Raw genomic sequence first — 44,012 nt, 5'->3', positions numbered from 1 at the left:
TACGTCAATACTGAAACCGGTGACGTCTTCGTTAAGAATAACAACACATGGGGCAAAGAAGGCAACATCAAAGGACCTAAAGGTGCGGATGGAGCGCAAGGACCTCAAGGACGTGATGGCCGCGACGGTAAAGATGTCTTGAACGGCAAAGTAGATCCAACAACCGAAGGTAAAGACGGCGATAAATACGTCAATACTGAAACCGGTGACGTCTTCGTTAAGAATAACAACACATGGGGCAAAGAAGGCAACATCAAAGGACCTAAAGGTGAAGACGGAGCTGTAGGACCGCAAGGACCAAAAGGTGAACAAGGTCCTCAAGGTGCTAAAGGTGAAACAGGTGCTGCAGGTCAAAATGGTAAAGACGGCATAACACCTACTGTAACCACTAAAGAAGGTCCAAATGGTACGCACATCGTCACTATTACTACTGGTGATAAGAAAACTGGCGAATTTACCGTAAAAGATGGTGCGAAAGGTGAAAAAGGTGAAACTGGCGCTGCTGGTCAAAATGGTAAAGACGGTCTAACACCTACTGTAAGTACTAAAGACAATAAAGATGGTACGCATACCGTCACGTTTACTACTGATGGTAAGGAAACTGCCAAATTTACCGTAAAAGATGGTAAAGATGGTAAAGACGCTAATAGTTCAGATGATGGCTTGAAATTTACCGGCAATAATGAAGTTGTGAATAACAATAAGCTTAATAGCAAAGTTATGATCAAAGGCGAAGGTGTTTCTAAAGTGAAATCAGAAACATTCAAATCAGCTAAAGGTAATATCAATGTGAAAGCAGATGGTAACGCAACTTTAGAAATGCAATTAGCCAAAGATATTGATCTTGGTAACGACGGTTCCGTCACTACTGGTAATACCGTTGTCAATAATGATGGTATTAAAATAAATAATGCGGATCCAAACAAAACTGTTTCTGTAACTGAAAACGGCTTGAATAACGGTGGTAATAGAATTATTAACGTTGCTCCAGGCGTCGAAGGCACAGATGCAGTGAATGTGAACCAATTAAGAGGTGCGGTCAATAATATTCATAATGATATGAATAAAATGGATAAAAGACTCAGCGCGGGTATTGCAGGCGCAATGTCCTCAGCTAACTTATATCAAGCCACCTCTTCAGGTAAATCTATGCTTTCAGCTGGCGCTGGTACGTATAGAGGAGAAAGCGCAGTTGCAGTAGGTTACTCTCGCTTATCAGATAATGGTAAATTTGGGGTAAGATTCTCCGCGAATACAAACTCTCGTGGAGATGCAGGTGCTGCAGCAAGTGTTGGTTACCAATGGTAATCTAGCTTTTACCAAAAAAGCCTAATTATAAACCGCACTTTAAGTGCGGTTTATTTATAGGGAGAATTTATTTCGATAATAAAAAACCGGCATCAGCCGGTTTTTTTACTATTCTTGTGATTTTTTCTTGAGATATTCATAAAGCTCATCTTTAATCCGTAATTTTTCTTTTTTCAAAACCTCAATTTCCATATGAGTGGCGAGCTGAATGTTTTCCTGCATATTCTTAATTTCATGATCTAATTCGTTATGCTTTTCAAAAAGACGATCGAAATAAGCATCATTACTTTTAAGTTTGGTGATTAATTCTCGGTATTCGGGAAACATAGCATTGCTCCTATAGTGGTTTTAACTGATTTCAGTTTACTACATTCGCCCCAAATAAACAGAAGACGATCTTAAAAATTTGACAACGATCACAAAAATTTATTTCTTGCAAATAGCCCTTTATTCTTTTGCTTTTTTATTTCTTCCAGCACCTAAAATCAGCATAGCTAACAAACTAAGAATAATTCCAAAGCCAGCACCAATACCCGTTGAGATAACATAAGATTTCTCTGCAATCACAAGATTAGGCTGTTGAACAAAATGAAATGCCACCAAATTATTATCTAACGGTTGAACAGATTGCATCATTTTCAATTTATTTTCCCAAGAAACATCAATTTTGGCGTCTGCAGCATTTTTCACTTGTTCAAATAAAGATTTCCATTTTGTAATCAATTCATTATTTAATGTTTGGCGCGCTTGATTATTCACATAACGAATGTATTCCACAAAAAGTTGATCCACTTCTTCACGATCAAAAGAAGACAGGGTTAATTGATCAAGATTATTTTCTTGGGAAAATTTAAAATGTGATGTAATCTGCTGAATCGTTTGATTTTCAACTTTAGCCCTCGCTTTCACAAAATCAGATTGATTTAAAAAAGCGATTAATTGAGCGGGTGAATTAAGAATTTTTGTAAATTCATGATAGGCAGAATTGGTCGCCTTGCGTTCAATCTTTGTAGCATCCACTGCATCCGCATCACCGCTAACTAAACTGTATGTAGAAAAAAGAGAAAAATAATTACCCAGTTCGCTCATTTTTGGCGCTTCAAATTGCGCGCTAACCTGCCATTTTGTCGGGTGAAAATGCGCCCCAGCAAAACCAAGCCCAGCACCGATAATCATAAATAGAAAAGAAAGAATAAATTTTCTCATAACCCACCTAAAAATTTGATTAAATTAGCGCGAATTTTAGCACAAAGTGCGGTGTATTTTTCTTTATTTTCAGAATCTCGCTTTTCACTAGGCTTTTAACTGGTTTATTTCAACAACGTGCGATAGAATAAAACCGTTTTCATTTCAACGAAAAAAGTAAGGAAATACCATGATCGATCCAAATTTACTCCGTAATAATTTAGCGGAAGTCGCAGAAAAATTAAAAGTAAAACGTAACTTTATTCTTGATACAGAAAAACTCACCTCATTAGAAGAACAACGCAAGAACTTACAAGTCACTACCGAAAATTTACAAGCTGAACGTAATACTCGTTCCAAAGCCATTGGCGCTGCTAAAGCCCGTGGTGAAGATATCGCACCATTATTGGCCGAAGTGGATGATATGGGCAACCAATTGACTGAAGCAAAAGCACAATTAGATGCAGTACTTGCGGAAATCAATCAAATTACATTAAGTATTCCAAATCTACCCGCAGACGAAGTGCCATTAGGTAAAGATGACACCGAAAATAAAGAAATCTTACGTTGGGGTACACCACGTACATTTGATTTTGAAGTGAAAGATCATGTCACGTTGGGTGAAGAAACAAATGGCTTAGATTTTGCTGCAGGGGCTAAATTAGCTGGTGCGCGTTTTGCCGTAATGAAAGGTCAAATCGCCAAAATGCACCGCGCATTGGCACAATTCATGTTAGATCTTCATACTGAACAACACGGTTATTTAGAAACCTATGTGCCTTATTTAGTGAATCACGCAACACTTTATGGAACAGGTCAATTACCAAAATTCGGTGAAGATTTATTCCATACTTTAGCCTTAGAAGGCGAACAACCTTATGCATTAATTCCAACCGCAGAAGTACCTGTTACTAATTTAGTGCGTGATGTAATTATTGATGAAGCAGAATTACCAATAAAAATGACCGCACATACGCCATGTTTCCGTTCTGAAGCAGGCTCTTACGGTCGTGATACACGCGGTTTAATTCGTATGCACCAATTTGATAAAGTGGAAATGGTACAAATCGTTGATCCAGATAAATCTATGGAAGCACTTGAAGAATTAACAGGTCATGCGGAAAAAGTATTGCAATTATTAAATTTACCATACCGTAAAGTTTTACTTTGTACAGGCGATATGGGCTTTGGTTCTTGCAAAACTTACGACTTAGAAGTTTGGGTGCCTGCACAAAATACTTATCGCGAAATTTCTTCTTGCTCAAATATGTGGGATTTCCAAGCTCGCCGTATGCAAGCACGTTGTAAAGCAAAAGGCGATAAGAAAACGCGCTTAGTGCATACCTTAAATGGTTCTGGCTTGGCTGTTGGTCGTACTTTAGTAGCTGTGCTTGAGAACTATCAAAATGCAGATGGTTCAATTACCGTGCCAGAAGTGCTACGTCCATATATGGGCGGATTAGAAGTTATCGGAAAATAATCCTTCTATAAAATAAAAAAAGCGTGGATTTTAAAATTTCCACGCTTTTTTATTAAGCTATTTCAACGACGACATCGAGTTCTGATTTAGGTTTTAATTCCCCCACTTCATATAAATCAATGCCCGCATCCTTGGCTATTTCAATTACCGTTTGAACGCTATTAGGCTCAACTGCCACTAATAAACCACCTGATGTTTGAGGATCGCACAAAATCGCTTTTTGTTCTTCTGTCAATACCCCAACTTTATGTCCATAACTGTCAAAATTACGCCCTGTTCCACCGGGTACGCAACCTTGAGCAATATAATCTTTTACACCGTCCAAGGTTTTAATTTTGTCCGAAAAAACTACCGCACTTAGATTTGAACCTTCACAGATTTCAATTAAATGACCAAGTAAACCAAATCCTGTGACATCCGTCATTGCGGTGACACCATCCACTTGGGAAAATTGACTGCCAATAGAATTCATTTGGCACATAGCAGCAGTGGCTAAACCTTGATGTTCTGGCTTAAGTTTTCCTTTTTTCTCCGCCGTCGTCAAAATACCAATACCAAGCGGTTTCGTCATATAAAGCTTACAACCTGATTTTGCAGACGCATTACGTTTCACTTTTTCAGTGTCAATCACGCCTGTCACGGCTAAACCAAAAATAGGTTCAGGCGAATCAATGGAATGTCCCCCCGCCAAAGCAATACCCGCTTGATGGCAAGCAAAGCGACCACCATCAACAATTTTTTGTGCAACTTCTGCAGGTAATACGTTGGTTGGAAAACCTAAAATAGCGATTCCCATGATCGGCTTACCGCCCATAGCAAAAATATCACTGATGGCATTGGTCGCGGCAATTCGTCCAAAATCAAAAGGATCATCTACAATCGGCATGAAAAAGTCGGTGGTACTGATAATTGCAGTTCCATTACCAAGATCATACACCGCCGCATCGTCTGCGGTTTCATTGCCGACGAGCAAATTTGGATCATAAAATTTTTCCAGTTCTGAATGTAAAATTGTCCCTAACACCTTAGGCGAAATTTTACAGCCTCAACCTGCACCATGGCTGTATTGCGTCAGCCGAATTTTTTCTTCCATTTCTTATTTACCTTGTTGAATATCCGTTTTCGAGAATATGGCTTTCAAACCCTATTCTTAATCATAAAGATCTTCGCCATCCTTTCTTGTACGCAATAATTGCAAAATCCAAACATATTGCTCTGGCGCTGGCATAACAAAAGATTCTATTTCTTCATTCATTGCTCGGGCTGATTGCTCCGGATCATCACTTAAGTTCATTGCGGGATGAATTTCCATTTCATATTTGCCAGCCTCAGCGTTATAACGAGGAAACATTGGAATAACAACGGCTTTAGACAGCTTTGCAATTTTATTTAATCCCGGCAATGTCGCTTTATAAGTTCCAAAGAAATCAACAAATACGCTTTGCTCCGCACCAAAATCTTCATCTGGTAAGTAATAACCCATTTCGCCTTTACGAACATGATTTAAAAAAGGTTTAATACCATTTTGGCGAGCATGCATTTTTCCGCCGAAACGTTGGCGTGTAATCGTCCAAAGCCAATCGACCAATGGATTTCGGTGTGGATTATACATAGAAGTCATTGGCATGCCTTGAGTATGCAAAATAATGCCAGACGCATCAATCGCCCAGCCATGTGGCACCATAAGAATAATATTCTTACCCTCAGCTTTTGCCTGTTCAATATGTTCAAGACCAATAAATTCGCTGCGTTTTTGCAAATGTTTCTTTGAACGGATGGCAATCTCACCAATACCAAACATAACTTGAGCGACGACCGCAAACATTTTATCAATGACTTGCTCACGTTGTTGTTCAGTCCAATGAGGGAAACAATATTGCAAGTTAGTTTGCGCGCGCGTACGCTGTTTCTTTGCTTTATGCCCAATCCAAATACCTAATTTTCCCGCAAATTTATCGCGCAGACGAAAAGGCACAAATGCTAACAACAATAAAAAGAAAATACCGAGCCAAATTCCCCAATATTGAGGCTTTAAATACGACCATGAAAAGTGCGCTTCATAGCCCACTCTCGCCGTTAAACGTAAATTTTGTTGATTATCTGACATAATAAAATGAAATTAATTTTAACCGCACTTTTACTCGCTTTCCGAACTAAAAATGAAACCAGCCCTGATCGTAAACCATTTTAGCCGTCATCATAAAAGACATGATAACAACCATAGGTCGAATCAAGGTTTTACCTTTCGTCATCACCATTTTGGCGCCTAAATTTGCGCCTAAAATACTCCCAGCCATCATCACGAATCCCACTTTCCAAAGAATTTGTCCCCCCAATAAGAAAAGCGCAAAAGAAGCAAGATTCGAAGTGAAATTCATCACTTTTGCATGTGCCGTCGCTTTCGGGAGATTAAATCCTAGCAAAGTAACACAGGCTAAACTCATGATTGAGCCAGTCCCGGGCCCAAAGAAGCCATCATAAAAACCTAAAAATGGGCTAACTAAAAGACCAAATAACAGATAACTTAAACGCTGTTTTCGATCTTCATCACCTAATTTAGGGGTAAATAAAAAATATAGACCAATGGCTAAAATCAAAAAAGGCAGAATTTTTTTGAAAATCGCCACATCAATTGATTGAATTAATAATGTACCTAGGGCAGAACCTAAGAAAACCCAAATCAAAATAAACCAAATATCGCGTAAATTAACCGCTCTTTTTCGCAAAAAATAAAGGCTTGCTGATAATGCGCCCCCCATAGCTTGCAATTTATTGGTACCTAACGCCATTGCAGGTGGCATACCTGTCATGAGCAACGCTGGAATGGTGATTAATCCACCACCGCCAGCAATTGCATCGATAAATGATGCGACAAAACCAACACAAAACAATATTGCTAAAAGATCAATTCCGATATCCATATTGATTTACCTTAATTCTATTCTAACCATTCACTCCGATTCGGTGAGTTCAAAATTTGTTGGCACAAAAACGGCTCTGGTGGTGTAACTTTAGGTTTGCTCACTGAAGTGCCTGGTTTTGGTGGTTCAAACCAAGAATATAATTCGTCTCCACAACCATCACCAGCAGGAACGGGGGCTTGATTTTCACAATAAGGCGCATCTGCTGGGCAAGTTAAACGAACATGAAAATGAGAGTCGTGTCCATACCAAGGACGAACTTTGTGTAGCCAACCGCGATCATTGCCTGCGATTTGGCATAATTTTACCTTAATCGCGGGATTAACAAAAATACGTGTCACACTTGGATCTTGCGCGGCTAACTTGATTAACATCGCATGATTGCTATTCCATACGCGTTCATCCACTCGTTGCGCCTTTCTATCTACAACTAATAAAGCTTTACCATCAGAATTCAGCGCATCGGCGTCTGACATTTTGCCCATTCTTAACCAAATATCCGCATCTAATCCCATCTGATGGCTAGCGTGACCAGTTAAAAATCGTCCCCCACCCGGCATGGCAATATCTCCCACTAACATCGTTGGCAACCCAGCAGCTTTAGCGCGTTGTCCCAGACGTTCAAGATACTGAATCATATTTGGGTGGCCATAATAACGATTGCGATTCATACGAATCACTTGGTAACCTTCCCCTTTTGGCGGTAATGCTTTCGCCCCAATAATACACCCATTGGTATAACTACCAATAGGTTTTGCTTTCCCATCGTCACTTGGAATGGGACGTTTCACTTTTTGCCAATCTAGAGGAGACGCAACAACGTTCAGAGAGAAAAGTGCGGTAAAAATTATAGTTGTTTTTAATAAAATTTTATTCATTCTAATATTATCATCAATAGTTTCATCGTCGATAAATATACCCACGATAAAAAATAACTCCCCTTTGAGGAACATGCATTGCTCAAAGGGGTAACATCAAAGCTTATCTAGGAGATAGCAACCTAGCCTTAAATATTACATTAAGATCACTTACACTGTGCCTTAAAACGTAATAGATGATCTAATAAGACAATCGCCATCATGGCTTCTGCGATGGGTACAGCACGAATACCCACACAAGGATCGTGTCGACCTTTTGTTACAACCTCTACGGCTTCACCATTAAGATTGATTGAACGACCAGGAATTGTAATACTTGAAGTCGGTTTTAGCGCAATCGTGGCGATAATCGGTTGAGCAGAACTAATTCCGCCTAAAATGCCACCTGCATGATTGCTTGCAAATCCATCTGGGGTCATTTCATCACGATGTTCACTTCCACGTTGCTCAACCACAGCAAAACCATCACCAATTTCGACGCCTTTTACTGCATTAATGCCCATTAATGCATGGGCAAGATCCGCATCTAAACGGTCAAATACTGGCTCGCCTAATCCTACGGGCACATTTTCAGCGATAACCGTAAGTTTAGCACCAATAGAATCCCCTTCTTTTTTAAGTTCACGGATCAATTCATCGAATTTTTCTACCGCACTTTCATCAGGACAAAAGAATGGATTGCTGTTTACCTTTTCCCAATCTATGTCTCCGATAGTCTGCGGTGCAATTTTCACATGACCGATTTGACTTAAAAAACCGCGGACTTCAATACCAAAATGTTCACGTAAATATTTCTTCGCAATCGCTCCCGCAGCAACCCGCATCGCTGTTTCACGCGCTGACGAACGCCCACCACCACGGTAATCACGGATGCCATATTTTTGCTGATAGGTAAAGTCTGCATGACCTGGGCGGAAACGATCTTTAATGTCACCATAATCTTGAGAACGCTGATCTGCATTTTTAATGATCATCCCAATACTTGTGCCTGTCGTTTTTCCTTCAAACACACCAGATAAAATTTGAACTTCATCATCCTCACGACGCGGCGTGGTATATCGTGATGTCCCTGGTTTACGACGATCTAAATCTGGCTGAATATCTTTCTCAGATAATTCGAGATTTGGCGGTACCCCATCAACGATACAGCCTAATGCAATACCATGTGACTCCCCAAAGGTTGTCACACGAAAAAGTTGTCCTATTGTGTTACCCGCCATATTACTTCTCTTTAATTAGTTTTAGTTAATTTTTCCATATTAATGAATGGAATCTCTTCACCCGTGTCTTTATTTTTAATAAAGATATCCAATTGATTGAAAGCAATGTCTATATTATTTTCTTTAAACAATTGATTTACACGACGATTTAATAAATCAAGCGTATCATTACGATCTGAAATCTGTCCGACATAAACTCGTAACTCATGGTCTAAAGTGCTTGCACCAAAATTTAAAAACAACGCTCTTGGCTCAGGCTCTTTTAAAACGCTCGGCAATTCATGAGCAGCTTGTAACAACAAACGTTTTACTAATTCTAAATCGGAGTTATAAGCAACCCCCACAGAGATGACTAAACGAGTAATGGTATTTGATAATGCCCAGTTCGTCACTTGCCCTGTGACAAACGATTTATTCGGCACAATCACTTCTTTTCTATCAGGATCAATCATTGTAATTGCACGAATACGGATTTTTGCCACTGTACCGGTGACACCGTTTATCGTAACGGTATCGCCCACTCGAATTGGGCGTTCAAATAATAAAATAATCCCGGACACAAAGTTTGCAAAGATTTCTTGCATACCAAAGCCCAAACCAACTGAAAGGGCAGCAAACAACCATTGCAATTTAGACCACGAAATGCCTAATGTAGCAAATGCCCACGCACCACCAACCGCAACTAAAACATAGGTTAATAATGTAGTAATAGTATAAGGCGTGCCTTGTGAAAGTTTAACCCGTGAGAAAATTAGTACTTCTAAAATACCTGAAATATTGCGTACTAACACATAAGTAATCCCTACAATAACCAAGGCAACGAGAAGATTAAATAAAGTAATACTTTCCATCACTGTGCCAGCTTCAGTAGTCGTCGTTTGCTGCCATAAGGTCACTTCACGCAAATAACTTGCCACTGTTACAAGATCTGACCAAACATAGTAGAAAATGCCAAACAAAGCAGTCCAAATGAAAAGATCCGCAAAACGCAATAATTGGCTACGCACTTCATTCAGCGCTAAGCCTTCTTCTTTTTCATTAAGAACAAGCTCATCGGATGTTGAGCCTTCATTGATGCTTGCCCGTTTCTGATTACGTTTTTCTTCTAAACGGCGATGAGCCAAGCGACGAGAAGATACAGTTATACCACGATAAATCACTTGACGAATTAACCACCACACACACCATGCAATATAAGAATTAATCAAATGCTGTATTAAATTCAACGCAGTGTAATAGTATCCCAACGCAACTAATATGACTAAGCCAACAGGAATAATCTGTAAACCGAATTGAACGATTTTGACAATAATGTGATTATGGCTTTTTTTCTCATCTTCGTAAGAACGTAGCACATTTTTGAAACGTGGTGCGATGATAATAATGCAGAACAACAATGAAACTATCGTATTCACCTGTCCAATCACATCATTTGCTAATCCATAATCAGTCACATTACTAAATACTGATGTATTCAGTAATAAAACAACCGCTACAACAATACGTTTAATTACACTTTGAAAACGCACCGCACTTTGTTGAGAAAATTCAAAGTGTCGGACAAAAATCCCATTCGGGCGGAATAAAGAAAGCCAAAACGTGAAGAACCACCAATAGCCAGCCATACTAAACGACCAATCCCAAAACTCAGTTGGATTTTTCATAAAGAAGAAGCCAAGCATTTGACAAACTGCTAAGAACCATAAAGTTCCTGAAAGCGTTAAAAATGCAGTAAGCAATAAAGCTTGTGGTGTATTCCACTGATTATCATATTTTAATCGGTTAATTTCGCCGTTAATTTTTGACAGTCGTTGTTTGATGCGATCTTTGAATTTAAAAATAGCGCCACCCACGACAAACAAGCCCAAGCAGTACATCAGTAAGTAAGGCAAGTTACTGTAATTTGTGGGTAAACCAATTTTTTTCACAATACCATCAACTTGCGCCATAAAGGCTCGAGGCAATTGAGCAAACCAATCTAAATTAATAGGATTATTGCTTTTAACCCAGAAACTTTGTTGCTCCAATTTTGATTGAATTTGATCACTAATTTGAGTAATTTGTTGCTGAGTAAGCTCTAAAGAAATAGCTAAATTAAGTTGATTATTCAATGACTTAATTAAGTCAGAAGCCATTTTACGACGTTCAGTTAGCAAATTAACTAATTGTGTTTTTTCAGCGTGAGTAAATTTCTCACCTTCATCTGATTCGACTTTGGCAATATAGGCATCTAAATCGTAAAGTTCATTACGTTTTTGAGTGATATCGAAAATTTGTACGCGCAAATCCGCAATTTGTTTTGATAAACCTTGAATATTTAAGTTCGTCGGTAATTTTTGTTTTTGTTGTTGAATAATACGAGAAAGCACCAACGTACCTTGTAGTGCACTAATTTGCTCTTCGATAGTGTGTTGAGTTTGAGTTAGACTATCAAATACGTTACGCATTCTTAAATCATCTTGCGTCAAGATGTTCGTCTTTTCAGTTTGTTGCAACAAATATTGACTCAACTCAGCATTACGCGCCAATTCTTTCTGAATATAAGTATTTTTCGCACTATTTTGTTGCTGTTGCTGAGCTTGTTCGACTTGGTTTTGAGTTTGCGCCAAGTTTTTCTGATTAATCACTTCTTGGATCGCCACAATTTGTTGTTGTAGCAGTTGCAAACGAGCATTCAACAAATCATAACGACTTTGATAAAGCAATGTGAGCTGATCGCTATTTTTCAATAAATCTTGATTGTAAGCGTTTTTTAAATCAATCAACTGTAATTCTATTTGATTTTTTTGACGTAAAGTTTTTGTAAGATTGCTATCAGCTAATTGTTGATTAATTTCTTGTGTGCGTTTCAAATTCTCAGTAAGACTGGTTTGTGCACGCTCAGATACAGAACTTTGCCCCGCTAATTGAGTATTCGCTTTACTTAATGCTGTTTGGGTTTCCTGCTGTTGAACATTAAGTTTGCTTAATGTAGCCTGTAAATCTGCTAAATTTTGTGCTTGATAATCGACTGATTTAGATTGTTCTAACTGCTTCTTAAACGCCAATAAATCTGCATTATTTTTCTTAATTTCACTATCAGCATGGGCTAAAACATCATGTAAATCTTCATTATTTTTTTGTTGAGTTTGAATGAGTTGCAATAAATCTAAAGAGGTTTGCAATTCATTAATAAGCGCTGTTTTTACATCACCATCAGCCATTTTTTGCACATCAGCTAAATATGCTGTGAGTTCTTGCTCCGTAGGTAATAATATTTTGCTTTTGTTTGCAGCAAATGTTGGATGCACCGTCGCCCAACCAATTAAAGCTGTAGCTAAAAGTGCGGTGAAAAAACGTGATGTTTTCATAAGTTACCTGTATTTTTTATTGTTCGTTTATTTGTTTTGCTAACCAATCGGCAAGCACTTTACGTGATATTTTTATTGCACCAGCAGATAAATCTACTGGCAATTCATAATAAGCTATTGGCTGTTTAAAGCGAGCCAATTTATCTTGTAAAAATTCAGTGAGTTTTTCGACCGCACTTTGGTTAAAGGGTTCATTCAAAGCAACAATCGCAACTGGGCGATAGCCAAATTCATGATCGGCTTTGGGTAAAACAAAAACTTGTTTCACCATAGCATTTTTCAGCATCACTTGCTCTATTTCTTCTGGCTGAATATTTTCACCGCCTGAAATAAACATATTATCAAGTCGTCCAATAATAACCAGTTCGCCCTCTTGCAAAATGCCTTTATCTTTTGTCTGAAGCCAGCCGTCGCTATTCGTTAATGGAAAAATTTGTCGATCTTTCCAATATCCCATCGCCAAACCAGCGCCTTTTAGCCAAATTTCATCATTCACCAAACGATATTCTCGACCTAATAACGGTTGCCCTACGCCTTGTTTTTCATCAGATTTTTTGGCAAAAACCGTAGACGCCATTTCCGTCATGCCGTAGCCAGAATACGTTTCGATACCATATTTCACCATTTTCTGAGTAAGTTCTGTCGGAATATGTGCACCGCCTAGTAAAATATGGCGTGTAGCAAATGAAATGCTCGGATTTTTCTGTAAATAATCTAATAAACGCTGTAATTGCGTTGGCACAAGAGAAACGTGAGTCGCCTCCAATAATGAAACGTAAAAATCCTTTTTCGGAAAATGCAATTCAGCGCCACAACTCAACCAACGCCAAACAATACCTTGACCTGAAACATGATATAACGGCAAGGAAAGTAGCCAAGAATATTCGCTATCAAACTTCATCAATTCACATACGCCCTTTGCATTATCTAAATGCGCTTGAACATTATGCACCACTGCTTTTGACAAGCCTGTTGAGCCAGACGTGAGCGTCATTGTTACAGGGCGAAAGACATCAGCTTTTTGTACAACTGCATCAGCTATTGGAAAATCCCTCAAATCTTCATCATAAAAACAAAAATCGATGTGATGAACATTACACAATTCTGTAATTTTTTCTTGAGGAAACGCAGGGTTAATACCTAGAATTTTTGCACCAAGTTGGATTGTAGCAAGATATAAAAATAAAATGTTTTCTGTATTTTTTCCGACAAAAGCAACCGCACTTTCAGGATTTACACTTTTATTTTGTAAGAAAGAAACAGTTTGGTTCACTTTCTCTGCTACTTGCGCCCAATTAAAAATATCGCCCTGTGCAGTGCGCAAGGCGATTTTATGAGAAAACTTAGGTTGGATAGCAAAGGCTTGCCAAGGATACATCATTAATTTACCGTGAAATATGCCCGCACTTCGTCAATTAAACTTTCAGGCAAATCCATTGATTGCATTGCGCCTTCCAACATCAACATTTTACGGCCACTGTTTGTGTTAGTGATAACCCAATAAGGCGTATCTGGAATTTGTTTTGGTTTTGTATGATTGCCAGTCATTAACAATGTTGCTTCATCTCGAGCAAAATAAACTCGAGTGCGTCCTTGTAAAGATTCTGTGGCTTGCGCAAAACTCTCAGGATTAGTGCGATAAAGCACGCGCAAAATAGCCAAGAAACGCGTAACAGCTTTGCCTTCATCTTGAAATTCTGTCGAGTTCAACAACGTTTGAACTTTTTCTACGATCTGATTAATTGCAGTTATCGGCTGTTTTTTCGTCGGTTTTACACTTTCTGACTTAGCAGGCTCGGTCTGTACTTCTACTTTTGATTCTGTTTTTTCGTTATTTTCAGCCGGAGCAAATGTTAAGTCATCGGCAAAAACACTCGCATGTGCCGGTAAATTAAGCAAACGGCGTAAAATATCCGAAGCACTTTCCCCAATAGAGCGGGTTTGGCTCGCAATGTATTGGTATAATTCTTCATCAACTTCAATGATCTTCATTTTTTTCTCTCTGTTTGCTAGAATTTTTTTAATTATAGCGACTTCTTTACAAATTCTCACGCAAAAATTATGGCAAATTCATTGCTCAATTATCAATTTCATCAAGTAAAACAAACGATTAATTCTCCAACTTTAGTTTTTATTCACGGTTTATTCGGGGATATGAACAACCTTGGCATCATCGCTAGAGCTTTTAGCGAAAATTACAATATTTTACGCGTAGATCTGCGCAATCACGGCCATAGTTTTCATTCGGAAAAAATGAATTATCCACTTATGGCTGAAGATGTTATCGCGGTAATCCGCCACTTAAATTTATCCAAAGTGATATTAATTGGTCATTCTATGGGGGGAAAAACCGCCATGAAAATCACCGCACTTTGCCCAGAATTAGTCGAGAAATTAATTGTAATTGATATGTCCCCCCTGCCTTACGAAGGATTTGGACATAAAGATGTGTTTAATGGCTTGTTCTCTGTAAAAAATGCTGCCCCTCAAACTCGTCAAAAAGCTAAACCGCTATTAGAAAAGGAAATTGATGATCAGGATGTCGTGCAATTTATGCTGAAATCTTTTGAGCCCAGTTCACCTGATTATTTTCGGTTTAATCTCACCGCACTTTTCAACAATTACGCTACCATTATGGATTGGGAAAAAGTGCATGTACTCACGCCGACGCTGTTTATCAAAGGCGGAAATTCTTCTTATATAAAAATAGAGAATAGCGACAAAATTTTAGAACAATTTCCTCATGCGACGTCTTTTACTATTAGTGGTTGTGGACATTGGGTGCATGCTGAAAAACCTGAATTTGTTATACGTGCGATAGAGCGATTTGTAAATAAGAATTAATTAATTTAAATGAGAATACTTTTGTAGTATACTCCCACACAATTTAGGGAATATCCCCTATTTATAATCAATACGTTAAATTTTAAAAGGAAAGAAAAATGGCAGTTGTTGGTCTATTTTATGGCAGTGACACAGGCAATACCGAAAACATCGCAAAAATGATCCAAAAACAATTAGGTAATGACTTAATCGATATTCGTGATATTGCAAAAAGTAGCAAAGAAGATATTGAAGCATATGATTTCTTACTTTTCGGTATTCCGACTTGGTATTACGGCGAAGCACAAGCTGACTGGGATGATTTTTTCCCAACGTTAGAAGAAATCGATTTTACAGATAAACTCGTAGGTATTTTCGGCTGTGGCGATCAAGAAGACTATGCTGATTATTTCTGTGATGCTATCGGCACCGTGCGCGACATCGTAGAACCGCGCGGCGCAATTATTGTGGGTAACTGGCCAACTGAAGGCTATACTTTTGAAGCGTCAAAAGCATTATTAGAAGATGGAACTTTCATTGGGTTGTGTATTGATGAAGACCGCCAACCTGAACTCACAGCAGAACGTGTAGAAAAATGGTGTAAACAAATTTACGATGAAATGTGTTTAGCCGAGCTCGCTTAAAATTTTTCACATAAAAGGAAGGGAACTTTATGTCTGAAGAAAACATTAAATTACTTAAAAAAGCTGGATTAAAAATTACTGAACCTCGTTTAACCATTCTTGCTTTAATGCAAAATCACAAAAATGAGCATTTTTCTGCAGAAGATGTATATAAGATTTTACTTGAACAAGGTAGTGAAATTGGGCTTGCAACGGTTTATCGTGTACTTAATCAATTTGACGAAGCACACATTTTAATCCGTCATAATTTTGAAGGAAATAAATCAGTATTTGAATTAGCTCCGGTAGAGCACCACGATCACATTATCTGCGAAGATTGCGGAAAAGTCTTTGAATTCACAGATAATATCATTGAACAACGCCAACGCGAAATTAGCGAACAATATGGTATTAAATTAAAAGCTCACAGTTTATACCTTTACGGTAAGTGTAGTGACATCAATAAATGTGATGAAAACTCAAATAAATAATCTCAGCAAGGCGACTAAAAGTCGCCTTTCTTTTTTCCATTTATCAATTTCAATAAAAATACCCAATCGCTTCTCTAACCTACTTCATTGGTCAGTTTTTGAATCTAAATGTGATTCGATAGGCAATAAACTTATTATTGCTTACGCCAAGTTGTTCCATTCGGACCATCTTCTAATACGATGCCCATAGCGGTAAGCTCATTACGCGCAGCATCTGCAGCTGCCCAATCTTTAGCAGTGCGGGCTTCATTGCGTTGTTTAATCAGAGCCTCAATTTTCGCCACTTCATCATCGTTAGAACCGGCTTGTAAGAATTTTTCTGGTTCTTGCTGAAGTAATCCTAAAATCGCCCCCAATTCACGCAAACGTGCAGCAAGTCCATTAGCTTTCCCAACATCTTCTGTTTTTAACTTATTAATTTCACGCGCCATTTCAAATAAAACAGAAAGTGCATTTGGCGTATTAAAATCATCATCCATTGCTTCACGGAAAGTTGCCACAAAATTTTCTCCGCCAAAAGCAACCGCACTTTGATCTGTTCCGCGTAAAGCCGTGTACAAACGTTCCAACGCACCTTGCGCTAAATTCAAGTTTTCTTCGCTATAATTGAGCTGGCTACGATAATGTGCCGTTAATAAGAAATAACGTACAGCCTCTGCATTATAGTGATTTAATACATCACGAATAGTGAAGAAATTGCCGAGGGATTTCGACATTTTTTCTTTATCCACCATAATCATGCCAGAATGGATCCAATAATTCACATATTGACCGCCATGCGCACAGCAAGATTGTGCAATTTCATTTTCGTGGTGAGGGAACATTAAATCAGAGCCACCACCGTGAATATCAAAATGTTCACCAAGTTGTTTGCAGTTCATCGCCGAACATTCAATGTGCCAACCAGGACGACCTGCACCCCAAGGGGAAGACCAACTTGGTTCGTTTTCTTTCGACATTTTCCAAAGCACGAAATCCATTGGATTTTTCTTGATTTCATTAATTTCAATACGTGCACCAGCTTGTAATTGCTCAAGATCTTGACGAGATAATTTTCCGTATTCTTTGAAGCTTTCTACATCAAACATCACATCGCCATTATCCGCAACATAAGCATGTCCACGTTTAATTAATTTTTCCACAATTTCAATGATTTCAGGAATATGATGGGTTGCGCGAGGTTCAAAATCAGGGCGTAATACATTAAGTGCATCAAAATCTTTATACATTTCCAGCACCATACGATCCACAAGTTGATCGCAGGTTTCTTTGTTTTCTAACGCACGTTTAATAATTTTGTCATCTACGTCCGTAATATTACGCACATAAGTTAAATCGTAACCCAAAGAACGTAAATAACGAGCAATCACATCAAAACACACAAAAGTGCGTCCATGGCCGATATGGCACAAATCATAAACAGTGACGCCACAAACATACATTCCCACTTTATTTTCGTGGATAGGTTTAAAGATTTCTTTTTCTCTCGTTAAGGTATTGAAAATTTTTAGCATTTTTAAGCTCGTAAAATGAAATAAAAACAAACCGCACTTTTATAGCACTTTTACCTCGATTGTGGAATAATACGACCCTTAATTTTTCAGAAGGAAAACAAAATGGTTACGTTACACACAAACTTTGGCGACATTAAAATTAAATTGGATTTTGATAAAGCTCCAGTTACAGCAGAAAACTTCTTAAATTACTGCAAAGACGGTTTTTATAATAACACAATTTTTCACCGTGTTATTGATGGCTTTATGATTCAAGGCGGCGGTATGGAAAGCGGTATGCGCGAAAAAGCAACCAAAGCACCAATCCAAAATGAAGCAAATAATCGTTTAAGTAACAAACGTGGAACCATTGCAATGGCTCGCACTTCAGATCCACATTCAGCGACCGCACAATTCTTCATTAACGTGGCAGATAATGATTTCTTAAATTATCGTTCAAAAGAAATGTTTGGCCGCGAAGTCGTTCAAGAATGGGGCTATGCGGTATTTGGTGAAGTGGTTGAAGGTATGGATGTTGTGGATAAAATTAAAAAAGTGAAAACAGGCAACAAAGGCTTTCATCAAGATGTTCCAACTGAAGATGTAGTGATTACATCGGTTTCAGTAGAATAATTATGAATGGCGGATAAATTCCGCCATTTTTTATCGACCTAAAGGAAAATGCTCATGCCTTTCTTCGACACTCACACACATCTTGATTATCTCCAACAATTTACTGGGGAGCCTTTGTCACAGCTTGTTGATAATGCAAAGCAAGCCGATGTGCAAAAAATACTGGTTGTGGCGGTGAAAGAAGCTGATTTTAAAACAATCCAAAATATGACCGCACTTTTTCCTGATAATTTGTACTATGGGCTTGGGTTACATCCTCTTTATATTCAAGAACACGCCGAAAATGATTTAATTCTATTAGAACAAGTCTTAAAAAATCGTAATGCAAATTGCACGGCGGTGGCAGAAATTGGTTTAGAACGCGCAATTCCAGATTTGCTCACCGATGAACTTTGGGCAAAACAATGTCATTTTTTTGAAAGCCAACTTTATTTGGCAAAGCAATTTAATTTACCCGTCAACATTCACAGTCGAAAAACCCATGATCAAATTTTTACTTTTTTAAAACGTATTCCATTATCTAAACTTGGCGTGGTACACGGTTTTTCAGGAAGCTACGATCAAGCAAAACGCTTTGTTGATTTAGGCTATAAAATCGGGGTTGGTGGCACCATCACTTATGAACGCGCCAATAAAACTCGTCAAGCAATCGCGAAGTTGCCGCTTGATGCCTTAGTGTTGGAAACAGACAGTCCAGATATGCCTGTATTTGGTTTTCAAGGCCAACCTAATCGACCAGAACGTATTGTGGAAAGTTTCAAAGCTCTTTGTACCTTAAGAAATGAACCTGCGGAATTGATTAAAAAAGTTACATGGGAAAATGCTTGCCAGATTTTTTCTTGATCCACGTCACATTACTGAAATTATTTTGAATTAAATACTAGAAAAAAGAAACTGAGCATAATAATATCCGCCTCGTAGAAAGTTTTTCTCAACACACAATAAGGATATATTATGTCGCAAATCTATACTCAGGTGAGAAAGTTAGCGGAACAGTTTATTGAGCCTTACGCCGACGAACTCGATCAAAAAAAAGAATTTCCTGTTCAGGCATTTAAGGAATTAGGTAAAGCTGGTTGGTTTTCACTTTTAATTCCAAAAGAATACGGCGGAATGGGATTAACCCTAAAAGAACACGCTGAAGTCTGTATGGCATTAGCTGAAAGTTCAGCTTCTGCTGGTCTCTGTTACATGATGAGTAACGTTGCAGTGAATTGTTTAAATCTATTCGGCAGCGATCAACTCAAACAAAAAATCTTTTCTGACATTGTTCAAAATCAAACATTTGCCGCACTCGCCTATAGTGAATTAGGCACGGGTACTCACTTCTATATTACCGATGCAACCGCACAATTTAATGCTGAACATGCAGTATTCAATGGCTTAAAATCTATGGTGACATCTGGCAATTATGCTTCTTATTATTTAGCACTTTTGCCTTCCGAAAATGGTGAAACTATTGATAACTGGGTGCTTCCACTTGGTACTCAAGGCTTAACTTTTGAAGCCGATAGCTGGAATGGCTTAGGTATGCGTAGCAATGTCTCTTGCTTTATGCGAATGACCAATATGCCATTAGATCGTAGCTGGCGTATTGGCGAAGTTGGCGCAGGCGCAGAACAAGTATTTGGTGGCATTGCACCCGCCTTTATTTGTGGTTTGGCTGCTGTCTATAGCGGCGTCTGTAAAGCCGTGCTTACTGAGGCAATTAAACATTCAACACACCGTAAATACACATCGGGCACTGCACTAGCCGAAATCGAAACCGTGCAAATTCACTTAGCTAAAATCTATGCAAATACGAATGCGGCTGTATGTGCTACGCGAGATGCGGCTCGTGCAGCCACAGAAGGTGATGCAGATGCATTGGCTAAATTATTAGCCGCCCGAATTCTCGCGAGCGAAAACGCGATTATTCTTGCTCAAATTGGTATGCGTATTGGCGGTGGCAAGGCCTATAACAAAATGGGACCAATGGAACGCTATTTACGCGATGCATTAGCAAGCCAAGTGATGGCGCCAAGTGTCGATGTGCTAAATATTTGGTTAGGTAAAGCCATTACAGGTCAACAAATTCCATAAAGTGCGGTGAAAAATGAGTGAAAAATTAAAAATCGGGGCGGTAATCTACGCCCCACAAGTGACAGTTATTTGGGGCATTATTGCAGACTTTTTCGAAAAAGAAGGTTTCCCTATTGAACCCGTGTATTTCAAAGACTACAAAGGGCAAGTTGATGCGTTACTCAATAATGAAATTGATGTGGCGTGGAACTCTCCCCTAGCTTGGCTAGATGGTTACTTGCGTAGTGGTGGTAAAACCTTAAATGGAGCCATGCGTGATACCGACCAAGATCGTCAAAGCTATTTAGTTGTTAATGATCCAAACATCCAATCTATTGAAGATTTGAAAAATAAAACTATTGCTTTTGGTGCGATAGATTCTCCACAAGCGCGGTTAATTCCAATCGAGTTTTTACATCAACATGGCTTGGAGTTTGGTCAAGATTATGTAGAAAAACGCTTTGATGTGGGTGTTGGTTTGCACGGCGATCATGTAGGCGGTGAATTAGATGCAGCTAATGCATTAAAAGATCGTCAAGTCGCGGCAACATGGATGCTAGATTTCAACTTTGAACGTTGGACAAAAGATGGCACACTCGATCCAGCAACAGTTCGAGTACTCGCAAAAACACCATCATTTGACCATTGTATTTTCAGTGGGCGCGTGGGATTAGATGAAACCAAATTCAATGCATTCACCGAAACCTTGTTCAAAATGGATTACAACAATCCAGAACATAAAGAAATGATGGATTTGGAAGGATTAAAACGTTGGGTTGCGGGTAGAACAAAAGGTTTTGCTCAATTACAAGCTGCCAATGAATATTTAAAATTCTTTTAAGATCAATATGTCATGATGGGCGTGTAATAAACGCCCATCATTGTGGATTTTCTATGAAACCTTTCACAACTTCCCTTTTAGGCTCAATGCCTCGTAGCCAAACACTTTTGATGGCGCGTAAAAAGCACGCACTAGGCAAAATAACCACTACAGAGCTTGAACAAATCGTTGTTCAAGAAACAAAACAAATTGTCGAACTTCAACAACGTACTGGCATTGATATCATCACGAGTGGCGAATTACTTCGCGACAATTACCTTTCTTTTATTGCACAAAAAATTCAAGGCGCGACCTTAATGAGCATGAGTGAAATGCTCGATCACATTAAAGAAAAGCAAATTTTTGAGTCAATGCTAGAAACCTTGGATGTTCCCGCACTTTCCATAAAAAATGCTATTTGCGTGGGAAAAATCAATTACAAACAATCTTTAGCAGCAGATGAAATGTTGCTACTGAAAAATCTAACTAGGCAGCCAATTAAAGCAACCTTGCCAGGGCCTTACTTAATGGCTCGCTCCATGTGGCTTTCGCCTGTGTCAGGGCAACATTATTCATCAAAAGAAGAAATGGCAAAAGATGTTGTTGCTATCTTAAAGCAAGAAATTGATTATTTATGTGAGCTAGGCGTAAGTGTAGTTCAATTTGATGAGCCTGTTTTAACAGAAGTTATTTTTAGCCATCATCAAACACGTTCATTTATGTGTGCGGCGTTAAGCGAAAAACAAGATTTTGCTGCGGAACTACAGTTTGCAAAAAGTTTAATTACTCAAATCTTTGAGTATGCAAGAAATAAAAATATCAAAACCGCATTACATGTATGCCGAGGCAACTGGAGCAAAGATGAAGGCGTATTACTGCGCGGGCCTTATACATCATTAGTGGATTTATTTGAATCGGCATTACCTGATATTTTAATGCTCGAATTTTCTACGCCAAGAGCGGGAGAATTAAGTTCGTTATTAGAAAGTGAAATCTTAAGACAAAAATGTATTTTAGGCTTAGGCGTCATCAATCCTCGTTCTGATGAAGTAGAAACCGTAGCGCAGATTGTTCAGCGCGCAGAAAAAGCCTTAAATTACCTTCCACCAGAGCAAATTTGGCTAAATCCAGATTGTGGATTTGCCACTTTTTCTAACCGCCCTTTAAATGGATTTGACATTATTGAAACCAAACTTAAGGTATTAAATGAAGCAAAATCAATATTGAGGGAACATTATGTATAACGTACCTGAAAGTGAATGTTTTACAGCGAAATATCGAGCCGTATTACGCGGAGAAGAAATTAAATTATTCACACCGAATGACAGTATTTCGCTCTATTCACAAGTCAATTTCGATAACCAATCGTTACAAAAAAGTGCGGTAGATTATTTTGCTGTTTCTATTTTAGGTGGCATTTTGAGCAGTGTAAAAGCACATTTTGCTCAACAACGTGCCGATATTGTAGAAATGGAAGGAAAAATTTGGCTCAACCTCGCCAATCCTTTAACCTTACTGGGCGTTCGCGGTTATAATGAACAACCCCAAATAACTGATTGTAAAATTAAGATTTTTATTTCATCTGATTTAGATGATCAAACATTTGCTCACCTCACTCAAACTGCATTAAGAAATTGTTTTATCTATAACACATTAAATAAAATGTTTTCTTTTACCGTCTTGTTTGAGCAAGTGTTGTGATTCATTATATTAGTCAAAAATACAACTTAAACACCATCGATATTTTTCTAATTTGAAATAATTATTACTTTTTGATATAATAAATGAAATTTTGGAAACAATCCTTCATATTCTACTGAGCGTTTCCTTCAAAATCGCACTTCTCCGTGCTGTCATTTGCGATGGTTCCATCGCACCATTTGGGGCTTAAAGCCTTATTTTATTTAATCTGATTTTATTTTTATTCACTTAATTTTTTAAGGGGAAAGCGTTGTCTTTATCTAAATTTATGGAAAAACAAACGTCGTTCAATCCTTTAGTGATTGGTGCAACGTTATTTTTTGTGGTGTTACTTGTCGCAATGATTTTAATCGCACCGGAACAAACACAAATTTTATTAAATGCCGCCAAATCGGGCATTTTTGCCAACTTTAGCTGGTTTTACGTCTTAGCATTCTCAGTATTTTTGGGCTTTTTAGTCATTTTATCGGTCAGTAGCCTAGGTAATATCAAATTAGGCAATGATGAAGAAGAGCCTGAATTCGGTTTTCTCTCTTGGTTGGCAATGTTATTTGCTGCCGGCATGGGTGTAGGGTTGATGTTCTTTGGTGTAGCTGAACCCTTAACGCATTATTTATCTGATATTACCGCGGGTACAGCAGAACACAAACAACAAGAGGCCTTGTTACACACCTTATTCCACTGGGGAATTCATGCGTGGGCGGTGTATGGCACGATTGCGTTGGCATTGGCTTACTTTGGATTCCGTTACAAATTACCTTTGGCATTACGTTCTTGTTTCTATCCGTTATTGAAAGAGCGTATTAATGGCAAGTTAGGCGATCTTATCGACATTATGGCGTTACTTGCCACCTTATTTGGTGTTATCACGACATTAGGTTTTGGTGCATCACAATTGGGTGCAGGCTTACATCAATTAGGCTGGATTAGTGAAAATAGCTTCAGCTTACAAATGGTTGTGATTGCTGTGGTAATGAGTTTAGCGACATTTTCCGCGATTTCTGGCGTAGGGAAAGGGGTAAAAATCTTAAGTGAGCTGAATTTAACATTGGCTTTCTGTTTGTTGATTTTCGTGTTAGTAGCGGGTCCAACACTTTATTTGTTATCCGCTTTCAGCGACAACATCGGAACTTATCTCAGCAACTTAGTACAATTAAGCTTCAAAACCTATGTTTATGAACAAGAACATACTGACTGGTTTAGCGGTTGGACCATTTTGTACTGGGCATGGTGGTGTTCTTGGGCGCCATTTGTCGGTTTATTTATTGCGCGAATCTCGAAAGGACGTACCATTCGCGAATTTATTTTCGGCGTGTTGGTGATTCCTAGCATGTTTGGTATCTTGTGGTTTACCGTATTTGGTAATACAGCCATTTGGTTGAATGATGGTGAAGCTGCAGGTACGTTAGGACAAATGATTTCTTCGCCTGAAACGTTGCTCTTTAAGTTCTTAGATTATTTACCGCTTTCTGGTGTGACGGGTTTAGTGAGTTTAGTGGTGATTTCTTTATTTTTTATCACTTCTGCTGATTCGGGTATTTATGTATTAAACAACATTGCATCACGCGATAAAAGCCTTGCAGCACCTCGTTGGCAGGCCGTGATGTGGGGTGTATTAATGTCAGTCGTCGCCATTGTTTTGATGCAATCAGGTGGCTTAGCTAATCTACAGGCAATGACCTTGTTAGTGGCGTTACCTTTCGCAATGTTGATGTTATTGATGTGTTTTAGTTTATGGAAAGGCTTGAATGCGGACAAAAAATATTTTGATACCAAAGTTAATCCAACCAGTATTTTCTGGACAGGGGATAAGTGGAAAGAACGCTTGGAACAAATGATGAACCAAACGCAAGAAAAAGATATTTTGCGATTCCTTAAGCATACGGTATTACCGGCTATGCGAGAATTACGCCAAGAATTGATTAGCAAATATGACTTGAGCGTGCAAATTAACACGTTATTTGATCAAGATGAGCCTGCAGTCGAGTTAGTCATTCAGAAAGAGTTGATGCGAGACTTTATGTACGGGGTAAAATCTATTGGTCGCGAGGTATCAGAGCAATTAATCAATGATGATAACTTGCCACATATCCAACATAGTTGGACCTATGAGCCATACACCTATTTCTTTGATGGTCGAGTGGGTTATGATGTGCAATATATGGATCAAGACGAATTGATTGCTGATATGTTGAAACATTATGAACGCTACTTAAGTTTGTTAGATGATGTGGGGCAAGAATTGATGGCGCATGAGCAAACAGAACTGGCTGAATAATAAGACTAAAGTGCGGTTGAAAATAACCTTCTTTTTGACCGCACTTTTAAAATTACCTCTTGAGACCAATGCATAAAAAGAGTATATTCAAGCCCAAATTTTCAATTTAATTCTAACGGAGTTTTTCTATGTTTGGTTTATCCCCAGCACAAATGATTATTTTATTAGTCGTGATTTTATTAGTATTTGGTACTAAAAAGTTACGCAATGCGGGCTCTGATCTTGGTGCAGCAGTAAAAGGTTTTAAAAAAGCAATGTCTGATGACGAGCCTAAAAAAGATGCTGAGTTTACCCAAATTAAAGACGCTACGACAACCGCTGAAAAAACTGAAACTGTAAAAGATAAAGAACAGGCATAACCGTGTTTGATATTGGTTTTTCCGAACTTGTTTTATTGATGCTTGTGGGCTTAGTGGTGCTAGGCCCTAAGCGTTTGCCTGTAGCTATTCGTACAGTTATGGGTTGGGTAAAAACCATTCGCGGCTTAGCTGCCAATGTGCAAAACGAATTAAAACAAGAACTAAAATTACAAGAATTACAAGATAGCATTAAAAAAGCTGAATCTTTAAATTTACAAACACTTTCTCCAGAATTAAGTAAAACGGTAGAAGAATTAAAAGCACAAGCAGATAAAATGAAATCCGAGCTGGAAGCCAAAGCTGCAGAAGCCGGCACGACAGTAGAAGAACAAATCAAAGAAATTAAAAATGCGCCAGAAAATGGGGACAAATCCAAAGATGCTGTAGTAGCACTGGATTCATCAGAAATTTTGCCGAAAGAAGAAAATCAACTTACTGATTTAACCACGCTTGATGCTCACGAGCAGGCAGAACTCACAGAACGCCTATCTGATTACTATCCCCCTGATGATATTGAAGTCATACCTGTATCGAAATCTCAATCGAAAAAAACTGAATTATAGGGAATTTGTATGAGCAATGTGGATGAATCTCAACCCCTAATTACACACCTTGTTGAATTAAGAAACCGTCTTTTACGCAGTGTGATTTGCATTGCATTGGTATTTGTTGCGCTCGTTTATTTTTCAAATGATATTTATCATTTTGTTGCAGCTCCCTTAACTAACGTTATGCCAAAAGGCGCAACAATGATCGCAACAAATATTCAAACACCTTTCTTTACGCCTATTAAATTAACGGCAATCGTCGCAGTATTTATTTCCGTTCCTTATTTGCTCTACCAGGTTTGGGCATTTGTTGCACCAGCTCTATACCAACATGAAAAAAGAATGATTTACCCATTGTTATTTTCAAGTACCATTCTTTTTTATTGTGGGGTGGCTTTTGCTTATTATGTAGTGTTTCCTTTTGTATTTAGCTTTTTTACCCAAACTGCACCTGAAGGTGTCGCAATTGCCACAGATATTAGTAGTTATTTAGATTTTGCATTGGCATTATTTTTAGCTTTTGGTGTCTGTTTTGAAGTCCCTATTGCTATTATTTTACTTTGTTGGACAGGTGTAACAACGGTAAAAGCCCTTTCTGAAAAACGCCCTTATATCATTGTAGGTGCATTTTTTATTGGAATGATTCTAACCCCACCAGATGTATTTTCACAAACGCTACTTGCTATACCAATGATTCTTCTATTTGAATTAGGTTTATTAGTTGCTCGTTTTTATCAGCCAAAAGAAGATGAAAGTGCGGTTGAAAATACTGAAGAATCAAATAAAATGGAATAATAATTGGGGGGCATCGCCCCCTTTCTCTTATATAAGAAAAAGGACTATAATATGACTCAACAAATTTTTACAGGATTTCCTACCCGCCGCCTACGTCGTTTACGTAAACATGATTTTAGTCGCCGTTTAATGGCTGAAAATAAACTCACCGTAGACGATCTTATTTATCCGGTATTTATTCTTGAAGGTGAAAACTATCGTGAGGCTGTTCCCTCTATGCCAGGTGTTGAACGTCTAACTATTGATCAACTTCTTATTGAAGCAGGTTTACTAGTTAAATATGGTGTCCCTGTCATTTCATTATTTCCTGTAATTGAACAAGATAAAAAATCTCTAATGGCAGAAGAAGCCTATAATTCAAACGGTCTAGTGCAACGTGCAGTTCGAGCATTAAAAAATGCTTATCCAGAATTAGGGGTATTAACAGATGTTGCACTTGATCCTTATACAAGCCATGGACAAGATGGAATTATTGATGAAGACGGCTATGTTCTTAACGACATAACCTCTGATATTCTCATCAAACAAGCAATTTCTCATGCTGAAGCAGGCGCTGATATTGTTGCGCCAAGTGATATGATGGATGGTCGTATTGGCCGTATTCGACAAGCATTAGAAGAAAAAGGATTTATTAATACACAAATTATGGCGTATTCTGCCAAATATGCTTCTAATTATTATGGACCATTTCGTGATGCTGTCGGCTCATCAGGTAATTTAAAAGGCGGTGATAAAAAAACTTATCAACTTGATCCTGCAAATGGAGATGAGGGTTTACAAGAGGTCGCATTAGATCTACAAGAAGGCGCTGACATGGTCATGGTAAAACCTGGTATGCCATACTTAGATATGGTGTATCGTGTAAAAACACATTTTGGCGTACCAACTTTCGCTTATCAAGTTTCAGGTGAATACGCAATGCATATGGCAGCCATTCAAAATGGCTGGCTAAAAGAAAAAGAATGTATTATGGAATCACTACTTTGCTTCAAACGAGCTGGTGCCGACGGAATTTTGACTTATTTTGCAAAACAAGTCGCAGAATGGCTTTATTTAGAAGGGAAAAATAAGTAAAACCATAATATTATGATTAATAATTTAGATTTCATCTAAAAAAAAGCAAGAAAATTTAATTTTCTTGCTTTTTTTATTCTCTTTTTATCTTTTTATCACAATAAATATTGCAATATTAAGTCTCTCGTTACATATTGTCATTAAGCCCCATCTAGAGGGTGATTCAAATATATACAGAAAAATACAACATCAATAGAGGAAACACATTATGACAATAATTACATCATTAGACGAATTTCTTGGGAAAATCGCTCAAAGAGATGCTCACCAACCTGAATTTTTACAGGCTGTTCGTGAAGTCTTCACTTCAATCTGGCCTTTCTTGGAAGCAAACCCTAAATACCGTTCAGAAGCTTTATTAGAGCGTTTAGTTGAGCCAGAGCGAGCATTCCAATTCCGTGTGGCATGGACTGATGATAAAGGCCAAGTTCAAGTAAACCGAGCTTTCCGTGTACAATTCAACAGTGCAATTGGTCCTTTTAAAGGGGGAATGCGTTTTCATCCATCCGTTAACTTATCGATTTTAAAATTCTTAGGTTTTGAACAGATCTTTAAAAATGCCTTAACCACATTGCCAATGGGTGGTGCGAAAGGGGGATCAGATTTTGATCCTAAAGGAAAATCAGATGCTGAAGTGATGCGTTTCTGTCAAGCTTTAATGGCCGAATTGTATCGCCATGTTGGCCCAGATACCGATGTGCCTGCCGGTGATATTGGTGTAGGTGGTCGTGAAGTAGGATATCTTGCAGGCTATATGAAAAAATTATCAAACCAAGCAGCTTGTGTGTTTACTGGTCGTGGTCTTTCATTTGGTGGAAGCTTAATTCGCCCAGAAGCGACAGGTTATGGATTGGTTTATTTTGCCCAAGCAATGCTTGCAGAGAAAGGGGATAGCTTCCAAGGTAAAACGGTTTTAGTTTCCGGTTCGGGTAACGTGGCACAATATGCGATTGAAAAAGCGATGGCGCTAGGTGCGAAAGTCGTAACCTGTTCTGACTCTGCGGGTTATGTATATTTGCCTGAAGGATTTGATCGTGAAAAATTAGAGGCTTTATTAGAGCTCAAAAATGTAAAACGTGGTCGAGTAGAAGAATTTGCAAAACAATTTGGTCTTCAATATTTTGCAGGCAAACGCCCTTGGGAAGTGAAAGCCGATATTGCTCTTCCTTGTGCAACCCAAAACGAATTAGAGATTTTAGATGCGAAAGCCTTGATTAAAAATGGTGTGAAATTAGTCGCTGAAGGTGCAAACATGCCAACTACTATCGAAGCAACAGACGCATTCTTAGAGGCTGGTGTATTATTTGGTCCAGGTAAAGCAGCTAATGCTGGTGGCGTAGCAACCTCTGGCTTAGAAATGGCACAAAGTTCCCAACGCTTATATTGGACAGCAGAAGAAGTTGATGCCAAATTGCATCGTATTATGTTAGATATTCATTCTAACTGCAAAAAATATGGGGCTATCGCAGGTCAACAAAATATTAACTATGTAGTAGGAGCTAATATTGCAGGTTTTGTTAAAGTTGCTGATGCTATGTTGGCACAGGGTGTATATTAATTCAACACATACAACATAAATGTTTCTTATCAACCGCACTTTAATTAGTTAAAGTGCGGTTATTTCTTATCACTTAATTTGATACTACATTTCTACATCTGGAAACAACATTTTAATGACGTTTTTAGTCAATCTTCTTGATTTACCTTGATAAGGGAAAATATGCATCATCATCATTGGATTAAAATTAGCTTCAATCACTCCCCAGGAGTTTAAGGATGGTTCAGCTTGCTTTGTTAAATCAGGAATAATTAAATCGACCCCGCAAACTTTAGCTCCCATTGCATGAGCAACCCCTACAGCAATCTGTTTATAACTCTCGTGCATTTTATCAGTCATATCAATAGAATCCCCTCCCGTACTGATATTAGAATTAGCACGTAACTGCACAATTTGGCCAGACTGAGGTACACTATCTGGTATTAATCCTTGTTCTTTTAACTGTAATAATTCTATGTCACCTAAAGCGATCTTTTTGAGAGGTGAACGAGAACCATCTCCCCGTAAAGGATCTGAATTTTTTATCTCGACCAATTCACGTACCGTGTTCTTTCCATCACCTATAACATTTGCAGGCTCACGCAACAACACTGCAAGCGTTTCATCCCCCAAAACAAAGAAGCGATATTCTGTACCAACTAAATAATCTTCAACCATCACTTCTTTATCTTCTCGAAAAGCAATTTCAACCGCTTTGACAAAATCATCTCGATGTGTCACACCCTGTTTGAAAATTGTGATACCTAAACCATAATTTGTAGATTTTGGCTTAATAACGACAGCGCGCCCTTCAAATAAAGCATAATGTGCAACGGCCTGTTCAATCGATGTAAATTCCAAGCTTTTTGGTACATTAAAACCAGCCTTTAATAATACTTTCTTTGTCACTACCTTATTTTCCATAATCAATGGAGAGATATATTGATCATGGCTAGTCATATTACCATTTTTAACATATTCAAGGTGTTCACCAAATTTAAGCGCAAGAAATTGATCATTCTCATCTAAAATTTCAGTCGTAACACCTTTTTGAATTAAATCAAATAATAAAGCTTGAGTGGAGAGTTCCATATTATCAAATGCAGATAAAGCATAAAAACGTTTAAAAGCTTGAGCTTTATATTGCTTCGCAAGTTTTACCCCCAAGGCTTTATAACTTCCCTCCTGCTCAATCGCTTTGAGCAATTTTCCATTTACTGTTAGACTTGGTTCTGCCAATTGTACCAATTTTTCTTCCGAAATTTTAACCGCTCTTTCATCTGCATTGATAATTTTCAACATATCAATAATTTGGCTTAATATTGCTTCACCTTCTTCTCTAAATGCTGTTTGCTCACGAGGATCTTCAAGAGATACTTGATATAATCTTTGTTTACCAAGCTCTACTTCTTTTTGACCACTTGTATCATCAAGCCATAACATTCCTAATAAGAAAATATGAATAAATTCTGCATCATCTAGACTAATACCATATGGCTCAAGTGGATTCAAATCAAACAAACGAAATTCTGCATATTGAACGCCTTTTTCTAGCAATTCACGAGCTTTTTTCGAACCTCGTAAACGAACATTAGAATAAAATTCTTTTTCTGCAATCAAATGACCAGATTTAACTTGAAACTCTAATGTTTCTACATAATTTTCAAGGTTATCATGATTCACCACAACATTAGATGAATTAACGTAACCATAGGGACTAGAACGTAAACTACGTACTAACTGCCCCTCTTTCAAAGGAAAATTCAGTACGCCATTTCGAGAAAAATAATTTGCTTCCACTGTCGGACTTGCTGCAAGTAAATAAACTAAAATCCACTGATAGCGTAGAAAATTATTAGCCAATTTCATATATAGGGCATTTTGAAAATCTTTAAGATGAGCATATTCATCTTGCAACAAGAATATAGCTTTCACAAATTCAGATGACAGTTGGAAATTGTAGTGAATTCCACTTACCATTTGCTTGTATTTACCATATTGTTTAGACAGATGCTCACGATATTTAACATCTTCTTGTTTATCAAGCTGAGCCTCTTGAATCTCATTTTCTGGTGGTAATCCCGCAGGCATACTAAATGGGAAAATGTATTCATTTTCAGGTAAAGAACGCAACACCACCTCATGAATTGCAGAAAGCCAACGTAGGCTATCTTCCAGTTTAGCATTTGGTGGCGTAATCAACTCAAGCTGGCTTTCGGCAAAATCTGTTTGAATATAGGGATGATAAGAACGATTACCAAATACAGGTGGATGAGGCGTCGTTACAATATTTCCCTTATCGTCAATACGTTGACTTTCCTTTTCTAAACCAAATTGACCTTGCTGAAAAAGTAAACCTAGTTGATATTGTTTAACCCATTGTTGTAATTTCATTATGTACCCTTTCAAATAAAACTTTTGTTGAAATAATATCACACTAAAATAGTCTGCTTTATGTTGAAATGGAACTGAATAGATGATTTAGTTATATAAAAATTAGCTAAATAAACTAAAAGGGCCAAGTTCCTCAAATAACAGAACTCAGCCCTTAAATTATTTTTAATCTTCTATTTCGTCCGTTTTCTCATTCGAATGTTTATCATTTCGACCACAACAGAGAATCCCATTGCAAAATAGATGTAACCTTTCGGGATGTGGATATCTAAACTTTCTGCAATTAAGCTAATTCCTACTAAAACTAAGAAAGCTAAAGCTAGAATTTTCAACGTTGGGTGTGTATCCACAAAATCGCCGATTGGTTTTGCAGCAAACATCATCACGCCAACGGCAATAATAATCGCCAAAATCATCACAGGAAGATGGCTTGCCATACCTACTGCTGTAATCACGGAATCTAAAGAAAATACAATATCTAGCACTGCAATTTGAATTAATACGCCAAGATAACTCACTTTATTTTTTCTTTCCGATTCATGATGGTCTTGATGATTGATTGCTTCTTTAATTTCGCCAGAACTTTTTATAATCAGGAATAAACCACCGATTAATAAAATCAAATCACGCCCAGAAATTTCTTGATTAAACACAGTAAATAACGGTGCAGTAAGTTTCATCATCCACGCTAGTGACATTAAAAGTAAAATTCTTGTCAGCATTGCCAAACCAAGTCCAACAATACGACCAGACTGGCGTTGACTTTCAGGTAAACGCCCAACTAGGATACTAATAAAAATAATATTATCGACCCCTAAAACGATCTCCAAAGCAGCAAGTGTCGCAAGTGATATCCACGCTTCAGGATCAGTAATCCATTCAAACATAATTTTTCCTATAATAGAGTTAAATAAATCCGAAAGTGCGGATCATAATGGCTTTATGATGAAAAGCAATCGTTATTTACATTTAAGAGATAATTGATTAATCGTTTTTGAGCGTTTCAAAAATCGTTTCGGCAAGTTTAAGAGAAATTCCAGGTACAGAGGCTATTTCATCTAAGGTCGCCTTTTTTACACCTTGTAAACCACCAAGATATTTCAGTAAAGCCTGACGACGTTTAGCGCCCACGCCTTCGATGGTTTCTAAACCGCTTTGTGTAAAGGCTTTTTGACGTTTTTTACGGTGCCCACTTATTGCGTGATTATGGCTTTCATCACGGATATGTTGAATCAAATGCAATGCCAAACTATCATCAGGCAAATGAATTTCGCGGTCTTGTTTGCTGATAATCAGTACTTCCTGCCCTGCTCGACGATCCACACCTTTTGCCACACCAATTAAGTGCGGTCTATTTTTATCCCATTTTACTTGAAGATGTTGGAATGCATTCAGAGCACGATTTAATTGCCCTTTTCCACCATCAATAAAAATAATATCGGGAATTTTATCTTCTTCTAAATCACGCTCATAACGTTTCTGCAGCGCTTGTTCCATCGCAGCATAATCATCCCCGCCAGTAATGCCTTCAATATTAAAACGACGATAATCGGATTTCAGTGGACCTTCTTGATTAAAGACAACACAAGATGCTACCGTTTGATTTCCCATCGTGTGGCTTATATCGAAACATTCCATACGCTTAATTTCAGGAAGATTTAACAGCTCACACAACGCTTGATAACGCTCTGACATTCGTGAAGATTGTTTAAGTTGTACATTTAAAGCCGCTTTAGCATTAACCTGTGCGAGCTGTAAATATTTACTCTTATCGCCTTTTACACTTTCTTGAATCGTTACTTTTCTGCCCGCTTGATCAGTAAGAAGTTGCTCAAGCTCTGATTTTTCAGCTAATTGACGATCGACAATAATGCTATTCGGGATACTTCGTCCTTGATGACCTTGTAAATAAAATTGCCCCACAAAAGTTTCGGTAAGTTCCGATAAATCCGTATTGGCGGGTACTTTTGGGAAGTAACTGCGATTGCCGAGCACTTTTCCTTGACGAATAAACATCACCTGTACACAGGCTAAACCGTGTTGATAAGCGATGGACATAATATCCATGTCATCTAAACGCTCATTGGATACAAATTGTTTTTCTATAACTGAACGCACCACCTGAATTTGATCACGATAACGCGCAGCCTGTTCAAAATCTAAATTTCTGCTTGCCAGCTCCATTTTACCGATTAAATAATCTAACACCTGTTGATCTTTGCCTTGCAAAAATAAGCGCGCTAATTCAACTTGCTGATTATATTCTTCATCGGAAACATATCCCTGTACACAAGGTGCGGAACAACGCCCAATTTGATACTGCAAACAAGGACGAGAGCGGTTGGAATAAACGGAATTTTCACATTGGCGAACAGGGAAAAGTTTTTGCAAAAGCGATAACGTTTCACGCACTGCTCCCGCGTGAGGATAAGGCCCGAAATATTCGCCTGAAAATTTTTTAGAACCTCGATAAGAAGTGATTCTTGGATGACGTTCTTTGGTTAATAAAATAAATGGATAGGATTTATCATCACGCAATAATACGTTATAGCGAGGCTGATAAAGCTTGATGAAATTATGTTCTAGCAGTAAAGCTTCCGTTTCAGATGAAGTTAGCGTGGTGTCAATATGATGAATTGACGCCACCAACGCCTCTGTTTTTTTACTGCTCAGATTTTTACGAAAATAGCTTGAAAGACGTTTTTTTAAATCCTTTGCTTTCCCAACATAAATAACCTGTTCCTTATCGTCATACATACGATAAACACCAGGTTCGTGAGAGACATCCGCTAAGAACTTTTTAGCATCAAACATTTTAATTCGCCGCTAAAATTGCCCGCACTTTTTCCAAATCTTCAGCGGTATCAACTCCTACTGCAGGCACTTCTTTCGCAAGCTCCACATGAATGCGTTCGCCGTTATATAACACGCGAAGCTGCTCAAGTTTTTCTAGATTTTCAAGTTGAGTTGGTGCCCATTGCACATATTGTTTTATGAAACCCGCACGATATGCGTAAATGCCAATATGACGTAAGTAAGCGTCCGCAAGCTGTACCTTCTGAACATCCTGTAAATTCATAAACTGATCACGATCGTAAGGAATAACCGAACGGGAAAAATACAATACATAGCCATCTTTATCTGTTAACACTTTTACTGCATTTGGATTGAATAATTCCTCTGCATCATGAATTTTTACCGCAAGGCTTGCCATATTGACATTAAATTTTGCTAAATTATCTGCCACTTGTCGCACGATAACGGGAGGAATCAAAGGCTCATCGCCTTGAATATTGACAATGATTTCATTGTCAGGAATCGCTAATTTTTCTACAACTTCCGCTAAACGTTCTGTACCAGAATTATGATGAACCGAAGTCATACACACTTCCGCGCCAAAACTTTTGGCAACATCAGCAACATTTTCATTATCGGTGGCAATAATCACTCGGCTCGCCCCTGACTGCAATGCTTTCTCAAATACATGTTGAATCATTGGCTTACCCGCAATATCAGCAAGAGGTTTTCCAGGTAAACGACTTGATGCAAAACGAGCGGGGATAATCACGGTAAATGACATAATTTATTCCTTATTCTTTAATATTTCAGCTTTATCGGCAAGCAACACTGGCACACCATTTTTAATAGGATAAGCAATCTGTTCATAACAACAAATTAATCGTTGATTTTCTTGATCATATTGCAATCGAGCTAAACAACGCGGGCAAGCTATCACTTCAAGCAACTGAGGATTAATCTTTTCAGACATTTCTATATTGCTCAACAAGTTTGTCTATTTTGGCCCAAAAGAGCGGTAAATTTTCACTTTGTTTTTCAGCCTCAATAATCTCCGCATCGACAGGGACATACCACCAATTATCTTTGGCAAAAGATTGGCATTTTACGGCATCTTTTTCCGTCATAAAGAGCGGTTGATTTTCAGAAAGTTTTTCTAATTGAGACGCTTCAAAATGTTGATGATCTTGAAATGCTTGAGTTCGCTCTAATTGAATCCCTAACTTTTCTAACATAGTAAAAAAACGCTGTGGATTGCCAATCCCTGCGATGGCAACACCCGATTGAAATTCCTTTAATTGGCGTTTTTCATTGGTTTTTAAATTAATCGCGAAATGAGGCACGAGACGCATAACCGCATCTGAATACTGATTCTTTCCACCATTAGTGATCACAAAATCTACGGATTTTAATCGACTTGGTAATTCTCGCAATGGTCCTGCAGGCAATACAAAACCATTTCCCAACGCGCGCTCAGCATCCATTACGACAATTTCTAAATCACGCTGTAATTGATAATGCTGTAAACCATCGTCAGAAACAATAATATCGCACTCTGCTTGGCTTAAGAGTAATTCAATCGCTTGCTGGCGATTCGGGGAAATCACTACTGGCGTATTGGTGCGTTTCGCGATCAATACTGGTTCATCACCACCTTCAATCGGATTTGTATTTTCAGTGACGAATAACGGATACGTTTTAGATTTACTGCCGTAACCACGAGAAATCACACCTACGCGCAAACCTCGTTTTTTTAATTCTTCCACAAGCCAAACAACTACGGGCGTTTTGCCATTTCCACCAACAGACAAATTTCCCACAATTATCACTGGTTTTGGTGCGCGATAAGAAAACTTGAGCCCCAAAGAGAATAAGGCGCGACGAAGTTGGCTAATCAACCAAAATAACAAAGAAAAAGGCGATAAGAGCCAAATAAGTTTGGAATTGGAATACCAGAAGGGCATAGAAAATCCTTTCTAATAAGTGCGGATAAAATAACGCGAGTTTTTCAACTCGCGTTTTCGATAATCAATAAATTAGCCACTAAACTGCATACTGTGTAATTGTTTATAGGCTCCATTTTGTTCAAGCAATGCCTTATGGTTACCGCGCTCACGAATTTCACCGTGATCAACCACAAGAATTTCATCCGCATTTTCAATGGTTGATAAACGATGTGCGATTACGATAACAGTGCGCTCTTTCTTCAATTCATCTAATGCAGATTGAATTGCTCGTTCTGATTCCGTATCTAGTGCAGATGTAGCTTCATCTAAAATTAATACTGGAGAATTACGCAATAAAGCACGAGCAATCGCTAAACGTTGACGCTGGCCACCAGAGAGGCTCGCACCGTTTTCACCAATTACCGTATCAAAACCTTGTGGTAATTTTTCGATAAACTCTAAAGCATAAGCCGCTTTTGCTGCCGCAATAATTTCTTCGCGAGAATACTTATCCTGCGCTGCATAAGCAATATTATTCGCAATGGTATCGTTAAATAAATGCACTTGTTGAGAAACCACAGCGCAGTTTTCACGTAAATTAGATAAACGATAATCTTGGATATTTACGCCATCCAGTAAAATTTCACCTTGCTCAATATCGTAAAAGCGCGTCACTAAATTAGCAATGGTTGATTTACCCGATCCAGAACGTCCAACCAAAGCAACGGTTTTTCCTGCAGAAACGCTAAAAGAAATATTATTTAATGCAAGTTCCTCTTTTCCTTGATATGCAAAACTCACATTCTTAAATTCTAATTCACCTTTCGCGGGTTCAGCTTGGTAAGTACCATTATCTTTTTCTGGTTCTAAATCTAAAATGGCAAATAAAGTTTGACACGCTGCCATCCCCCGTTGGAATTGAGAGTTTACGTTCGTTAAAGATTTTAATGGACGCATCATCGCTAACATAGATGAGAAAACTACCGTAAAAGAACCCGCACTTAGGTTATCTTCCGCAATCAACGGCGTCGTCGCTAAAAACAATACTGCCGCCAAAGCAAGAGAAGCAATAATCTGTACAACAGGGTCGGAAATGGAATCTGCGGTGACCATTTTCATACCTTTACGACGCATATTGTTACTAACTTTATTAAAACGCTCTTCCTCTACAAGCTGACCACCAAACGAAAGTACGACTTTATGTCCTTTCAACATTTGCTCGGTCGTTGCTGTTAATTCTCCCATTGAATCTTGTAAATTCTTACTCAACTTACGGAAAATTTTTGAAACAATAGTGATCAACACCGCAATAATTGGCCCGATAACAAATAAAACAAGGGTTAATTCCCAGCTTGTATAAAACATTACGGCCAATAGCGAAATAATATATGCCCCTTCTCGCACAATAGTAATCAAAGAGCCTGAAGAAGAACTTGCAATCATCTCAGAATCATAAGTAATACGAGAAAGTAATTTGCCTGTTGAATTTCTGTCAAAGAAACTCACTGGCATAAACATCAAATGCTTAAACAAGCGACGACGCATTGTCATGACAACTTTGCCTGATACCCATGCTAAACAATAATTAGAAATAAAGTTAGAAACCCCACGCAAAAAAATCATTCCCACGACGACCACAGCCATCATTTTCAAAAATGAATGATCCGCCTTACCGAATCCATCATCTAGCAAAGGTTTTAATAAATAAATAAGACCTGAATCTGCCAAAGCATTAAGCACCAATGCGATAGCAGACACCAATAAACCCGCTTTAAAAGGTTTAATTGTTGGCCATAAACGCTTAAAAGTTTGTAAGGTTGAAAAATCATTTTCTTGTAATTTTTGCTCTTGCATAATCGCTATCTAATGGTAAAAATTGCGCGCATTGTACCTTTTATTCGCTCGAGAATCCAATTACACGCGCATACCAAGGGGAAAATTCTGTACGTGCTTGTTGGATTTCTAATCGGTCTTTAAAAAAATTTACCCTTACTTGCCCTGAAATAGCGGTATTTTCTACCGCACTTTTATAACGATGTAACCTTTCCATAACCGAATAATGAGGGAATTTCCACGGATTCCAACGCCCACTAGAAATAATCGCTATATCTGGTCTAACCTGGGAAAGTAAATATTCACTTGTCGATGTTTTACTCCCGTGATGCCCTACTTGTAACACATCAATTTTTCCTAAAGAGCGGGCAAAAATTTGCTCATTTTTTGCTTCAGCATCGCCAGTTAGCAAAACTCGATGCTTTCCATCATCGACTAAAATCACGCAAGAATGGGGATTATCTGCTCGCTCTACAATAGAATATGGTGAAAGTATTTGAAAATGTAGCCCTTGCCAATCCCAATGACGTCCAGCATTACAAAAAGTGCGGTGATTTTCCCCATAGTTTTTTCGTGAAGGGGTAATAAATTCCACATTCGGATACGCCTTTAAAATTGTCGAAGCACCACCTGCATGATCGTTATCGTCGTGGCTCAAAATCAACTTTTCCAAAGTAATCCCTTCTCTTTGCAAATAAGGCAAAATTTCTAATTCAGCCATATTCCCCCCTTGCCATGCAGGGCCTGTATCATAGAGAATCCCTTTACCATTTTTTACAATCAAAGTAGCTAAGCCCTGCCCCACATCTAAAGTATCTACCTGCCAAATTGGCTTGCTTAGTTGCTTGAACAACAAAATCATAAAACACAGCGACATAATGCCGAAAGAACATCGCAGAGCGTTGATTCGATCATTTTTTAGCAAAGGTTTACTGAGATTTAATGTAAAAAATTTTGCTCGTTTTACTTGCCAGGTTGTCGATGAAATCTCGGGTTCTCGATAAATACGCCAAATAATTAACATAAACATTCCCGCACAAAGAGCGGTTAAAACCAGCGCTAAATTAAATGAAACATTAAACCAATTTCCTTGAAAAACAGAAATTAACCAAGTGATTCCTTCCGCTAGTTTGTTTGCAAGTTGCCAAGAAAAACAAGCTCCATTAGTAAAAACAGCAAATAAAATCAAGGGTACGAGGAAAAAACTATAAAGTGGTACGGCAATAAGATTGGCTAAAAATCCACTCAACGATAAGCCATTAAATAAAAAAAGCTGCAAAGGCGTAAAAAAGAGCAATAACCCAAATTGCAAATGAAATAAACTTAAAATCCACCGCACTTTTGGTGAAAAGGATCGATTTTTCCATTGAAAAAGAGAAAAAGGCACATAACGATACCATAGGATCAAACAAGCAACGGCTCCACAAGAAAGCCAAAAACTGACCGAAAGCGGCATTAATGGATCGCATAAAAGCAAGAATCCGATAACCAGCGTAAAAAGCTGAAGAGGCGAATAATGTCGCCTCATTATTTGAACGAAGAAAACGAAAACAAGTGCTGAAATCGCACGGAAAGTTGGCACGCTAAAACCAGCCAAATACGCATAAATTAAAGCAAATAAAACACCAAAAACTAAAGGAAAATAAGGATGAATAAAACGGGTGGGGAAAAATACTTGCACAACACGCGCCAAGTAAAATCCAATTCCCATAGCCAACCCAATATGTAAGCCAGAAATAGCAATAAGATGCGCGGTATTCGTTTGTTGGTAAATTGACCAAGTTTTTTTATCTAGCCAAGCCCGTTCGCCAAAAGCTAACGCGATCAATAAACCTTGTAGGGATAATCCTTCCGTTTGCTTTTTTACTTGTTGCAATTTTTCTGCGCGCAATGATGAAATATCAGCAATTTTCACCGAACTTTTTACGGTTCCAACAGCCGTAATTCCCTTTGAAAAATACCATTGTTGCCGATCAAATCCGCCAAAATTTAATCTCGCAGAAAGGGGGCGTAAGGAAATTTCCGCTTGCCAGATTTCCGATAATTGAGGCACCTCTTTTGTTTTCCAATTTAAAAAAATTCGTTGCGCTCGTAAGTTATCCGCCAATGTTGCTGTGGCGATAAGAGTTTGATAATCCTGTTGGTGCAAAATTTCTTGAATCTCAAAAGTTACCACTTGTTTTTGAGCGGTAACGCTTTGAGCCTGTTGTAACAAACTGAATGCGGAATGATGTGTATACCCTAGAGAAACAACAAAAAAAGCAAGAAAAACGAAGAAATTTATACGCAAAAAAATAAAAAGAAAAATCAAAGCAAGCGCAATAACCAGAGCAACTCGCCAAGGCAATAACAATGACTGTGGTAGAAATAACAACGTTAAATCCGCAACAATCAACAAGATAACTAAGGTTATTAAGTTTAATTTCATTTTTATCGCAATTTTAGGCTTATCGTTCTAAGCCTAAAATAGATTCATCTCAATGTGCAAAAGGTTGCTGACGTTTCTGCGATCTATATCGCAAAAATAAATGTTTCAGGAAAATTTACTTGCTAAAAAAAACAACTTCTGATATTTATAGCGCCCTCAAAAATTGGGTTCCTAAAAGTGCTGTCAGGAACAAACTAAAATAACAAGACAGGAAGTCGTGAAGTTCACGCTTAAATTCTGTATGTATTAGGAGTGAGAGATGTCAAAAGCATCGTTGAGCTTGCTAGATTTAGCAGGCGTAAAGCCTTATCAAATGAAAAAAGATGAAGAATATATGAGTGAAGATCAAATTCTTCATTTCAGAAAAATTCTTAATGCTTGGCACGAGCAAATCGTGGAAGAAGCTTCTCGCACCGTTGCACATATGCAGGATGAAGTGACCAATTTCCCCGATCCCGCAGACCGAGCAACTCAGGAAGAGGAATTCAGTCTAGAATTACGTAATCGTGATCGCGAACGTAAACTAATGAAAAAAATTGAAGCCACCTTGAAAAAACTTGATACCGATGATTTTGGTTACTGTGATTGTTGCGGTGAAGAAATTGGCATTCGCCGTTTAGAAGCACGCCCAACAGCAGATCTTTGCATTGATTGCAAAACTTTAGCTGAAATCCGCGAAAAACAAGTCGCTGGTTAATTCATTCTATTGAAAAATACAAAAGTGCGGTTAAAATTAGCCGCACTTTTTTGCATTTAAAAATGCGGAAAAATCCCCTTGCCTTTTTCTTTACAGAAAAAGAGCTAAGTCATTTATTTCCAACTAAAAAACGGAGTAAATTATTCTTACTTATATCAAAAATTTGTTTGGCAAGAAGACAAAAAAATCAAAAGAGGTTGCCAAAACAAGTGCTCATTCTAAACGAGTTGAGTGTTCTAACAGTCAAATGCCAAAAGCGCGAGCAAAAAAATCAGAACAACCACACCGCTACTATAAAAATGTGATTAAAGCGGCTCAATTTGATATTTCACCGCGTGATTTTAGCCGTAATGCACTCACCGTAGTGGAAAAACTACAACGTCAAGGTTTCGAAGCTTATATCGTCGGTGGATGTATCCGCGATTTATTGCTCGGTAAAAAACCAAAAGATTTTGATGTGGCAACAAACGCCCGCCCAGAGCAAATCCAAAATATTTTTCAACGACAATGTCGTTTAGTCGGTCGCCGTTTCCGATTAGCACATATTATGTTTGGTCGAGATATTATTGAAGTCGCCACTTTCCGTGCCAATCACAGCGATGCTCGCAATGAAAATCAAGCGAAGCAGAGCAATGAAGGCATGTTACTGCGCGATAATGTTTACGGTACGATTGAACAAGATGCAGAACGCCGAGATTTTACGGTCAATGCGCTGTATTACAATCCGCAAGACAATACCTTACGTGATTATTTTAATGGTATTCATGATCTCAAAGCGGGAAAACTACGCTTAATCGGTGATCCAGTTACACGTTATCAAGAAGATCCTGTGCGCATGCTACGCTCAATTCGTTTCATGGCAAAACTTGATATGTTCCTTGAAAAACCGAGCGAGCAGCCAATTCGTGAACTTGCGCCTTTATTAAAAAATATTCCGCCAGCCCGCTTATTTGACGAAAGTTTAAAATTATTGCAGGCAGGACAAGGGGTAAAAACCTATCGTTTATTACGACAATATGGTTTATTTGAACAACTTTTCCCTGCATTAAGCCCATATTTTACAGAGAAAGAAGATAGCTTTGCAGAACGCATGATCGTCACCGCACTTACTTCTACGGATGAACGTGTTGCTGATAAACTCCGTATTAATCCTGCATTCTTATTTGCAGCATTTTTCTGGTATCCATTACGCGAAAAAGTGGAAATTTTGAAAAATGAAGGCGGTTTAAATAATCATGATGCTTATGCTTTGGCGGGGAATGAAGTTTTAGACTTATTCTGCCGTGCTTTGGCTGCACCACGTCGTCATACTGCGGTCATTCGGGACATTTGGTTCTTACAACTACAATTATTGAAACGTACTGGTTCAGCACCAATGCGCACCATGGAACATCCAAAATTCCGTGCTGGCTTTGATTTACTGGCTATGCGTGCAGAAATTGAAGGTGGCGAAACGATTGAATTGGCCAAATGGTGGCACGAATATCAATTCAGCAATGGTGAACAGCGTGAACAGTTAGTACACGAGCAACAACGCTTACATCCCAAACCAAAGAAAAAATACTACCGTCCACGCCGTCGTAAAACAACGCGTTCAGCAGAATAAGGGAAGAGATGATTACTGCATATATTGCCCTTGGTAGCAATTTGAATACACCAGTAGAACAATTACATTCTGCGCTTAAAGCGATAAGTCAGTTACCAAACACACATTTGGTAACGACGAGCTCTTTTTATAAAAGCAAACCGCTCGGCCCACAAGATCAACCCGATTATGTGAATGCCGTTGTAAAAATTAAAACCGACCTTAGCCCACTTGCACTATTAGATGAATTGCAACACATTGAAAATGAGCAAGGTCGAGTACGTTTACGTCGCTGGGGTGAGCGTACATTAGATTTAGATATTTTGCTCTACGGCAACGAAATCATTCAAAACGAGCGCTTAACGATTCCCCATTATGATATGCATAACCGTGAGTTTGTCATTGTGCCGTTATTTGAAATCTCATCGGATCTGGTCTTACCTAACACTCAACCACTAGTAGATTTGGTCAAGCAATTTGATGACCATGAAATGGTAAAATTAAATCCCTAGAAATTTCACCGCACTTTTATGAACCTCAAAAGTGCGGTAGAATCTACCCACATTTTTCTTCATTCATGACCCGTTATGGAAAGCTTAACTCAATATATCCCTGATGAATTTTCTATGCTCCGCTTCGGCAAAAAATTCGCGGAAATTCTTTTAAAATTGCATACAGAAAAAGCAATCATGGTTTATCTTAACGGAGATCTTGGCGCAGGAAAAACAACGCTGACACGCGGAATGTTGCAAGGT

At 38.3% G+C, this 44,012-nt stretch carries 40 protein-coding genes (1 of these 40 only partly in view); 21 read left to right on the top strand and 19 right to left on the bottom strand.

All coding sequences use genetic code 11. From position 1 onward, the window contains the following. Positions 1 to 1,308, top strand: a 1,308-nt coding sequence (locus tag FE813_RS06260) for a YadA family autotransporter adhesin (RefSeq protein WP_180978694.1), incomplete at its 5' end; no start/stop codon positions are given. Positions 1,309 to 1,416: 108 nt separating this feature from the next. Here FE813_RS06260 and FE813_RS06255 read toward each other — a convergent pair. After that, on the bottom strand, positions 1,417 to 1,635 hold the full coding sequence (locus tag FE813_RS06255; RefSeq protein WP_139989896.1) for an HP1242/YdcH family protein: 219 nt from the start codon (positions 1,633 to 1,635) through the stop codon (positions 1,417 to 1,419). 120 nt (positions 1,636 to 1,755) lie between these two features. Continuing rightward, complete coding sequence (locus FE813_RS06250; protein ID WP_139989895.1) at positions 1,756 to 2,514, bottom strand: hypothetical protein; 759 nt, start codon at positions 2,512 to 2,514, stop codon at positions 1,756 to 1,758. A 169-nt stretch (positions 2,515 to 2,683) separates the two neighbouring features. Here FE813_RS06250 and serS point away from each other — a divergent pair, with 169 nt between their 5' ends. Continuing rightward, positions 2,684 to 3,973 carry a serine--tRNA ligase gene (serS, locus tag FE813_RS06245; protein ID WP_139989894.1) on the top strand — a complete coding sequence of 430 codons (1,290 nt, stop codon included), beginning with the start codon at positions 2,684 to 2,686 and terminating at the stop codon, positions 3,971 to 3,973. 52 nt (positions 3,974 to 4,025) lie between these two features. On the opposite strand, the gene selD is transcribed toward serS, so the two are convergent. The 8 genes from selD to seqA form a co-directional block, all read right to left on the bottom strand. Beyond that, complete coding sequence (gene selD, locus FE813_RS06240; protein WP_139989893.1) at positions 4,026 to 5,066, bottom strand: selenide, water dikinase SelD; 1,041 nt, start codon at positions 5,064 to 5,066, stop codon at positions 4,026 to 4,028. Positions 5,067 to 5,123: 57 nt separating this feature from the next. Further along, positions 5,124 to 6,080: a lauroyl-Kdo(2)-lipid IV(A) myristoyltransferase gene (lpxM, locus tag FE813_RS06235; RefSeq protein WP_139989892.1), complete on the bottom strand. Its 957-nt coding sequence runs from the start codon at positions 6,078 to 6,080 to the stop codon at positions 5,124 to 5,126. 46 nt (positions 6,081 to 6,126) lie between these two features. Then, the gene (locus FE813_RS06230; protein WP_005646646.1) at positions 6,127 to 6,894 is read right to left on the bottom strand and encodes a TSUP family transporter; all 768 of its coding nucleotides are present in this window, start codon (positions 6,892 to 6,894) and stop codon (positions 6,127 to 6,129) included. Positions 6,895 to 6,911: 17 nt separating this feature from the next. Further along, the gene (mepA, locus tag FE813_RS06225) at positions 6,912 to 7,772 is read right to left on the bottom strand and encodes a penicillin-insensitive murein endopeptidase (protein ID WP_139989910.1); all 861 of its coding nucleotides are present in this window, start codon (positions 7,770 to 7,772) and stop codon (positions 6,912 to 6,914) included. 146 nt (positions 7,773 to 7,918) lie between these two features. Further along, positions 7,919 to 8,992 carry a chorismate synthase gene (gene aroC, locus FE813_RS06220; RefSeq protein WP_139989891.1) on the bottom strand — a complete coding sequence of 358 codons (1,074 nt, stop codon included), beginning with the start codon at positions 8,990 to 8,992 and terminating at the stop codon, positions 7,919 to 7,921. A gap of 11 nt (positions 8,993 to 9,003) precedes the next feature. Further along, positions 9,004 to 12,342 carry a mechanosensitive channel MscK gene (mscK, locus tag FE813_RS06215; RefSeq protein WP_139989890.1) on the bottom strand — a complete coding sequence of 1,113 codons (3,339 nt, stop codon included), beginning with the start codon at positions 12,340 to 12,342 and terminating at the stop codon, positions 9,004 to 9,006. 16 nt (positions 12,343 to 12,358) lie between these two features. After that, positions 12,359 to 13,720 carry an o-succinylbenzoate--CoA ligase gene (gene menE / locus FE813_RS06210; protein ID WP_139989909.1) on the bottom strand — a complete coding sequence of 454 codons (1,362 nt, stop codon included), beginning with the start codon at positions 13,718 to 13,720 and terminating at the stop codon, positions 12,359 to 12,361. A gap of 2 nt (positions 13,721 to 13,722) precedes the next feature. Then, complete coding sequence (gene seqA / locus FE813_RS06205; RefSeq protein WP_139989889.1) at positions 13,723 to 14,334, bottom strand: replication initiation negative regulator SeqA; 612 nt, start codon at positions 14,332 to 14,334, stop codon at positions 13,723 to 13,725. Between the two features lie 69 nt (positions 14,335 to 14,403). Between seqA and FE813_RS06200 the strand changes: the two genes are divergently transcribed. The 3 genes from FE813_RS06200 (at position 14,404) to fur (ending at position 16,279) form a co-directional block, all read left to right on the top strand. Continuing rightward, a complete protein-coding gene (locus FE813_RS06200) occupies positions 14,404 to 15,186 on the top strand; it encodes an alpha/beta fold hydrolase (RefSeq protein WP_139989888.1) in 783 nt (260 codons plus the stop codon). Between the two features lie 98 nt (positions 15,187 to 15,284). Further along, positions 15,285 to 15,809 carry a flavodoxin FldA gene (gene fldA, locus FE813_RS06195; RefSeq protein ID WP_005629135.1) on the top strand — a complete coding sequence of 175 codons (525 nt, stop codon included), beginning with the start codon at positions 15,285 to 15,287 and terminating at the stop codon, positions 15,807 to 15,809. Between the two features lie 29 nt (positions 15,810 to 15,838). Further along, entirely contained in the window at positions 15,839 to 16,279 is a 441-nt protein-coding gene (fur, locus tag FE813_RS06190; RefSeq protein WP_048954146.1) for a ferric iron uptake transcriptional regulator, read from the top strand. Between the two features lie 134 nt (positions 16,280 to 16,413). On the opposite strand, the gene cysS is transcribed toward fur, so the two are convergent. Further along, positions 16,414 to 17,793: a cysteine--tRNA ligase gene (gene cysS, locus FE813_RS06185; RefSeq protein ID WP_139989887.1), complete on the bottom strand. Its 1,380-nt coding sequence runs from the start codon at positions 17,791 to 17,793 to the stop codon at positions 16,414 to 16,416. A gap of 102 nt (positions 17,794 to 17,895) precedes the next feature. Here cysS and FE813_RS06180 point away from each other — a divergent pair, with 102 nt between their 5' ends. The 12 genes from FE813_RS06180 to gdhA all read left to right on the top strand — a co-directional run bounded on the left by FE813_RS06180 (position 17,896) and on the right by gdhA (position 29,599). Then, positions 17,896 to 18,405 (top strand): peptidylprolyl isomerase, encoded by a 510-nt coding sequence (locus FE813_RS06180; protein ID WP_005634038.1) that lies wholly within the window; start codon positions 17,896 to 17,898, stop codon positions 18,403 to 18,405. 54 nt (positions 18,406 to 18,459) lie between these two features. Further along, entirely contained in the window at positions 18,460 to 19,248 is a 789-nt protein-coding gene (locus FE813_RS06175; RefSeq protein WP_032803514.1) for a TatD family hydrolase, read from the top strand. Positions 19,249 to 19,359: 111 nt separating this feature from the next. Then, the gene (locus tag FE813_RS06170) at positions 19,360 to 20,487 is read left to right on the top strand and encodes an acyl-CoA dehydrogenase family protein (RefSeq protein ID WP_139989886.1); all 1,128 of its coding nucleotides are present in this window, start codon (positions 19,360 to 19,362) and stop codon (positions 20,485 to 20,487) included. 13 nt (positions 20,488 to 20,500) lie between these two features. After that, on the top strand, positions 20,501 to 21,307 hold the full coding sequence (locus FE813_RS06165) for a phosphate/phosphite/phosphonate ABC transporter substrate-binding protein (RefSeq protein WP_009766753.1): 807 nt from the start codon (positions 20,501 to 20,503) through the stop codon (positions 21,305 to 21,307). A 53-nt stretch (positions 21,308 to 21,360) separates the two neighbouring features. Further along, entirely contained in the window at positions 21,361 to 22,530 is a 1,170-nt protein-coding gene (locus FE813_RS06160) for a cobalamin-independent methionine synthase II family protein (protein WP_139989885.1), read from the top strand. Continuing rightward, complete coding sequence (locus FE813_RS06155) at positions 22,523 to 22,987, top strand: OsmC family protein (RefSeq protein ID WP_139989884.1); 465 nt, start codon at positions 22,523 to 22,525, stop codon at positions 22,985 to 22,987. Before FE813_RS06160 ends, FE813_RS06155 begins: the two co-directional genes overlap by 8 nt. A 250-nt stretch (positions 22,988 to 23,237) precedes the next feature. Beyond that, positions 23,238 to 25,265, top strand: a complete 2,028-nt coding sequence (locus tag FE813_RS06150; protein ID WP_180978693.1) for a BCCT family transporter — start codon at positions 23,238 to 23,240, stop codon at positions 25,263 to 25,265. Positions 25,266 to 25,393: 128 nt separating this feature from the next. Further along, positions 25,394 to 25,624 (top strand): twin-arginine translocase TatA/TatE family subunit, encoded by a 231-nt coding sequence (gene tatA, locus FE813_RS06145; RefSeq protein ID WP_139989883.1) that lies wholly within the window; start codon positions 25,394 to 25,396, stop codon positions 25,622 to 25,624. Between the two features lie 2 nt (positions 25,625 to 25,626). After that, positions 25,627 to 26,187, top strand: coding sequence for a Sec-independent protein translocase protein TatB (tatB, locus tag FE813_RS06140; RefSeq protein ID WP_139989882.1), 561 nt, complete (start codon positions 25,627 to 25,629; stop codon positions 26,185 to 26,187). Positions 26,188 to 26,196: 9 nt separating this feature from the next. Further along, positions 26,197 to 26,967, top strand: coding sequence for a twin-arginine translocase subunit TatC (gene tatC, locus FE813_RS06135; protein WP_139989881.1), 771 nt, complete (start codon positions 26,197 to 26,199; stop codon positions 26,965 to 26,967). A 51-nt stretch (positions 26,968 to 27,018) separates the two neighbouring features. Next, a complete protein-coding gene (gene hemB / locus FE813_RS06130) occupies positions 27,019 to 28,041 on the top strand; it encodes a porphobilinogen synthase (RefSeq protein ID WP_048954158.1) in 1,023 nt (340 codons plus the stop codon). 208 nt (positions 28,042 to 28,249) lie between these two features. After that, positions 28,250 to 29,599, top strand: coding sequence for an NADP-specific glutamate dehydrogenase (gene gdhA, locus FE813_RS06125; protein WP_139989880.1), 1,350 nt, complete (start codon positions 28,250 to 28,252; stop codon positions 29,597 to 29,599). Positions 29,600 to 29,683: 84 nt separating this feature from the next. Here gdhA and gshAB read toward each other — a convergent pair whose 3' ends face one another. The 8 genes from gshAB to FE813_RS06085 form a co-directional block, all read right to left on the bottom strand. Next, positions 29,684 to 31,972, bottom strand: coding sequence for a bifunctional glutamate--cysteine ligase GshA/glutathione synthetase GshB (gene gshAB, locus FE813_RS06120; protein ID WP_139989879.1), 2,289 nt, complete (start codon positions 31,970 to 31,972; stop codon positions 29,684 to 29,686). Between the two features lie 173 nt (positions 31,973 to 32,145). Further along, the gene (locus tag FE813_RS06115) at positions 32,146 to 32,859 is read right to left on the bottom strand and encodes a TerC family protein (protein ID WP_139989878.1); all 714 of its coding nucleotides are present in this window, start codon (positions 32,857 to 32,859) and stop codon (positions 32,146 to 32,148) included. Between the two features lie 97 nt (positions 32,860 to 32,956). Then, entirely contained in the window at positions 32,957 to 34,786 is a 1,830-nt protein-coding gene (gene uvrC / locus FE813_RS06110; protein WP_139989877.1) for an excinuclease ABC subunit UvrC, read from the bottom strand. Between the two features lies 1 nt (position 34,787). Continuing rightward, positions 34,788 to 35,552 carry a 3-deoxy-manno-octulosonate cytidylyltransferase gene (gene kdsB / locus FE813_RS06105; RefSeq protein ID WP_139989876.1) on the bottom strand — a complete coding sequence of 255 codons (765 nt, stop codon included), beginning with the start codon at positions 35,550 to 35,552 and terminating at the stop codon, positions 34,788 to 34,790. Positions 35,553 to 35,555: 3 nt separating this feature from the next. Then, complete coding sequence (locus FE813_RS06100; RefSeq protein ID WP_171898282.1) at positions 35,556 to 35,729, bottom strand: Trm112 family protein; 174 nt, start codon at positions 35,727 to 35,729, stop codon at positions 35,556 to 35,558. Positions 35,730 to 35,733: 4 nt separating this feature from the next. Next, positions 35,734 to 36,732 carry a tetraacyldisaccharide 4'-kinase gene (gene lpxK / locus FE813_RS06095; RefSeq protein ID WP_139989875.1) on the bottom strand — a complete coding sequence of 333 codons (999 nt, stop codon included), beginning with the start codon at positions 36,730 to 36,732 and terminating at the stop codon, positions 35,734 to 35,736. A gap of 72 nt (positions 36,733 to 36,804) precedes the next feature. Beyond that, entirely contained in the window at positions 36,805 to 38,568 is a 1,764-nt protein-coding gene (gene msbA / locus FE813_RS06090; protein ID WP_139989874.1) for a lipid A ABC transporter ATP-binding protein/permease MsbA, read from the bottom strand. A gap of 40 nt (positions 38,569 to 38,608) precedes the next feature. Then, on the bottom strand, positions 38,609 to 40,975 hold the full coding sequence (locus FE813_RS06085) for a DNA internalization-related competence protein ComEC/Rec2 (protein WP_139989873.1): 2,367 nt from the start codon (positions 40,973 to 40,975) through the stop codon (positions 38,609 to 38,611). Positions 40,976 to 41,234: 259 nt separating this feature from the next. On the opposite strand from FE813_RS06085, the gene dksA reads away from it, so the two are divergent. The 4 genes from dksA to tsaE form a co-directional block, all read left to right on the top strand. After that, positions 41,235 to 41,672, top strand: a complete 438-nt coding sequence (dksA, locus tag FE813_RS06080; protein WP_005627987.1) for an RNA polymerase-binding protein DksA — start codon at positions 41,235 to 41,237, stop codon at positions 41,670 to 41,672. A 247-nt stretch (positions 41,673 to 41,919) separates the two neighbouring features. Further along, positions 41,920 to 43,278 (top strand): polynucleotide adenylyltransferase PcnB, encoded by a 1,359-nt coding sequence (gene pcnB / locus FE813_RS06075; RefSeq protein WP_139989872.1) that lies wholly within the window; start codon positions 41,920 to 41,922, stop codon positions 43,276 to 43,278. Positions 43,279 to 43,286: 8 nt separating this feature from the next. Then, positions 43,287 to 43,769, top strand: a complete 483-nt coding sequence (gene folK, locus FE813_RS06070) for a 2-amino-4-hydroxy-6-hydroxymethyldihydropteridine diphosphokinase (protein WP_139989871.1) — start codon at positions 43,287 to 43,289, stop codon at positions 43,767 to 43,769. Positions 43,770 to 43,844: 75 nt separating this feature from the next. After that, positions 43,845 to 44,012: the beginning of a tRNA (adenosine(37)-N6)-threonylcarbamoyltransferase complex ATPase subunit type 1 TsaE gene (gene tsaE, locus FE813_RS06065; RefSeq protein WP_139989870.1), read on the top strand. The gene runs 309 nt beyond the window's last position; only the first 168 of its 477 coding nucleotides appear in the window; its start codon is at positions 43,845 to 43,847; its stop codon lies beyond the right edge, outside the window.

Origin of the sequence: Haemophilus seminalis, assembly GCF_006384255.1 — a bacterium.
Classification (GTDB): domain Bacteria; phylum Pseudomonadota; class Gammaproteobacteria; order Enterobacterales; family Pasteurellaceae; genus Haemophilus; species Haemophilus seminalis.
This window is presented reverse-complemented; position numbering and strand designations above follow the sequence as displayed.

Excerpts from the sequence above, each read along its gene's own strand:
- FE813_RS06255 (WP_139989896.1), bottom strand. The coding sequence starts at position 1,635 with ATGTTTCCCGAATACCGAGAATTAATCACCAAACTTAAAAGTAATGAT.
- FE813_RS06250 (WP_139989895.1), bottom strand. The coding sequence starts at position 2,514 with ATGAGAAAATTTATTCTTTCTTTTCTATTTATGATTATCGGTGCTGGG.
- serS (WP_139989894.1), top strand. The coding sequence starts at position 2,684 with ATGATCGATCCAAATTTACTCCGTAATAATTTAGCGGAAGTCGCAGAA.
- lpxM (WP_139989892.1), bottom strand. The coding sequence starts at position 6,080 with ATGTCAGATAATCAACAAAATTTACGTTTAACGGCGAGAGTGGGCTAT.
- FE813_RS06230 (WP_005646646.1), bottom strand. The coding sequence starts at position 6,894 with ATGGATATCGGAATTGATCTTTTAGCAATATTGTTTTGTGTTGGTTTT.
- mepA (WP_139989910.1), bottom strand. The coding sequence starts at position 7,772 with ATGAATAAAATTTTATTAAAAACAACTATAATTTTTACCGCACTTTTC.
- aroC (WP_139989891.1), bottom strand. The coding sequence starts at position 8,992 with ATGGCGGGTAACACAATAGGACAACTTTTTCGTGTGACAACCTTTGGG.
- mscK (WP_139989890.1), bottom strand. The coding sequence starts at position 12,342 with ATGAAAACATCACGTTTTTTCACCGCACTTTTAGCTACAGCTTTAATT.
- menE (WP_139989909.1), bottom strand. The coding sequence starts at position 13,720 with ATGTATCCTTGGCAAGCCTTTGCTATCCAACCTAAGTTTTCTCATAAA.
- seqA (WP_139989889.1), bottom strand. The coding sequence starts at position 14,334 with ATGAAGATCATTGAAGTTGATGAAGAATTATACCAATACATTGCGAGC.
- FE813_RS06200 (WP_139989888.1), top strand. The coding sequence starts at position 14,404 with ATGGCAAATTCATTGCTCAATTATCAATTTCATCAAGTAAAACAAACG.
- fldA (WP_005629135.1), top strand. The coding sequence starts at position 15,285 with ATGGCAGTTGTTGGTCTATTTTATGGCAGTGACACAGGCAATACCGAA.
- fur (WP_048954146.1), top strand. The coding sequence starts at position 15,839 with ATGTCTGAAGAAAACATTAAATTACTTAAAAAAGCTGGATTAAAAATT.
- cysS (WP_139989887.1), bottom strand. The coding sequence starts at position 17,793 with ATGCTAAAAATTTTCAATACCTTAACGAGAGAAAAAGAAATCTTTAAA.
- FE813_RS06180 (WP_005634038.1), top strand. The coding sequence starts at position 17,896 with ATGGTTACGTTACACACAAACTTTGGCGACATTAAAATTAAATTGGAT.
- FE813_RS06175 (WP_032803514.1), top strand. The coding sequence starts at position 18,460 with ATGCCTTTCTTCGACACTCACACACATCTTGATTATCTCCAACAATTT.
- FE813_RS06170 (WP_139989886.1), top strand. The coding sequence starts at position 19,360 with ATGTCGCAAATCTATACTCAGGTGAGAAAGTTAGCGGAACAGTTTATT.
- FE813_RS06165 (WP_009766753.1), top strand. The coding sequence starts at position 20,501 with ATGAGTGAAAAATTAAAAATCGGGGCGGTAATCTACGCCCCACAAGTG.
- FE813_RS06160 (WP_139989885.1), top strand. The coding sequence starts at position 21,361 with ATGAAACCTTTCACAACTTCCCTTTTAGGCTCAATGCCTCGTAGCCAA.
- FE813_RS06155 (WP_139989884.1), top strand. The coding sequence starts at position 22,523 with ATGTATAACGTACCTGAAAGTGAATGTTTTACAGCGAAATATCGAGCC.
- tatA (WP_139989883.1), top strand. The coding sequence starts at position 25,394 with ATGTTTGGTTTATCCCCAGCACAAATGATTATTTTATTAGTCGTGATT.
- tatC (WP_139989881.1), top strand. The coding sequence starts at position 26,197 with ATGAGCAATGTGGATGAATCTCAACCCCTAATTACACACCTTGTTGAA.
- hemB (WP_048954158.1), top strand. The coding sequence starts at position 27,019 with ATGACTCAACAAATTTTTACAGGATTTCCTACCCGCCGCCTACGTCGT.
- gdhA (WP_139989880.1), top strand. The coding sequence starts at position 28,250 with ATGACAATAATTACATCATTAGACGAATTTCTTGGGAAAATCGCTCAA.
- gshAB (WP_139989879.1), bottom strand. The coding sequence starts at position 31,972 with ATGAAATTACAACAATGGGTTAAACAATATCAACTAGGTTTACTTTTT.
- FE813_RS06115 (WP_139989878.1), bottom strand. The coding sequence starts at position 32,859 with ATGTTTGAATGGATTACTGATCCTGAAGCGTGGATATCACTTGCGACA.
- uvrC (WP_139989877.1), bottom strand. The coding sequence starts at position 34,786 with ATGTTTGATGCTAAAAAGTTCTTAGCGGATGTCTCTCACGAACCTGGT.
- kdsB (WP_139989876.1), bottom strand. The coding sequence starts at position 35,552 with ATGTCATTTACCGTGATTATCCCCGCTCGTTTTGCATCAAGTCGTTTA.
- lpxK (WP_139989875.1), bottom strand. The coding sequence starts at position 36,732 with ATGCCCTTCTGGTATTCCAATTCCAAACTTATTTGGCTCTTATCGCCT.
- msbA (WP_139989874.1), bottom strand. The coding sequence starts at position 38,568 with ATGCAAGAGCAAAAATTACAAGAAAATGATTTTTCAACCTTACAAACT.
- FE813_RS06085 (WP_139989873.1), bottom strand. The coding sequence starts at position 40,975 with ATGAAATTAAACTTAATAACCTTAGTTATCTTGTTGATTGTTGCGGAT.
- dksA (WP_005627987.1), top strand. The coding sequence starts at position 41,235 with ATGTCAAAAGCATCGTTGAGCTTGCTAGATTTAGCAGGCGTAAAGCCT.
- pcnB (WP_139989872.1), top strand. The coding sequence starts at position 41,920 with ATGCCAAAAGCGCGAGCAAAAAAATCAGAACAACCACACCGCTACTAT.
- folK (WP_139989871.1), top strand. The coding sequence starts at position 43,287 with ATGATTACTGCATATATTGCCCTTGGTAGCAATTTGAATACACCAGTA.